This is a genomic window from Bacillus cereus group sp. N21 (assembly GCF_016483395.1).
In the GTDB taxonomy this organism is placed as follows: domain Bacteria; phylum Bacillota; class Bacilli; order Bacillales; family Bacillaceae_G; genus Bacillus_A; species Bacillus_A pseudomycoides.
Genome location: NZ_JAEHBX010000004.1, coordinates 115,343 through 173,013, shown reverse-complemented (window position 1 = coordinate 173,013; position 57,671 = coordinate 115,343). Strand labels below are relative to the sequence as shown.

The window sequence follows — 57,671 nt, the reverse complement described above, 5'->3', positions numbered from 1 at the left end:
TATTTTAATTACATGTGTCATCATCATCTTTGCATTCCCAGTATTAACAGTTGCTCTTGCATTAATGACATTCGACCGTCTATTTGATGCTCACTTCTTTACAATGGCAAGCGGCGGTATGCCAATGCTTTGGGCGAACTTGTTCTGGGTATGGGGTCACCCTGAAGTATATATCGTTATTTTACCGGCATTCGGTATTTTCTCTGAAATCGTAAGTACATTCTCACGTAAACGCTTATTTGGATATACCGCAATGGTTTATTCAATGGTTGCAATCGCAGCTCTAAGTGGTCTTGTATGGCTGCATCACTTCTTTACAATGGGTGCAGGACCAGCAGTTAACTCATTCTTCTCGATTTCAACAATGGCAATTTCGATCCCAACCGGTGTTAAAATCTTTAACTGGTTGTTTACGCTTTATAAAGGTCGTATCCGTTTTACAGTTCCAATGCTTTGGTCATTGGCATTTATTCCAAACTTCGTAATTGGTGGAGTTACGGGGGTTATGCTTGCGATGGCAGCAGCTGACTATCAGTACCATAACAGCTACTTCCTAATCGCTCACTTCCACTACGTATTAATCGCTGGTACAGTATTCGCGATGCTTGCTGGATTTACATTCTGGTATCCGAAGATGACTGGTCATATGCTAAATGAACGCCTTGGTAAATGGACATTCTGGATCTTTATGAGTGGATTTAACATTTGTTTCTTCCCAATGTACTTCTTAGGTTTAGATGGTATGACTCGTCGTATGTACACTTACTCTGCAGACCTTGGATGGGGCGGATTAAACCAAATCGCATCTGTCGGTGCAGTAATGATGGCAATTGGCTTCGCCTTATTATGCTACAACGTAGTTTATAGCATTCGTCATGGTGAGCGCGATGTAACTGGAGATCCTTGGGATGCTCGTACACTTGAATGGGCAACACAATCTCCAGTACAACATTACAACTTCGCAAAATTACCAGAAATTAAGTCTAGCGATGTATTCTGGGAAATGAAGAAGAACGGCGAAACTATTACACCAAAACCTGAAGAATTGAAACCAATTCATATGCCGAGTAATACAGGCGTTCCAATCATTATGTCTTGTCTTATCGGTCTTGCAGGTTTTGCATTAGTATTTAGCTGGTTCTGGTTAGCAATTGTCGGTGGTATTGGTATGTTAGGTTGTATGATCTGGCGCTCGTTTGATTACGACGACGGATATTACGTTAGCGTAGATGAAATTAAAAAGACAGAACATGTTGCATGAGAGGTGAAACGAAATGGCGGCTTTAGATAAAAGCTTACCTCTAGAATATCAATCCGAACAAAGCAGATTGAATATTTTAGGGTTTTGGATTTTTCTTGGGGCTGAAATCGTGCTGTTCGCAACACTTTTCGCCTCTTATCTAGTACTTGCTGGTCGTACGGCTGATGGCCCTACACCAGCTCAGCTGTTTGAACTTAAAACCCTTTTAATTCAAACGCTCCTACTTTTAACAAGTAGTTTTACATGCGGTATCGCAATTCATGAAATGCGTAAGCACAACCAAAAAGCGATGTTAGGATGGTTCATCTTCACATTAATTTTAGGTGCAGGCTTCCTTTTCTTTGAAGTTGAAGAGTTTATGGCTTATGTTGCAGAGGGCGCAACAATCCAAACAAGCGGATTCTTATCTGGATTCTTCGTTCTTCTTGGAACGCATGGTGCCCACGTAACAGCTGGTATCATTTGGGCAACTTGTGTTGTTATCCAAATTTTAAAACGAGGTTTAACACCAGTTACAGCTCGTAAAGTGTTTATTATCAGCTTATACTGGCATTTCCTTGATGTTGTTTGGATCTTCATTTACACACTAGTTTACTTGAATGGGATGGTGGCGTAATAATGGGACAAAACAATACTCAAGCAAACGCACATAGCGGTTTTCCATGGTCACACGTTTTCGGATTTATTTTATCGCTTGCATTAACGTTCCTCGCTGTATATGTAACGTTATATACAAGCTTGCCACTTTCAACAATCTTAACAGCCATTCTTGTAATGGCTGTGGCACAAGCAGCATTGCAATTTGTTATGTTTATGCACATGACAGAAGGCGAAGGAGTAATACAAACAATCACAATCGTATTCCACTTTTTCATCGCTGCAGTAACGGTTGTTGGTACAGTTTGGATTTTCTTCTCTATGTAATGGACATGAAAAAGACTGCTGAGGTAATTTCAGCAGTCTTTTTTTATTTATCGTACTATTTTCTCTTCCCCTCTCTTATCATCCACATTACGGCAATTAAAACATAATCATGAAACCTATACTTATTATGACAAATGTTAAGAAAACTCTTTCTTTATGGAATCGAGTTCACATGCATTGCTTTTCTTCCTATAATATGGCTAAAATGAGTACTATATTATTTGAAGGGAGAGAACGCAGTGGAACACCATTCCTCAGTCCTATCACTTATGATTGTTGTCGCAATCGCGTTTTTCATTCCCCTTTTGTTACAACGCTTTAAACTAAAAGCACTTCCTGTCGTTGTTGCAGAAATTATTGCAGGAATTTTTGTAGGAAAAAGTGGATTTAATATTATCGAGCCAGATATGTGGCTACAAGTTTTATCAACGCTAGGATTTATCTTCTTAATGTTCTTAAGCGGTTTAGAAATTGATTTTTCTATCTTTAAACAAAAAGGGAAAAAGAATAAGACGAATGAATCCAATACGTTCCAAGCAGCAAGCATTATCTTCTTATTTATTTTCATCTTATCCTATGCCCTATCACTTATATTTGTATGGCTTGGATTTGTAGATAACGCGATGTTCATGACATTGATTATCTCAACGATTTCTTTAGGTGTTGTTGTCCCAACACTAAAAGAAAACAACTTAGGAAAAACAGCAATCGGTCAAATTATTTTGTTAGTCGCCGTTATTGCGGACTTAGTTACAATGATTTTACTCGCTGTTTTCGTTGGATTAAACTCCGAAAGCGGTCAGAGCATGTGGCTTCTTCTCGTTCTATTTGGGGCAGGTATTGTAATTTACTTTGTTGCAAGACGCTTTAAAAATATTCCATACCTGGAAAGCCTAAAAGCTGGTAGTGTACAAATTGACACACGTGCTGTTTTTGCGCTTATTTTAATACTAGTCGGATTATCTGAATCTGTTGGTGCAGAAAACATTTTAGGAGCCTTTTTAGCAGGTGTACTCGTATCCTTATTATCACCAAATGAAGATATGGTTGAAAAACTCGATTCCATCGGATATGGTTTCTTCATTCCAATTTTCTTTGTAATGGTTGGTGTTAATCTAGAAGTATGGTCTATTTTTAAAGAGCCTTCTAGTATGTTAATGATTCCAATTTTAATTGTTGGACTCTTTATTTCAAAATTATTACCATCACTCGTACTGCGAAAATGGTACCCACATAATATCGTATTAGGAAGTGCTATTTTATTAACATCTACACTTTCCTTAGTTATTGCCGCAGCACAAATTGGTGAAAAGTTAAATATTATTAGTCCAAGTCTGTCTGCTTCCCTTATCTTGAGTGCAGTTATTACATGTATTTTTGCACCTGTACTATTTAAAAAGATGTTTCCAAAAGTGGAAACACCAAAACCAAGAGTTTCTATTATTGGTGCAAGTCGAATCACTCTTCCATTATCACTTGATTTAAAACGCGAAGATTATGATGTAACACTATACATGATGCGTCAAAATAAAGTAAATACCGAGGAAGCAAAATCTCATGACTTCCCAATCGTAAAACTAGATACAATTACGATAGACTTATTGGAGGAACAAAGAGCATTCGATGCCGATCGAGTTGTCGTTGCAACAAGTGATGATGAGCAAAACTTATTATTAGCAGAACACGCAAAAGAATTAGGCGTTGAGTATGTCATTGCAAGTGTAGAAGATCCTCTTTTACAGGAAAAAGCAACGCAAGAGCATATTGCTGTATTCTCGACGATTAACTCCACACGCATTTTATTACGTGCACTCATTGATAAGCCGAGTCTCGTTCGTTTAATTACGACTGCGAATGAAACGGTTCGCGAAGTGGAATTACGTAGTAATACATATAACGGTTTACCACTTCGTCGCTTGCCATTCCTAGGTGACGTACTCATCATCCAAATTTACCGTGGTAACAAAGCGTTAATACCACATGGTGATACAAAATTACAAAATGGTGATACACTTCTTGTAACAGGCTCAAAAGAGCACATTGATACAATGAAAAGCATATTAGAATAGCAAAAAGTCCCCTTTCAAAATTGAGAGGGGACTTTTTAAATCGAAATGTAAAAAATAACACAAAACAATTACTCCTTGTTTCCCTAAACCATAATACTTTTAATTTTTTTCTTATGATTCTTACTTCCTTATGGTAAAATATTACTATCATAAATTATGAGGATGAATCACACTATGTCTATTTCAACTTTAGCTCTTTTATTATTAGCAGAGGTACTTGCAGCCATTATTCTCATCGGTATTAGCATTGAAATTTGCAGCTATGGGTGGAAGAAGCCAAATGGAACGAAATACTTTTGTCTCTTTCTTTCCCTTATTATTGGTACTTGTAGCATATTAGGCCTTTGTGTTGCGCCGGCCTATTTCTTTTTACAACTCATAGAAAAAGCTTCATAAGAAAGGTGGATTATGTATGGTTACAATTAAATGTATTGACGCCTCCGAAACATACGAACTACGCCAAAAAATTTTACGTCCAACTCAACAGTTGGAAGATTGTAAATACCCATCTGATTACGAAACAAACTCCTTTCATCTCGGTGCCTTCTTAAATGACGAACTCATTAGCATTGCTTCGTTCTCTCATGAAATACCCCCTTCCTTACAGGGTAACCATCACTATCGTTTACGAGGCATGGCTACAGTACCTAACTTTCGGAAACAACATGCCGGTAGCTCATTAATCCAACAAGCTGAAGTAATCTTAAAAAAGCGTCAAGCAGAGATATTATGGTGTAATGCTCGTATTACCGTTACAGATTACTACAAACGATTAGGATTCCTTGAGCATGGTGAAATATTCGATATACATCCGATTGGACTTCATAAATTAATGTATAAAACATTATGAATTGAACTACCCTCACCTACCTCTACACGAGCTTGAGGTGGGGAATTCTTCATATTTTCTCTTTAAAAGACATAGAAAGACCTTCCATATGCGCGGAAGGTTTTTCTATGTCTCATTCATCCTCTTCAGATCGTATTGTTCTTCTATAATTGTAAGCATATAACGATGGTACCAAGAAACAAATAAATACAACAAGACCAATTAGTCCTGTGCCCTTTAAAGAAGCATTTGGTGTTACAATCATATTAATTCCCATAATTACAATTGCAAGTGTAATAGGGAGCAATAACAATTTTAAAAAATAGCTTCGTTTCACCGGTTCTCCGCCTTCATATCCCACTCCTTTTATGACATAACGGTAAAAAACCATACCTAATATCACAAGGTTTTGTAAAACAAATGCCATTCTAGTATGTTTTAGCCCTTGAATCATTAAGCGTTCATCTTTCACGATCCTCATCGATATCCTTCACTCCTTATCCTCCCAAAATAAATCATTTAACGTTTGATTTACGGCATAACAAATTTTTAAACACAAATCTAAAGAAGGATTATATTTTCCTTTTTCAATTAAACTAATCGTTTGCCGTGTAACTCCTACTTTTTCTGCTAATTGTTGTTGTGTTAAATCTAACTGAACACGAGCGACCTTTATTTTACTTACAGCCAATCCATGCCCCTCCTTCACTATTAATTGTAACTTATATATTCCATTATTATTGAAATGCAATTTCTCTCTTCATAACGAATTATCTATTTCTACGAATAAAAGTTTTACCTTATTATACACGAAAAAAGGTACTACCTATGAGGAGTACCTTTTTCTATCTCATTATAAAAATAAATGACATCCAAACAAAATCGCAAAGAAATAAAGAAGCGGATGAACTTCCATCCCTTTCCCTTTCACAATCTTTAAGATAGGATAGATTAAAAATCCAAGTGCAATTCCATTCGCAATACTAGATGTTAATGGAATCCCTACGAAAATTAAAAACGCCGGTAATGCATCTTCAAATTCATTCCAGTTAATATCGCGAATACTTTGTGCCATTAGACTTCCTACAATGATTAATGATGGAGCAGTAATTGCTGCTACACTTGATAAAGAGGCAATAACAGGACTGAAAAATGCAGTAACTATCGTTAAGCAGATTACTACAATACTTGTTAATCCTGTTTTACCACCTGCTGCAATTCCCGCTGATGATTCAATCGTTGCTGCTGTCGGACTTGTCCCGAATACTGCTCCCGTTGTACCACCGATTGCATCAGCAATAAATGCTTTACCGAAACGTTTTTCAGTGTTATCTGTACTTAAACCAGCTTGTTTAATTAAACCAAGCAAGGCACCGGTTGTATCAAATAACAGTACAAGTAAAAATGAAAACACAACTCCGTATAATCCATATTCAATCACATCAGATAACGCAGTCATCGGATTTGAAACAATGATTCCCTTTGGTAGGTGAGGGATAGCTGCAATTTTATCCTCAAACTTAAGTTGCCCTGTAAAAAAGGCAATGATGCCCGTCACAATCATACTAATAAATAGTGCACCACTCACACGTAATGCCATTAACACTGCTGCTAACACTAAACCAATTAGTGTTAAAATAACAGCTGGTGAATGAAAATCTCCAATTGTAACTAAATTAGATGGATGATCAACGATAATCCCGGATAAACGAAGACCAATGAAAGCAATAAATAACCCAATTCCACCCGCAATAGCCTGTTTTAAACTATCTGGAATTGCTACAATAAGCTTTTGACGAAATGATGTGAAGGATAGTAAAAGAAAAATAATACCTGTTACAAATACTGCTGAAAACGCAATGACATATGTAATGCCTTCTGCCTTTTGTACAACAGAATAAGCAAAGTACGCATTCATCCCCATTGCTGGAGCAATGACAATCGGATAATTTGCTAAAAACGCCATACATAGTGTTCCGACAACTGTCGCAATAATGGTTGCCGTAAATGCTTGATCAAAAGGTACACCTGCATCAGATAATATTTTCGGATTGATGACAAGAATGTACGCAAATGTAAAAAACGTTGTGATGCCAGCTAAAATCTCTTGCTTCACAGAAGTGTTATACTTTTGTAATTGAAACATGCTTAAGTACCCTTCCTACACAATGAATTATTATCACACATTCTTTTCTTACTATTATATGAGAAAATGTAATACTTAATCTTACCAACCAATAAAAAGAAGAGTCAATATATTCAATAATAGTTCGAATTTTAAGTTTAGGTCTGACAAATATAGATATAGTACAGCATACATCGACTATTTTTGTAGCATAACAGAAAGAAATGTTTTATAATTTAAAATAGTTAAACATCAAGTGAGCGTATTCAAACTTTTTCATCCAACAAGGAGGCTTCTTATGCAAAACACAAACAAATCAGGAAATTTAAACCGCGGTCTAAAACAACGGCATATCACGTTGATGTCTCTTGGATCAGCTATTGGAGTAGGACTATTTTTAGGATCCGCTTCCGCTATTAAATTAGCCGGGCCTTCTATTCTATTAGCCTATATGATTGCTGGACTCGTTATCTTCTTCATTATGCGCGCTCTTGGGGAAATGGCAATTGAACAGCCTGTTGCTGGTTCTTTTAGCAAATATGCACATGATTATTTAGGGCCGTTAGCAGGTTATATTACTGGATGGAACTACTGGTTTTTATGGGTTGTTACTTGTATGGCAGAAATCACTGCCGCTGGAATTTATATGGAGTTTTGGTTCCCGGATATCCCGCGCTGGATTTGGGCATTAATGGCTCTCGTATTAATGAGTGCATTTAACTTTTTATCTGTAAAAGTATTCGGGGAACTTGAATTTTGGTTTGCTTTAATTAAAATTGTCACAATTATCAGTATGATCGTAATTGGTACAGGAATTATTTTATTTGGATTTGGAAATGATGGTATCGCCACTGGTATTTCAAATCTTTGGTCACACGGCGGATGGTTTCCAAATGGTTTTTCTGGGTTACTTCTTTCCTTACAAATGGTTTTATTCGCTTATCTAGGAGTCGAGCTCATCGGTGTCACAGCTGGTGAAGCACAAAATCCAAAGAAAACACTCGCAAAAGCAATTGATAACGTATTTTGGCGTATTTTACTGTTCTACGTTGGAGCCTTATTTGTTATGATGGCAATTTATCCATGGAATGAACTTGGAGATAAAGGAAGTCCATTTGTATTAACATTCCAACAAATTGGTATAGCAAAAGCAGCAGGGATTATTAACTTTGTCGTCTTAACAGCGGCTCTTTCTTCTTGTAACGGTGGTCTATTTAGTACGGGACGTATGTTATTTACATTGGCGCAACAAAAAAAGGCACCTGAAAAGTTCGGCCGTTTGAATAAAAATGGGATTCCAAGTAAAGGAATTTTAGCAACTTCTTTCGTCCTACTAGCTGGTGTTATTTTAAACTATCTTGTTCCTGCAAAAGTATTTACATGGCTTACTAGTATTTCAACGTTCGGCGCAATTTGGACATGGGGGATCATATTAGTTACCCAAATCCGATTCCGAAAAGGATTACCAGCACAAACTAAGCAAAATTTAACGTATAAAATGCCTTTGTATCCATTAAGTTCTTATTTTTCACTCGGTTTCCTTACATTAGTATTAGGGATTATGGCTTATTCAGAGGATACACGAATTGCATTAATTGTTGGTCCAATTTGGTTAATTGCATTGGTAGTTGTATATTACTTAAAAGGATTTCATAAGATAGATGCTGTAGAAAATTCAAAAATTAGTTAAATATGTTACCCCTTCCTGATAGCGAGGAAGGGGTTTTCTTATTTTTCACACAAATATTTATCAACAAAATTCATGTTATTTTTACAAATTTTTTGTATATTTTACATTTTCCATCTTTATTTTCATAAAAAAATCCATTACATTATTAAGGTACATATATTTATTATTAGGGGGATTCTTCTATGAAGAACAAAAAATGGCTTAAACTTTCTTTAGCAACAGCAATTACACTCAGTGTCGGAAGCACTTATATTCCACCTGCTTTCGCTGAAAGTTCTACAGATCCAGCACCTGAAATTGCTGCAAAAGTTGTAAATCAAAACAATGGGAAGAAAGTATTATTTGATAATACACATGGGCAAACAGCAGGTACAGCTGATTGGGTCATTGATGGTGGTTTTTCCGATTTTGGAAATGGTATTTCTAAAAATGGATATTTTGTAAAAGAGCTTCGCCAATCTACACCTATTACATATGAAAATTTAAAAGATTATAATGTGTTTATTGTTCCTGAAGCAAATATTCCTTATAAAAAATCTGAACAAGATGCTATGTTACAGTATGTTAAAAATGGTGGTAGTATTTTCTTTATCGCAGATCATTATAATGCAGACCGAAATAAGAATCGCTGGGATTCTTCAGAGGTATTTAATGGATACAGACGTGGTGCATGGGACAACCCTGCAAAAGGTATGCCTAATGAAGAAGCAAACTCGCCAGCAATGCAAGGAGTAGAAAGCTCCGATTGGTTATCTCAAAACTTTGGTATTCGCTTTCGCTATAATGCGCTTGGAGATGTTTCTGCCAAAAATATTGTATTACCTGAACAATCCTTTGGTATTACGAAAGGTGTTTCATCAGTAGCTATGCATGCTGGTTCTACACTTGCCATTACAAACCCTAAATTAGCAAAAGGAATCGTGTACCTTCCAGAAAACCCATCAAAATGGAATAACGCTGTTGATAGTGGTGTTTATAATGGTGGCGGTATTGCAGAAGGTCCTTATGCTGCTATTGCTAAAGTTGGTCTTGGAAAAGCAGCATTTATCGGCGATTCTTCTCCTGTTGAGGATGCCTCACCAAAATATGTTCGTGAAGATACAGGACAAGCAAAAAAAACATATGATGGGTATAAAGAAGAAAATGACGCTATCTTATTAGGAAATATTGTTAATTGGTTATCTAAACAAGAAACCTATACAAGTTTAGATCAAGTAAATGGCTTACAACTTGATAACCCAACACCTTTACAAACATTTGAGCAACCTAATTTATCAACGGAGCCACAACCAGAGCCTTGGAGCGCCCCAAATCAAGGATATAAATGGTTCAATACAAATACATTTAAGCCAGGTTCATATGGATATAGCAGTACAGTAACTACACCTGTAAATAATTACGTAGTTACGCATCCTAGTATCCTGCCAAACAATGAAGTATTCCAAGTGAAAATTCAATTAAATAACTTATTACCAAATACAACATATAGTAATTATTCTCTAGGAATTTTCACAACTGGAGGATCACAAGTTGCGAAAATCCAAAATGAAAATGGTACTTGGCCTTCTAACTTTGAATATAGTAATGCATTCTCTTTTATAACAAACAGTCTAGGTTTTGCTGAAAAAGTAGTAAATGTACAACTCGCACCAAATACAACTGGACAAGCCACTTTGCGTCTTCGTCAAAATACAACGACAAAATATAATGAAGCTGTCACTATTAATAATAAATAATAAAAAAAGCAATCCTAAATGGATTGCTTTTTTACTACTCATCTTTTTCTTTTGAGAAAAACATTCTAGAAATAACAATTCCTAGTCCACCAATAAGTAAGAATAATACTGCACGAATCATCATTGATACTTCTGGTAAATCTAAGAAGAATAACTTACTCACTGTCACAACTAACACCACTAGCCCCGCATACAGTATTTCATTCATTCTTCTATTACGCCCAAACCAAACTGAAACTAAAGCATATATCATCCATAAAAGAGAGACAGGTATACTAATGATACTTCCGCTTGTTGAAAGAACCTCTCCTATTCTAGTAATTGTAATAAATACAAGTACCATAAAGCCGTACAGTGTAATCGAATACACATGTTTTCCAAAATTTTGTAACATTGGTTTCACTCTCATCATGCCATAATAAAATGTTCCAAGCAAAATGAAGTGAGCTACAAAAGCAGCTGACATAAATACTTCAAATGGACTAACGAGCGTTTGAAGCATACCAATCGCATAAATGACAGCGCTTATATAAAACTTAATCTCTTGTTTCAATTTAACAGAAGTAACAACACCTAAAAATCCTTGTAACATTAAGACGATCGATCCATTTACTAAGCTGAACTCATATAAAATCGCTAAACTAAACGATCCCATTGCAAATCCAAATAAAAGATCCGTAAATAATGATTTTTTATTTTTCGTATATTCAGCTACAAACATTACAGCGTGCACAATTGTACTAATCAATAATCCCCATGTTGTAAAGTCTGGAATTTTTACAATTTCCATAATAAAGAAGATTGCATTCGCACTAAACAACGCCATTCTAGGTTGATAAATAAAACTTCGGTTCATAAACATATGCCAAAAAAGTGTAATATGAATGAATCCATACACAACTGTTAATTGTACATTTAAATTTCCTAGTAACACTGTCATAATGACAAAGAAGACAAACGTTACAAGTACAGAAACACAATAAGACACCATATATAAATATTGATAACGGTTCTTATACGCATACCATAATAAACTAATCGTTAATATTGCTTCATATCCAAAGAAAATGTAAGAATTAGGTGTTGTACTATTTAATAAGAACGGTACAAAAAAGGCACCTACAGATACAAATATAGCGAGATACTCTGATTGATATCGCTTAGCTAGATAGATGCCAAGTATAATCCAAATAATATTTAATATAAATGCAATGGTTGCCGGAAAGAAATGATACAAATAATGTGCAGCGAATGTCGTTAAAACAATACCTGTAATACTCCCCCCAGCTAATACTAACCCTAATGCTTGACGTTCCTGTTTTATTTGCAGATCACCTACATAGTACAAACCAACTGATAATACTACGCCAAATACAATACGAATTGCTGGAGTAAGTAATCCCGCATCTACTCCCGCTTTAAATAGCCAAATTACCCCAAGTAGCATAATTGCAACGAAAATACGTGGTAGCCATGTTTGACAAAATTTTATAATATCAAATGGTTCAGGCTTAAACGCAGATATATCTACTTGTTTTACTTCTGATTCCTCCACACTTTCTTGACTAACGACTATTTCTTCTTGCCGTACATTTGACGCGGGGATACTGACTTCTGCTTTCTTTTCAATAGACTCCCGTTTGTTCAACTCTCTTTCTAGTTGAACTTTTTCTTCTATTTCCCTTTGCTGTACTTTTAATTCATAGAGCGCCTCTTGTATTGTATCAATTGCTGTTTCTAGAGCTTCTATTTTTTTGTTTAAATCCTCTTTCATTCTCTCCCCCCTCTAATTTTGCTGCTAAAACAGGAATACATCTATAATTGGTGAAATTACCAATTACCTACATCATACTATTAGCTTACTCATTTTTTAAGAGAATTTTTCCTAATATTTTCTAACTTCTGCCATTATAGTAACAAATAGCATTTCCCCTTCTATTTTTCAGCTTAACTAGAAAAATAGAAAATATTGCTTATGAGGTATTGCTTTGAAACAATCGATTGGGAACAATGGCTCAAAAAAGAAAACTCGTGGTCTACGACGTGCATGCCGGAATTTCTTGCAATATACGACTATACATACAAACTCTTTACCAAATGCTAATGAACAGTCTGCTTTAAGTTCCTGGTCTATTCCACTCCCCTTCAATCCTTCTTATATGCATTCAAAACGTAAATCAAACGCGATTAAACGATTTTATTTACAGACAGCAATCAATCGAGTAGAGCATTTAATCCGTATAAAAACTACAACTGAAAAAGAGTATCGTATTTATTTTGTTGTCTCTTTTCCTAATTTACACGCTTCTAATATCTTAATTGTATGTAGTAAACAAGGAATAGAACGATTTTTTGAAGGCTTTCTAGGTAGATACATGGACGGACCACAGTGGATTCCATTACCACAAGAACGCGATATTGAACAAGAATGCGGCTTACATATACCTAACGAATTACAAGTAAAAGGATATACAGAAATTTTTACTGATTCTGATTACAATGACAAAGAAATTTGGTTTATAGGTGAATTAGATTAAACAAAAAAGGCGTTTTCCAGTATAGAAAACACCTTTTTCTTCTAATCCTTTTTATTCATACAAGCACTTACAATCATTCCTAAGCAGCCACCTACAATCGCTGGAATAATCCATCCTACTCCTTCTGTATATAAAGGAATGTGTTCTAATATAGATGTCCATTTTGAAAGTAGCACGTTACGATTTAAAATATCTATTCCACTAAACACCGCTACTAGTCCAATAGTCACTGGATATATATACGTATACTTACCGATATACTTATGAAATAGTCCTAAAATAATAAGTGTTAAAGCAATCGGATAAATAAACCCAAGAATAGGGACTGATACTTTTAAAATTTGTGTTAATCCTAAATTAGCAAGAATCATACTAACAACACTTAAAGCAAAAGCCCACACTTTATAAGAGACTCTTGGAAATACTTCTGTAAAAAACTGACTACAAGATGTAACAAGTCCAATCGATACACACAAACAAGCAACTGTAAAAATAATTCCTAATAATATCATACCGCTCTGTCCAAATAATATAGTCATCACATGAGCTAATACTTGTGCACCATTATCAAATTTTCCAAGTGAGCCACTTATTGATCCGACATATCCGAGAATAACGTAAATAAGAGATAATAATAGCCCAGCACCGATACCTGCCATGCTCATATACTTTGCTATGTCTTTTTCATCTTGTACTCCTTTTACACGTAAAGCATTTGCCACAACAATTCCAAAGATTAACGCTGCTAAAGCATCCATCGTTAAATACCCATCTAAAAACCCTTGAAATACCGGAGTATTTCCATAGTTCCCCACTGGTACTTGAACATCTCCTACTGGTGTAATCATACTCTTTATAAAAATAAGGGCAATCATACATAACAATAAAGGTGTTAATAGTTTCCCAAACAGCCCCATCAATTTTGATGGTGATAAACTTAGCCAATATACAATGCTAAAAAAGATGACTGTATAGATAAGTAGCAACACACTACCGGAATCAGGAAATAATTGACCTGGTCCCATTTCAAAAGCTAAACTTCCTGCACGTGGTATACCAAGCCCAGGACCGATAAACAAATAAATTAAACAAGGAAAAATAATTGCAAAAGAGGAATGTACACGATTTGCTAGTCCTTGGAAACTTCCGGCCTTAGCGATTGCTATTACACCTAATATCGGAAGTCCAGTTGCTGATATGATAAAGCCCAACAATGCAATCCATACATGATTCCCCGCTTCATATCCAAGGAAAGGTGGAAAAATAAGATTTCCAGCTCCAAAAAACATGGAAAATAACATCAGGCTCATAAGCAAAATTTCTTTTTTCTGTAATGATTTCATTTCTTTCTCCTTCTTTACTTTCATATAAAGTGGAATCCTTTTCACCCTATATACATTTTGTTTGTTCCACATATAAATTGCGGCTACGCCTAACAAAAGATGATTCGCACTCATCTTCTCTCTTTGCCTTCACTTAGCATGAGACAGGAAAAGGATCTGACTGCTTCTATCCATGAACAAATGCTCTCTCCCATTTAAAAAAAGAGGTATATAACTCGATTTTGATTTTCCAACATATCAGTTGCGGCTTTGAAAACAAAAGCAGACCTCCACTCGTTTTCTCCTTTTGTTTTCCATGGCATGGGGCTAAAAAAGGCCCTAACCGCTTCTATACATAGTCGGATGCTCTCTTCCATCTAAAAAGAAAGGTTTTACATTGTTTTTCAATTTTCGCTTATACGCTAAAACAAACATAGTCCATAGTCTACCACAAAAGAAATCCCCATTCTATATCCACTCTGTTTTCCAATTCCTTCTGAAAAATCAACCTTTATTGACATGTAATAGTTAATAAAGTAAACTATTACATATACAAAACTATTAACTTTGTTTTTGTTTGTGTCAGGAGGAAACTGAAATGGAATCAACGATACAACTTGAGAAAAAACAACAACGAAACAAGAAACATCCTCCAGGTTTATACCTACTCTTCTTCACAGAAATGTGGGAACGATTTAGTTACTATGGATTACGAGGATTATTAACACTATACTTAACAACAGCTTTAGTAAGCGGTGGTCTTGGATTTAGTCCCGGGTGGGCACTTTCTATCTATGGCTTTTACACTGGAGCGTGTTACTTTACTCCAATGATTGGTGGATACTTAACTGACCGATTTCTTGGAAGACGTTTAGCTATCACGATAGGTGGCGTGACAATGGCAATCGGTAACCTTACGCTATTTGCCCTGCAAAACCAAATCGGCCTATACCTTGGACTCGCGCTTATTATTATTGGTAATGGTTTCTTCAAACCAAATATTTCTACACTTGTTGGACAACTGTATGAAGAAAATGACCCAAAACGTGATAGTGCATTTACCATTTTCTATATGGGTATTAACGTCGGTTCATTTTTAGCTCCACTCGTTTGCGGATTTTTATCAGAAAATTTATTCAAAACAACAGTAGATGGCGTTGTTCATTATGGCTTCCGTTACGGATTCTTAGCTGCCTCAATCGGTATGATTATTGGACAAATTTTATTTACAACATTGTCTAATCGCTACCTTGGTGATATCGGTAAAAAACCAACAATAGATTTACAAGCGGCATCAGGGAAACAAACAGCTGGTAATACACCACTCACAAAAAAAGAAAAACAACATACAGCAGTTATCGTTATTCTAACTTGCTTCGTCGTCTTCTTTTGGGCTGGTTTTGAACAAGCTGGTAGCTCGCTAACGTTATATACAAACAAGTTTGTTGATCGTTCTGTGTTCGGATGGGAAATCCCAACATCTTGGTTCCAATCAGTCAATCCACTATTTATCATTTTGCTTGCTCCCGCTATTTCAGCACTATGGGCTAAGCTGGCTACAACAAAACGTGGAGATTTAAAAATCCCAACAAAAATGGGACTCGGTATGATTTTACTCGGAATCGGTTATATCGTTCTTGTTATCGCTACATTAAAAACAGGTAGTGATGAACACAACATTATAGAGCAAGCAAACCTACTATTTATTGTCTTTACTTACCTTTTCCACACATTAGGTGAATTGTTCTTATCACCTGTTGGATTATCAATGGTCAGTTCCCTTGCACCAGTAAAACTCGCTTCATTACTGATGGGCGTTTGGCTCGCTAGTTCAGGAGTCGCCAACATTTTAGGTGGTCAACTCGCTAGTTTTACAACTTCACTTGGATATTCAGAAGTATTCACAGTTATAGGAGCAGTCGCTATTGTTTTAGGATGTGTTTTATTACTGCTTTCTAAAAAACTGGTAAAATGGATGGACTAAAAAAGCTGAGGGATTAGATTACTCCCTCAGCTTTTTTTCTTCGCTTTTACAAACTCCCCAGTAACAACAAAACGCTTCGAGTTATCAGATACAGACACACATGTAATAAGTGTAACTTCTGTTTTCCCGTGATCTTCTACTACTTCCCATTTATCAGGTGTTACTTCTGACACATTCGTAACAACGTACTCATACTCATTTTTATTATCATATAAATAGATTTTATCGTTCTTTTTTAACGAAGATACATCGCTAAACAAAACACCTTTTTTTGACATGTTATGTCCTGCCAATGCATAATTTTCTTTTCCCATCTCTTGCTTCTCTTTTACAGTTGCTGCTCCTGATAATAAATTCTTCTCGGTAGAAGCATTTAAAATAGGTAATTTCAATGAAATACTTGGAATCTCAATACGACCAATTACTTGTGTTTTATCTAATGATGCATTCGCTACCTCTGATAAATCAGGTTGGTCAATTTTAGATGCGTCTACAAATTTCGTATCCTGTTTTTGATATTCCATCTTCTGAACAGCTTGTACATTTTCTGTTTGCTTCTTCTCTGCCATATATCCGTCATAAAATGGCTTACCAATTAAAATGCCACCTACAACAAATAAAAGAACTGCTAGTATACTATATATTCTCTTCTTATTCATACATAATTCCTTCCCTTTACAAAATCTTACTTCTATATAAGATGATAAAGTAAGATGACTATATGTACAAGTGCGAGACGAAAAGGAAAAGAAATTTATTTACTGATACGGTAAAAACTTAACACTCCATCTGCTTCATCCGCACTTACAAACAAATCTCGACCGTTTACTTTATAAATTCCTTCTGGTGCTGCCCCAGCTGATGGGGCAAGTCCAATATAAACCGGGAACATCGGAATTGTTATATCAAAAAACAATACAGCATTCGCCCTTTCAGCAGCCACTGCTAAAATAGGATTTCCTTTTATCATACCAGTCGCTACATTTTCCACTTCACTTCCGCGATTCTCACTTCTGCTATCAGGATATAAACCAACAGCCGCTACTTTTTCATCAATAAGATTCATACTATCGTATACAAGAGACCCAGCCTGACTCCATACAGAAATGTTTCTCCCTCCTGATTTCACGCCATCTTTAAATTCATTTTTACCAAGATCCCCTTCATTAGCAGTAATGAGAAATCGCCCAGACGGGTCCCATGTCACACCATCTGGTTCTAGGCGTGCAGTCATCTCATCTTGAAAAGATACGGTACCATCCTTTTTTAAATCTGCTTTATGTGTTGTGATGCCAAGACCAAATATATTTTCAATTCGTTTTTCTACAATATTTACAATTGCTACCGTATTATTTTCTTGTAATGTAACAGCTGCTTTATCTCCTTTTGGGCTAATCGCTACATACTCCGGCTGCGGATCATGCTTATAGATTGCTCCATTACTAATGTTACTCATATGGATTGGAAGCTCAATATGTTCCCCGCGCATGACATCACCGTCAGGAAATGTAATCATAGAAATACTTCCTGGTCGTTTTGTTTTTTTCATATTCACTTCATTTTCATCATTTGGATCGTTTTCTTCATCTTCATTACAAATAATAAGTGTTCTTCCATCTGCTGTTAACGCTACTGAATCTGGTCCTACACCTACTTCATACGTTTTTACAACTCTCTGCGCTGCTAAATCCACTACCGCCACTTGTCCCTTATTTGCATAATATAAGTTATCTCCAGTTCGAAAAGCAGCCAATGCGTACTTTCCGTCTGGTGTAACCGTTACACTCGTTACTTCTGCTTCTGAATGAATTTCTTTAAAACTCACATTTCCCAATACTTTTATATTCTCTAAATCTGCAATTGATAGAATCTGAATTTGTCCTAAATCAGCTTCCGTAACAACAAGTGTATTCCCATCAGGTGTTGATGCTGTAATTTCAGCCTTCCCATTTGGCATTTGAAATGAGGCGATTCGATTAACCTTTGTATCCTTATGTTTTTTACCAATAAAGTCCGTCACCATCTGTTCCACTTTCCCGCGATACGCTGGGTTAGATATACTCCCCTTTGGTAACGTATCTATTTTATTCACAACCTTTTGTGCTTCCTTGTCTATTCTTTCTGCACTCACATCATTTCCTGTCCATAATACACTTGCAATCATCCCACCGTATAAGAACGCCTTTTTCATTTCCCCACTCCCTTTATTCGATACGTCCAATTTCTATCATAAAAAATATTTGTAAATCTTCACTTCGACACACATTAATTTTTTGTAAAAAATAGAATGTTTATTACAAAAAAAGACGTGCACGCGGCACGTCTTCAAGCAAATTTATTTCGATAAAGTGAAATATGGAATACAGTCATTTGTATAAAGAAGATTAAAAACACAACATATAATGGGTACGCAGGAATATACGGGGTTACAATCGGATATATAACAAGCAATGCAGCTGCAGTCGGCATAACATACCAAAGCGCCATAAAAGTCGTACGACATGCTTTTGCTGTAATGATTTCTTCCCGCTCATCATCTTGTGGAAATAACAAGGGAAACATCCAAAAAGATAATTTCTTATATTTCTTCTTTTGAACTTTATAAAAAATAGTTGATACAACAGCTACAATTAATAACAATAAAAACGGTGTGATGCTCATCGATATTTCAAATGGCACTTTCTCTGTTTGAATAATATTTGCAAATTCCACCTCAAAATAATAGAGTTCAATAAATGCCCAGCTAGCTAATCCGATAAATAACACATTCACCACATAAGACAAAATGATTCTATTCACCTTTTTCTCCCTCCTTATTTAAAACAAACACATCCTCCATCTTCAAACCAAACACATCACAAATCGTTAGCGCTAATAACAACGATGGAACGTAATCTCCTTTTTCAATTGCTGCAATCGTTTGCCTTGTTACGCCAACTTTTTGAGCTAATACGCTCTGCGTAAAGTTAAAACGGGCTCTTAGCTCCTTCACTCTATTGCAAATGGTCAATTTTACCACCTCTCACCATCATTGTATGCTAAGCTTTACAAAATGTAAACTTAACTTAACATTTATTTCGTAAAAAAATCCAACTTTACCAGATGTAAAGTTGGATTTGATTTTAATTTAAAATTGTAACTTTAACCGTTCTGCGTCCCCAAGCACTAGAAGAAGCTTTATCTGGCATTAATACATCAATTCTATGACCTTTAATATCTCCGCCAGTATCCCCGGCAATTGCTTCACCGTATCCTTCAACAAATACACGAGATCCCAATGGAATAACCGCATCATCTACAGCAATTAATTTCATTCCTGGGTTTGCAGTTAAGTTATGACCCAATTTAGATTTTACAGTTTCACCTGGCTTATTTCCATTTTCAGAAGGATCAGCTGTATAAGCAGTTGCCAATACATAAATTTCACGCCCACCTTTAGCCGGTTTTGGCTCTGGCTGAGGAGTAGATGGTGTTTTTCCACTTTCAGCTTGCTTAGGCGCTGGTGCTGTTTGCTTAGCCGCGTCTGCTATTGCTTTTGCTTCTGCTTCTTTCGCAGCTTTTGCTTCTGCTTCTGCTTTTGCTTGAGCTTCCGCTGCTAATCTTGCAGCTTCTTGCTCACGAGCAATTGTTTCTTGTACTTCTTTCATACTTGATTCAATTTTTGTTTTTTCTTGTTCAGCTAAATTAATTTGACTTGCAATTTGATTATATTTTGCTTGCACAGCTTGTAAGTTTTCTTGACGCTTTTTCAAGTTTTCTTGTAAATCCGCTTGTGCTTTTGCTAATTTTTGTTTGTCTACTACTAAAGACGCTTCTTTTTCGTCAATTGCTTTTTTGTCTTCTTCAATTTGACGAAGATCTTGTTCTTGCAGACGTAAAATCTCTTTATCTGCATCTAGGATTGTAGATACTGCATTCATACGTTGTAAGAAATCAGCAAAATTCTTTGATTCTACTACAACTTCTACTACTAAACTCGTATTTGAGCTATTTTGAACAGAAACCATACGTTTTTTCATAATATCTTTACGAGCAAGTACTTTATCCTCTAAAACGATAATCTCTTGCTTTTTCTGTTCAATTTGCTTATGCGTTTCATCGATTTTACTTTGAATAGCAGCTTGGTCCTCTTTGTTTTTTGTAATTGTATTATTTAAATTATGTAGTTCACTTTCAATACCTTGTATTTCTTTATTAACAGCTTGCTTCTCTTGTTCTTTTTGCTGAATATCATTGTTATTCTGCTGCAATTGCTGTTGCATGTTGTCCAGTTTCTCGTCGTTTGACTCAGCTTTTACAGCGACTGTACTAGAAAGACCAATAATTCCTGCTAATACTAGACTACTGATTCGCTTAAAATAGTTCATAATCCGACTCCCTTCTCATACAGTTATACATGATTTGTTTTACAGTTTGTTTACAAACTCATTAAATACACTTTATTTTTCATGACAAAAAAATGAAAACAACCCATAAAATGTAATGAACTCTTAACTTTTAACAACTGATTTTCATACAAATCTTACAAAATGTAAATTCGTATATTAGAAACAAAAGATTACACGACATTAAAAATATTGTCAAATCCTGTAGAAACCTTACTGATACAAAATTAGTCTGTTGACAACATATGACAACCTTCTACAAATTATATAAATCCAAATTGAAAAACCATCATAAAACCTTTCTTTTTGGGCGGAAGAGAGCATCAAGCCATGCATAGAAGCAGTCAAATTCTTCCCTTGCCCCATACCAATCTAAAAAAGAAAAAAAATAAGTGCAGATCACTTTTTTATTCTTCGTAACAGTGACTTATATATTGAAAAATCGAAATAGATTTATATGGTTTAACTCTCATTTTCCCTTACATTTGATGGCGAAAGGGAATTTAAAATATTTCTCTTTTTATTGTGTCATCGTGGGGGTACTCACTATTATTTTCCTATAAAGCTGAAAGAGTTGTCCTACTAAATAGGGCGCTCTTTTTTATAAAAAATTTGTTGTCTTCCTTTTATTTACTTTAAATTTTCAGAATAGTATAATATTAAATGTATCCTACATTATAAAAATGAATTACGAGCATGATAAATCTACGTTAAAGATACCTCCATAACCTCGTAAGCATAATAGGAGGATTGCACATGTTGTGACTGAAACAGGATATTCAATTTAATTTACTACTACAAATACAAAAGGGGTGCAATCATGTTTATTGTTACAAAACTTATTCATATTAAATTCGGCTATGAAGAACAAATTATTCGTTCTCTACAAGAATACTATCCAAACTCCGGTACATATGGGTTTATTAATCTAGAATTTTCTCGCATGAAACGTACTGAGCATGGGAATGAATATATGATTCGTATATTATGGAAAACACAGCAAGATTATCATGAGTGGATTTCTCAAAAACAGGAAACTACAACGATGCCATGGAAACAAAAATTCAAAAGCTATATTCTCTCATCAAAATCCCATGCTACGCACGTTAAATATTTACACTAAAAGAGCCTTCTGCAAATTTGCAGTAAGGCTCTTCTTCATCCCTCTTTCCTATCGAAACAACTCGGTCTCTAAAAAATAAAATTTGATTTTACATTTTATTAAAGCTATAATAGATTCCGAATTTTTTCGAAAGGAGCCACATTTTGACAGCTTATTTATTTCCAATTAAAACAGCATTTATTCTATTCCCCTTTTTAGCAATGATTCTATTGATTCCATTTTTAATATTTAATTACAGAAAATATGGCTATTTAAATAAATGGCGTTCATTTATTTTATATTCTTTACTGCTTTACTTGTTAAACGCTTATTTTCTTGTCATCTTACCGCTGCCACAAACCTATGATACATGTAGCTTGCAGCCAGCTAATACACAGCACGTTCAGCTTGTACCGTTTTATTTCATTCAAGAAATCAGCAACCATACAGCAGCAGTATTAGCCAAACCAGCTACCTATTTCTATTTATTAAAAGAATCTGCTTTTTTACAAGTCGCATTCAATGCACTATTAACGATTCCAATCGGCATATATTTACGTTACTATTTCCGCCTTGGTTTTTTACAAACAATCTTCTTTTCACTTTGTCTCTCACTATTTTTTGAGATAACACAAGTGACTGGATTATACGGTATATACAATTGCGCATATCGTTTATTTGATGTCGATGATTTATTTTTAAATACACTTGGGGGAGCAATTGGTTATTTCATCGCACCGATATTCACGTACTTCCTTCCTAAATCAAATGAATTAGATGCACATGTCGATTTAGCTACGAAACCAGTTGGATTTATTCGTCGTCTTATCGCACTGCAAATTGATTGGATTTTCTTATCTATTGTTGTGCCAGTTATAAAAAATAAAGGGAATTCTATTTTCATTTCTAGTATCCAGTCTTATACCAATCTATATGAACTTATTTTCACCCTATGTGCGGTCTTCATTTATTTCATCGTCATTCCGTATTTGACGAACGGAAAAACAATTGGTAAAGCGTTGCTTCGTATTCATATAAAAGGTAAAAATGAGCGAATTACCATTAAAGAATTATTTATTCGTTACGGCCTGTTCTATTTTGTTTTAGGTGGAATGAACTATATTCTCTCTAGTAGTTCCATATTGAATCAGACTAATCCATTAACTATGCTCATTATATTACTGTTTATGTTCTCAATTAATGGTCTCTTCATTATACATGTCCTATTACATGTATTTAGTCGAGATAAATTATTATTTTATGAGCATATAAGCCATACAAGAAATGCAATTACACTCCAAAAAGCTGACAAATAATTGTCAGCTTTTTTCTGAAATAGAAAACATTCTTGACAAATACGGATTTAAAAACACTCCCATTGGATCTACCTTTTCTCTAACTTCCAAGAAAGAGTTTAGCTTTGGATAAACACATTGTAATGGTTCATATCGCATTGTATGCATTTTCCCCCAATGTGGACGCCCTTCGTACTTTTGAAAAATATGTTCTATTGCTGTAAAGTACGCAGCATATTTCATTCCTTTATACATATGCACAGCGATATACGCTGAATCTCTTCTATAAGCAGGACTTATCCATATATCATCTCCCTTTACATAACGACATTCAATTGGAAAATGAACTTGGAATTTCTTCTTTTCAATGAGGTTGTAAATTTCCCCTACTACCTCTTTCATATACTGCGCTGGGACACTATACTCCATTTCATAAAAACGAACATTACGAGATGTAGCAAATATTTGATAACTTGGACCAATTGTTTTCGCACTCGGCACTGCCTTTGCTGACAGTCTACTAACTCCTTTACTTATAGAAGGAATCCACTTGCATCCTTTAGACAATAATGAAAAAGCTATATTTTCAAGTAGTTCTGTCTTGATCTTATGCCACTTTAAATCTATCCCTTTCTCTGCTGTTTCATTTGTAATTTTCACTTGGACATCATCTGAATACGGAAACACAAAAAATTCAAAATGACGATGTTGCTTATATTTCTCTAGTTTGTTTATTACAGTAGAAAACGATTCCTTTCTGCTTTCATAGATAAGTGAATAAGCTGGAATGACTTTTAATTTAACTTTTACAATGATTCCCAGCATACCAAGAGATAACTGAAATGCCTTCCAAAATTCAGGATTCTCTTTCTCAGAACAAACAATAATTTCTCCAGATGCCAGCACAGCTGTAACTTCTACTACTTGTGTTGCCAAACTACCAAATTGAATACCTGTTCCATGCGTTCCTGTACTAATTGCTCCTGCAATAGATTGCGAATCAATATCTCCTAAATTTTCCTGCGCGTATCCTTTGTCTTCCAGCAGTTTTCCTAAGTTATATAACTTTGTTCCGCCCCATACTTCTACTATGAATGATTGTGAATCCACGTCTACTATCCCTTGTAGCTCATCTAAAGAAATTAGAATTTCCTCTGTTTGAACAAGAGGTGTAAAGGAGTGTCCTGATCCAACAACACGAATTCTCTTTCCCTGTTCCTTTGCAAACTTTACTACTTCTATCACATCTTGTATATTTTTTGGATACATCGTATATTGTGGATTCCCTTCTACATTCCCTGCCCAATTTCTCCATTTCTGCCCTTTTACAGAAAGCATTGGCCATCCCCCCGGTATGTTGAATACTCCCCTATCACTTTGTTACCTACAATACGATGTAACGATGAGAAACGCTCACATAGTTCTCCGGCTTTACTATGCCGAAATAACATGCCATCCCCAACCGTTAGATGTTCTGAACCATCATAATAAACGGGCGTTTGTACTTCTCCAGCTCCCTCTAAAGCTAACAACTTTGCCCCACTTGGCTCCCAAATCTCAGGCTGTTTGTCTTTCCCAACTGCTCCTGAAGCCATATATCCGCCACCGAGGCAAGTATATATATGTTGGCTTGGTTGTCTAACAATCGGCAACGCAAAGCCAACAGCTGGTTCAAATCTAATATCTTTATAGTAATCAAAGAGCTTGGGGGAGTAAAAAGCAGAACCTATTGTAATCTCTGTAACGGATTCATCTTGCATTGTCGTTTTTATACTTCCTGTGCCTCCTCCATTTACAAAACGAAGTGTAATTCCTTGTTCTTGCAATGCTCGTACAACGCTCTGTCTACGTTCCATCACTTCAAATACAGATTTTCTCTTTAAATAAGAAACTATTTTATTTTTAAAACCTTGCTTTGGTACATCGTCCCCAACTCCTGCAATCTGTGCCTCATAGCCCATTACACCGTCTATTTGTAAAACGGAAGATTGAATTGCTTTTTCAATAACGTTTAAAGCCTCAGAGGTAGTACGTATAGGAGAACGTCTAACACCAAAATGAAACTGAAAAAAATGACTACTCATATCGATATCAATACAAATTCGAAAGCGTCCACCTGTTTCTATTGCAATTTTCTCTAAATAAGCAATATGTTCTATGCAATCTACCATACAAGTGATTATAAATCCTTGTTTTGTAAGCAAACTAATTTCTTGAAGTGCTTGTTCATCATGTACAGGATATCCAAGCAACAAATCATTAAATCCTTGTTTTATTAAGAATATTACTTCTCGTGGTGAAAAACACATAATGCCTTGAAAACAACTATTAGAGGCTAAAATTTTCTTCATCACTGGAACAGATCGTAACGATTTACTAGCAATACGAACTTTCTTTCCTCCGCACAATTGAACAATTGACTCAATATTTCTTTCTAACGCTTCTTCATCAAGAAATGCGCATGGTAAGGGAACCTTTTGAAATATGTTACGCTCCACATTGTTCTCTCCCCTTCTATATATATGTCTTATACATATTGGAAAGAAACTATCATTTTCCTGTGTCTAAACAAAAAAAGTTTCTTCTTTACGAAGAAACTTTTTAACTATTTCAATAGAAGTGATTGCCTGTACTGGATCATGAATCATTATACGTATATGTTTTTTAACTAAGAAGTAACCAAGCGTTCTAGCGATTTACATACGTATCAAACCAAAGCTGAATATATCCCGCTGTGACACGCTGCGCTTCTACTAAACGTTTTCCTGTTGTTAGTGTAACTTCTGCACGCCATTTATCTGCATATTCTTGTGAAACTGCCGCTCTTACGAACCAATCTTTTGTAGTGCCATTTACAATACCAGCATAATCTTGCTTAGCAGCTACAGCCGCTCCATGAATCCAGTCTTCAGGATTTACTCCTTTCCAATTCCAATATCCATTTCCATCAGCCACTTTATAATTATTTTTTATTGTATCTACAAAATTTTCATATTTGGAGTGGAAACCTTGTGGATAAGAAAGATTTGTAAAGTTTGCTGCATGCATTGGTTGATTGACATCTCCTAAGTAATGAAGCGATAAGCCTAAATAGAAGAATGCTTGTTTTATTTCTTGCTTTTGATAGGCTTCACCAGCAAGTTTAAAATATTTAGCCCTAGTTTCTTTTGCCTGCTTAGCAAAAGGTATATATGTCTTCCCTGTATCAGGATCGTAGAAATGAGAAGCAAATGTACTGTTATCATAGTAAGGGTTTTCATAATCAGCAGCATAAATACCATTCTCTAACTCTGTACGCCATTCATTTAATAATGCAACTTGATCTTGTTTTACAATCGTTGTATTACGAGACATAATATCAATTGCACGATTGACAATCCATAAATGGGAGTTTACACCTTCTGCATGTTTATCTTCAGCAGACCAATATTGAATTACTCTTACCTTATTTCCGCCCTCATTTTCATGGGCAAATGCTACACTTTGCAATGGTGCTACTAATGTAATAGCTGCTGCTAAGGCTAATACTTTCTTTTTCATATGAAAACCTCCGTTTATATTTAATTTACTTGGAATATGTAATTCAAATCATATGGTTAACCTACGATTAGAATATCCCACCTTTCTACTCATTTCTATTGAAAAAATAAATCATACGAATATTCACATTATTATAATTCTATGGATAATATGTTTCATTTGCATTATAGTAAACGAATATTAAATTCCTGCAAAGAAACAGCTAAAATATTGTAAAAAATAGAAGCAATCAGGTGCATATCCTGATTGCTTCTATTTTTTCTTTCGCCCTGATAATATACTTGATAATTGAACATTTACTGCTAGCTTATGAATAAATCCAAACACTAAACCAATTCCAATGAAAATATAGAAAATCGTAAAGATTTTTCCAAAGTCTGTTTGCGGGCTAAAATCTCCATAGCCAACTGTCGTTAATGTAACAACGCTAAAATATAATGCATCAATCGTGCGTAATCCTTCTACCGTACTGTAAAAAATAGTCCCTGATAGTAACGTTATAATCGTTAATACAAATAACACTTGAAATTCTTTATCTTTCCACACTCTTGAACAAGCTTTTAGCATTCGTTTCAAAGTTAGTAAAAATGAAACCATGTAACTCTCCCTTCCTACTTAAACAATTTAGTCAAAGGAAAGTCTATCACCTTTCTATCCACAAAAAAAGTAGCCTTCTTCTATTTCTAGAAAAAGACTACTTTCTTCTATATTATATATTATTTAGGTGAAACAAGAATTTTCACTTGTTTTTTATCTTTTACAAGCGCTTCAAATCCTTCTTCTACAACTTGATCCACTGTAATTTTTTTCGTAATTAATTTCTCTGCTTGAATTTGACCAGAGCTAATTAATTTAATAACAGATGGGAAGATGTGACGGTATCCAAGAATACCTACAACTTCTTTTTCTTTTAATACTAAGTTGTTTGGAGTAATTGTCGCATCTTTTTCCCAGACACTGACGATTACAGTTTGTCCTTCAAAGCTTGTGCTTTCAATTGCTTGACGAAGTACAACTTCAACTCCTGTTACTTCGAAGCTAATATTTACGCCTAAACCGTTTGTTAAGTTACGGATTTCTGCTACCACATCTTGCTCTGCTGGATTTAATACGTAATCAGCACCTGCTAATTTTGCTAACTCTTGACGTTCTTTAGAAAGTTCAACTGCGATAACAGGTGTTGCACCTGCAGCTTTAGCAGCTTGGATAACAAGAAGTCCGATTGGTCCACAGCCAAATACAGCTACAGCTTCGCCTTCTTTTAACTTACTTTGACGCACTGCATGAACTGCAACTGCTGCTGGTTCTACAAGTGCACCTTGTTCATAAGTCATTTCATCTGGGATATGGTGAACCATATCTGCTGGTACTACAGTATATTCAGAGAAGCCACCGCCATCTCCACCAAGACCGTGGAAAACAAGTTGTTCACAAACGTTATAATGACCATGTTTACAAGCTTCACATTTACCACAAGAATAAATAGGTTCTACAACAACGCGGTCCCCTACTTTATGATTCGTAACACCTTCACCGATTTCAACAACTTCACCACTAAACTCGTGACCTAAAATAACAGGTGCTTTCACGTGTGTTAGTGGATGTTCTTCTGTTGGAATAAAAATAGGTCCTGCTAAATATTCATGTAAATCTGTTCCACAAATACCACACCATTTAACTTTGATCTTCACTGCTCCTGATCGTACAGCTGGTTCTGGAACTTCTTCTACTCTTACATCACGTTGATTATGCCAAAGTAATGCTTTCATTTTATGCATCCCTCTCTATGTATATATACTTAACCTGGTGAAGTTTACCAATCTATTATAGTACTCTTATCCATATATTTCAAAAAACCAATCTGGATTTCACTAAATTTTAACAAAAAAAAGTTCACTTTTTTGTTACTTTGTACTTTTTTCCACATCTGTTAATTCAATTTCATTGCAGGCGAAATTCGCATTATGCCATAATAGCAGAGGAGAGGTGAACATCGCTTGAAATATTTCATTTATTTTATTGTTATCGTAGCGTTTTTAGATACATTTTCACAATTACCAATTATGAGTACTTACGCGCAAAGCCTCGGGGGAACTCCTCTTATTATCGGTCTCGTTGTAGGGATGTACTCGTTTGCCAATATGATTGGCAATATTATCGCAGGTGCATCTGTTGATAAATTTGGCGCAAAGAAAGTACTCTATATGAGTATGGGAATTACGAGTCTCATAGTGTTATTGTATACTGTTGTTCAAAGCGGCGAGCAATTACTCATCGTTCGCTTTTTACACGGATTTAGTGATGGCTTCTTAATCCCTGCAGCCTTTACTTTCCTATCTAAACAAACGAAATCTACAAAACAAGGAAAAGCAATGGCACTATCTGGTGCCGCTGTCGGAACAGCAGCTATCGTTGGCCCTGCTTTCAGTGGAATTATGAAAGCAACCGCAGGTGTAGAGTGGGTCTTTGTTACGATTTCTATCTTAATGGTATTCGGAACAATCGTATCCCTGTTCTTATTACCAACCAATGTGACTAGAAAAGACACATCACGGACGCAAATGATGAACAAAGAAGATATGATAGGATTACTAAAATCCGAACCATTATTACAAGCATATATTGGCGCTTTTACATTAATGTTTTCACAAGGAATCGTCACATATATGTTACCGGTAAAAGTAGAAGCACTAGCACTCAAAGCATCTACAACAGGCATGATGCTAAGTGTATTTGGGATTACTGCCATCCTCTTCTTCTTACTGCCAACAAATCGTATTTATGATCGCTTTGACCGTTCAAAAATGATGCTAATTGGTATTGCAGTCATGGCACTTGCCTTATCATTACTTGGTATATTTACAACAAAAGGTATGCTCTTTGTTGTTATGATGATTTACGGAATTGGATTCGCCATCCTCTTCCCATCTATTAATGCTTTACTCGTTGAAAATACAACTGAGGATAAACGCGGGAAAGCATTCGGATTATTTTACGCATTCTTTTCATTAGGCGTTGTCGCTGGATCCTTCACAGTTGGAGCAATCGGGGCATCACCGAGCGTAAGCTTTGTAATTGGAACAGCATTTTTACTAACATTTGCTTCTATGATTTATGTGAGAGGAAAAACAAAAGAGACAATGATGAATTAGCTCATCATTGTCTCTTTTCAATCAAATCTTTACTATAAAACCTCAACATATGAAGGATTAGCAGTTATATAGTTTCCTGATTTTAGCTTATACATTTTTGAACCATTTACAGTTAACGTTGCCACAACAGTGAATACATCACCTTTTTTCACAGTACCAGCCTTTGCATTCCAATCAGGTTGATTATAATAATATAATTCTTCTGTTTTCACACGAATTAAGAATGTTTTCTTCTGTAATCCAAATGCCTTTACTAAACCATTTACATGCCCTCTTGCAAGTTGTTCTCTAAATGTTGCATTACCTAATTTTTGAGCATCTTCTGCTCGATCAATAAACCCATTTTCAGTTAATACTGCTGGCATATTCGTTTCTCTTAACACATGAAAATTATTTGTTTTGATCCCTCTATCATCAAGGTCAGTTGTTTTCATAATTTCCTGATGAATTATATTCTGGTAAGTCGTAGTTGGTGCTCCTGCATTTGGATAACTATAATCTTCATAACCAGAGCCACCACCACTGTTAATATGTACAGATAAGAAGAAATTTGCTCCCCAATTATTTGCATCAGTTGTTCGCTGTGTTAGGGTAGGATATACATCACTTGTACGACTCATTTTAATTTCATGACCTGTATACTCTGCATTTAAAATGTTACGAATACGTAATGCGATATCTAATGTTAAATCCTTTTCTCGTAAACTATTTCCAACCGCTCCTGTATCTGTTCCCCCATGACCTGGATCAAGATAAATCTTAACTGTCTCCGCACTTGCATGTGCAGTTGGTATAGCAAAATACATACATGCTACACATAATAAAACAATACTACTTTTCACAAAAGCTGATAATTTTTTCAATGCTGTCAATTACTTTACTCTCCCTATATATAACTTTACAAATATTCTCTACATTTCCTTCCTAAAAAAGGATTTCAATTAAACTATTAAACTATCACTATCTTAATTAATTCCTTTGAATTTTACTCAAAATAAAAAACAAAATCAATATATAATTTTGTTTTTTATAAATAATTATTTTTTTAGATTCAAAATCAGTAAAAACTTGAAATATATGTATTTATAAACGACAAAAAAAGGAGTAAACTCTATTTATCTCTATATCAAAAAAATGTATTTTCATTTCATATATTTAAAAATTCCGCTTGTTCTTTTTTACTTTTCAGTAATAATCGTATCCGAATACTACTCATTGTAAATTGCTGAAACACGTCTTTCTTCTATACCAATCATCTTGATACACTCTTCACTCATTTTTCAAAAAAATGTATAAATACCAACTATGTCTCGACAATTTCCTCGGAAATATTCCTTTTCCCTACACCATTTGATAGACTGTATATAGGTAAACAATGTGTATTACACAAAATAAAAAAGTACGTTCTTTCTACGAAGAACGTACTTTTCTATTTTATTACTAATCTATTAACGACGAATCCAAATAGCTCCTGCCGACTTATCATCTGCTTGCCCAACAACTTGGAATTTCAGCCCTAATTGCGGCACTTTTCGTCCCGCATCAGGAATTTGAGTGTTACTGTATACTTTAGAATCATCAAATGTTGCAACACCTGGTAAGCCTGGGTAATTAAATTGTCCACGTGTAAATGAATTTACATTCCACGCCGGTGTTTGATCAAGTGAAAATGCAGCATCTGCAATTTGCAACCCTGTATTACCGTATACTGGTTTTCCATTTAAATTTCCAACAACAGCTTCTGGGTGAGAATCAACAACACCAAGGAAGCCTTCACCAGGATGCCTGCCAACCCAGTTATCTTTAAAACTATCATCTGCATACCAAACAACAAGACCAGTATTATATACTGGACCTCTCCCTACTTTTAACCCTTCATCTGAGCCAGCATAGTTTCTCCACTCTAAATAATAATAATGTGGTTTCTTTTCTGTTCCATCAGAAACGACAAAACCATTTAACTTCATTTTCGCTTGTCCTTCTGCATCATCTGAAAATACCACTTTTCCATCGACTGTTACATTCACATTATCCATTGCAAATCCTTTATATGTTAAAGCAGGATCTGTAATATAATCAAATTTCAATTTCACTTTCTTCCCTTTAAATTGACTTAAATCATATGATTTATCAATCCATTTTCCTTCTGTCGTATCTTGGTCACCTTTTACTACTTTATCGCCTAGTTTATCGATTAATGTTTTTGTTCCATCTTCTGTCACCGCATGCACTTCAATAAAATCACATTCTGCTTCAAGTTCATAGTTTGCTTTATAATCAAATTTCGCATTAGCTGCCTTCGTTAAATCAAACAATGGTGTTTCTAATGTTGTATGCATATCATCGCCTCTTGTACTGTAGTATGCATGCTTGCCAAATCCAGTTTTAATTGTTTCAACACTTTTCTCAGGTAAATTTACACGTACAAGACCTGGACGATTGGATTTTGTAACACTTTGATCAATATATGTAGGGAAACCTACTCCACGTTTTATTTTATCGTAATCTACTTCTACAATTTTCGCCCAGTTTCCATCCATATTTTTTTGTAAGAAATCTTTATTTTGCGGTGAAAAACTTGTTGGTTCTGTCCCTGCGATTCTTCCTGTCCAGCTACCACCACTCATTAATGACCATGCTTCCACAGGTGATCCAGCTCCAGTATAGTTCGTATCATATTCATCTGGTAAACCAAGATCATGACCAAATTCATGAGCGAATACGCCAACTGCACCATCCTCAGGCTCAATTGTGTAATCATGTGCAGCAACTTTTCCATCCCAATATGAAACTTTTGACTTTGTCCCTTCAATTGCAACTGGATCTTGTGCTAATTTAGAACGATGTGACCAGATTGCATCATCACCTAATTTACCGCCACCAGCTTCTTGACCAACCCCAGCATGAATGACCATTAAATGATCAATTACACCGTCTGGTTCATTTTGATTTCCATCACCATTTGTATCATAACGATCAAACTGGTCAAATTGAGATAAATCTAATCCTTTCTCTGCTGCTGCTTTTAAGGCTTCTTTCACAAGGTCACGTGCCCCTTTAGGCCCTTTATTATCATGACCAGTCTTACCATCTGCTCCGTAATCTGCTGCTTTCCCAGGAACAGTTAACCATTCTGTTACATAACCATCTGTCGTATAACTACCACCAGACTGCTCTTCATAATATTGTTTAAATGTTTTTACTTTTGAACCATCGAATAACGTGAATGGTTCATTACCGAATAACATTTTTTGATAATGCTCTCTACTAAAGTCGTTCGCATACATATAACCAGGGCTTTGTTCAATATTATTATGTTTATAATCACTAAACTCTACAAGTAGTACAAGTACTTTATCTGTACGAACAGCTCCATTATATGGAGCCTGCTTTGCTGGAGAAGTTGGTACTTTTCCATTTAACTGTTTTTTATTTTGTGAAGGCGTTTGCTCTGAGCTAGCATTTTCTACAGACTTCTTCACTTTTTCCTTTTCTTCCATCTTTTTTTCTTTTACTTTTTTCACGAAATCAGATGCCTCTTTAGCAGGGTCATCCGGAAGAATTTCTTTATTTGGCTGATCACCTTTCTTTTTTTCAATATATTGTTCTACAGCCTTTTGTGTCTCTTCTTTTGATGCTGATCGATCAATCGTTCCACGTTCTTTTAAAGCTTCAGCCAAGCGCTCTTCTTGAATTAAATTGTTATCAATTGGAGTTGTTGAAATACTTCCTTTTGACTGAGATGTTGTTTCCGCATAAGCTACTGATGTACCAAGTGCAAATGTGCAACCAAGCATTGTCGTGATTGCCAAAGATGAAAAAACTTTAAACGGTGTTTTTCTTTTCATTACTATTTCCTCCCTTATTAATTGTAACAAGACTTAAAATTTAGACAATTGATAATATGGAATGCACAATATATATAAGTTCTATAATATAGACCTATCCCCCCTTCTATATACAATAAAAAAGACATAGTTCTATAATCATGGAATAGTAATTATTCCCTTATAGAATCATGCCCTCCAGTCCTCTGGTCAGACCCTGTACTGATTATTTACCTCGTATCAAAAAAACTCACAAAAAAGAGTTATTTATTATATATTAAATAACTTAGATAGAAAATTTAAAAGACAATATGCACAATTGCATGAAAATTCTTTTATTCATTATTTTACAAACAAAAAAACCACCAAGGTTAACGTGATGCTAACCTTGGTAGTTTTTGTTTCCCCCTCATAAACGGGGACCAATCCTTCACAGATGGAAGTTTCACTTTATTTCCCTTGTGTTTTCTCCCAATCAGCTAAGAACTTCTCAATTCCTTGATCTGTTAACGGATGTTTCACTAATGCGCCAATTACGTTTGCCGGAATTGTTGCAATGTGCGCACCGTTTAATGCTGCGTCTGTTACGTGAACGCTATGGCGTACAGATGCTGCGATAATTTCTGTTTTAATGTCATGAATTACAAAGATATCAGCGATTTGGCGAATTAAGTCCATACCATTATGACCGATATCATCTAAACGACCTAAGAATGGAGATACGTACGTTGCACCAGCACGCGCTGCAAGCAATGCTTGTACTGCAGAGAATACTAACGTAACGTTTGTACGAATTCCTAAATCAGAGAATGCTTTTACTGCTTTTAAGCCTTCTTTTGTCATTGGTACTTTTACAACAACGTTTGGAGCAATTTTTGCTAATTCTTTTCCTTCTTCAATCATTTTATCTGATTCTAGGCTAATAACTTCTGCACTTACAGGTCCTGTTACAACGCTGCAAATTTCACGAATACGTTCATGGAAATCTACGCCTTCTTTTGCTACAAGTGATGGATTTGTTGTTACACCTGCTAATACGCCTAAATCATTTGCCTCTTTAATTTCATCAATGTTTGCTGTATCAATAAAAAATTTCATTTGTTTTTCTTCCTTCCTAAATGTAAGTTTATATTTTATTTTTTCTTAATAAGCTCTAATTCAATCGGAATGAATTTTTCCACTTTTTTACCTTGGTTCACTTGTCTTGCTGTTTCCATCGCTTTCTCTCCGATTAATTCTGGTTTTTGCGCAACAGTTGCTGTCATACGTCCGTCATTAACCGCTTTCACAGCATCATCTGTGGCATCAAATCCAACAACAACCACATCTGTTTTTCCAGCAGATTTTAATGCTTCCAGCGCACCTAATGCCATTTCATCATTATGAGCAAACACTGCTTTTATATCATTATTTGCCTGCAATATGTTTTCCATAACTGATAATCCTTTGGCACGGTCAAAGTCTGCGGCTTGCTTTGCAACAACTTTTAGCCCCTTATCGGCAACTTTATGGAATCCTTTCCCACGCTCACGAGCAGCGGATGATCCAGGAATCCCTTCTAACTCAGCAACATTTGCACCTTCACCAACAAGCTCACGAATGTAGTCACCAGCCATGCTTCCACCTTCTACATTATTTGATGCGATGTGTGAAACAACTTTTCCTGAGTTTGCAACGCGGTCTACTGTAATAACAGGGATGTTTGCTGCATTAGCTGCACTTACTGCTGAAGCAACTGCATCTGAATCTGTTGGGTTAATGACAACTACATCAACGCCTTTTTGAATTAAATCCTCAACATCATTCGTTTGCTTCGCCGCATCATTTTGTGCATCAACAGCAATTAACTCAATGCCACTATCTTTCGCCTTCTTTTCTGCCCCTTTTTTCAACGTAACGAAAAATGGATTGTTTAAAGTTGAAATAGAAAATCCAACTTTAATAGTTTTATTTCGACTTTTATCGCTAGAATCCTTCGCCCATTCCGGTGGTTCCATTGAACAACCAGCAGTGATTACCACTATGAGTGCAACGAGTACAAGTAACCATTTTTTCATGAATTGTCCCTCCATTATGCTTCTTTTCGACGATCAATTAATACAGCAAGTAAGATCACAAGCCCTTTTACAACTTGTTGGAAGAAAGAAGATACACCTAATAAATTTAGACCGTTATTTAGTACACCGATAATCAGTACACCAATGAACGTGCCGACAATCCAACCTCTTCCACCAGAAAGACTTGTTCCTCCTAATACAACTGCAGCAATTGCATCTAATTCGTAAGAAGAACCAGCAGTTGGCTGTGCAGAATCTAAGCGTGATGTTAACACGATACCCGCAAGCGCTGCCAGAATTCCAGAAAGACCATAAATCATTACTTTTATTCTTGTTACATTAATACCTGATAATGCCGCTGCTTCTTCATTTCCACCAATTGCAAAAGTACGGCGACCAAACGTTGTCTTGTTTAAAATAAAGTACAATGCAGCAAAAGCAATCATCATCGTTACAGCTGGTACGGGAATACCAAGAAAGTAACCACGGCCAAACATTTGAAACATTAAGTGATCACCAAGGCCAGTGATCGGACGTCCGTCCATATAAACAAGCGTGAGCCCTCGGAAAATGGTCATTGTTGCTAATGTCGCAATAAATGGTGCCACTTTTCCTTTCGCAATGATGATACCGTTTACAATTCCCATTACAAGCCCAGCCAATAATCCAACTGCCATTGCAAGGAACGGATCCATGCCACTTGCCATCATTCCAGCAACAAGTGCACTTGATAATGCTAAAATAGAACCTACCGATAAGTCAATACCCCCAGTTAAAATAACGAAGGTCATTCCAAATGCAATGAGTGCATTAATCGATACTTGGCGTAAAATATTAAATAAATTTGGTATTTCAATAAATGCTGGATTTAATGCTGTAATAACTACAATAATCAGTGCCAATCCAATTAAAGAACCTAGCTGCTGCAATATATTCCCCTTTTTAGCCATAACTTACTCTCCCCCTGTAGCTAATGCCATAATGGACTCTTGTGTTGCTTTATCTTTCTCTAAAATACCGCCTACTTTTCCTTCATGAATAACAAGGACACGATCGCTCATTCCTAAAACTTCTGGAAGTTCGGATGAAACCATAATAACCGCATCCCCCTGCTTTGTAAGCTTGTTCATAATAGAGTAAATTTCTTTTTTTGCTCCAACATCAACGCCCCGTGTTGGTTCATCTAAAATTAACAGCTGCGGATGGATTCCTAGCCATTTTGCAATAACAATCTTTTGTTGATTTCCACCAGAAAGTGATTTGACGGCTTGTTCACCATTTGCCGCTTTTACATTGAGAAGCTTCATCATATTCTCTGTGAACTGTGCTTCTACTCCTTTATCCATCACACTACCTTTTGAGAGATTCCCTAGATTTGGCAATGCTAAATTTTCACGAATAGAAAAATCTAAGACAAGCCCTTCTGATTTTCGATCTTCTGTAATAAAGGCAATTCGCTGCCGTATTGCATCAATTGGACTATCAATTTTCACTTCTTGCCCATTCATAAATATTTGGCCCGAATCTAACGGTTCATGTCCAAATATCGCCTTCATAATATCAGTGCGGCCAGCTCCCATTAATCCAGCGACACCGAGAATTTCACCTTTTCTCACTTGAAACGAAATATTTTCAAACTTCCCTTTTTTCGTTGCGTTACGCATTTCAAAAATAACTTCACCGATCTTCGCATCGCGCTCCGGATAGCGCTCACCGATGCTGCGACCAACCATCATACTCACTACTTCATCAAATGATGTTTCTGGAATTAACCTCGTTCCAACATATTCCCCATCACGTAAAATCGTAATAGCATCACAAATAGAAAAGATTTCTTCCATGCGATGTGAAATGTAGACGAACGATACGCCTTCTTTACGTAATTTATTAATAACCGTAAAGAGTGTTTCAATTTCGCGGTCCGTTAAGGCTGCTGTCGGCTCGTCCATAATAATAACGCTCGCATTTGTCATTAAGGCCTTACCAATTTCAATAATTTGCTGCTGTCCAACTGATAATTCCCCAGCAAGCATAGCCCCTTTTACGTGAAGCCCAAGACTTGCTAATTGTTGCTGCGCTAACCCATTCATTTGCCGTGTACGTAAAATGCCTGTTTTGCCGTACATCAACTCTTTCCCAAGAAACATATTTTCAGCAACTGTTAAGTTCGGTAATATGTTCAGCTCTTGATGAATAAAAGCAATTCCGTATTCCTCAGCTTCTTTTGCGTTTTTAAATGTCCGTTCTTGCTCATCAATCGTGACTTGACCACTATCTTTCGTATATACACCTGTTAAAATTTTCATGAGCGTTGATTTTCCCGCTCCATTTTCCCCCATCAGTGCATGGACTTCTCCTGTTTCAATACTAAACTGTGCGTTTTTTAAAACAGGATTACCATTGAACGCTTTTGAAATATTTTTCATTTCAATACGCATTCTCATCACATCCCTTTATTAAAAAATCACGCCGGCATGTAAAATAACATTCGCATATGGCGTTGCTTCTCCCGTACGAATAACTGCCTTTGTCTGTTTTGTACGTTCTTTAAACTGCTCATGCGATACGTATTCAAAAGCAGCTTCTTTTAAACGTGCTTCAACTTCTCTGTTTACTTCTGCATTATTGATCGTAATCTCTTCTGCTAATGTTAGTTTTTCAACTGCCATGTCGTCTATCACAACTTGTAACACCTCTAGAAACGATGGTTTTCCAAGTTCTACCGCTAAATCAATTCGCTTTACACCATCTGGAATAGGTAAACCACAATCAGCAATCACAATTGTATCCGTATGTCCAAGGGAAGCAAGTACCGCAGCAATTTCACTATTTAATACACCGTGCTTCTTCATCCAACAATCACCTGCACTTCTCTTACCTTTTCTCTTGTTGGCATACCACCTTGTGCCCCTAACTTTGTTACAGAAAGACCACCGGCAATGTTTGCAAAGCGGATTGCTTTTTGTAATGTCTCACCTTCGGAAAGTGCAACCGCTAATGCACCGTTAAAAGTATCACCTGCTCCTGTTGTATCCACTACTTCAACATCAATACTTGGTACATGAACAATCTCTGTACCATTATAGAAACGAACACCTTTCCCACCTTCTGTCATCAGTAACTTATTTGGATATTTCGCAAGTAACTCTTCAATTGGTGACGTAAAATCATCTAATACAATGCGGCATTCATGCTCATTCGGTGTAATATACGTCGCCTTTTCTAAAATATCTACTGGCAATACTTGTGCCGGAGCTGGATTTAACATAACCGGAATTTTGTGTTCTTCACAAATATCAAGAACGTATTCCACTGTTTCTAGCGGAATTTCCAGCTGAAGGACAACCATATCAGCTTTTACAAGAAGATCTTTCGCACGATCAACAATTTGTTCATTCACAAGACGATTTGCTCCTTGTACAACGACAATACTGTTGTCTTCTTCCGCTAAAACAATATGAGCAATTCCTGTCGTTTCATCTGTAACCGGTACCACATAGTCGATAAAAACACGGTCATTCTCTAAATTTTTTCTAACTAGCTTACCATAATCATCATTTCCTACAGCACCTACCATTGCCACATTTGCACCTAATCTAGCTGCGGCAACAGCTTGGTTTGCTCCTTTTCCTCCAGGCACTGTATGAAATGTTTCTCCAATCACTGTTTCTCCTGCTTTTGGTCGCTTTTTTGAAACAGCGACTAAATCCATTGAAATACTGCCGACTACTGCAATGTTTGGCATATATCTCATCTCCTTACTTCGTTGTATTTCGTTCTATAATTTCAATCGGTAAACGATAATGTTCGGTTTCTAATTGATTTCCTTCCATTTGCTCTAGCAATAATTCTGTTGCAATTCGTCCCATTTCATAAATAGGTTGTGCAACTGTTGTAAGAGATGGATACATCATTTCTGTTAAAGAAATACCATCAAATCCAATAATTTGTAAATCATCTGGAATAGAAATTCCTTTTTGTAATGCCGCTTTCACTACCCCAATGGCAATCAAATCATTTCCAGCTACAATGCCATCGATATGCGGATACTCTTCTAACAATTCCATTGCCACACGTTCGCTATCTGCCGGATCAAACGTACTTTCTGCAATCATATAAGAAAGCCCATATTGTGTAATAACATCTACAAAACCTTCAAAACGCTCATTTGCTGTACTCACATCGCGCGGTCCACGAATATGCGCAATATGTTGACACCCTTTTTCTAACAGTAACTTTGTTGCTTCTTGACTTCCCGCATAGTTATCTGCATATACCGTCGGAATACGCTCATTAAACATGCGGTCAATTGCCACAACTGGCACAGACAAGTTCATGTAATTCATACTATTTTGTGGGTTCGTTGCCACAATAAACCCATCAACATTATTTTGTCTGAGCACATCAATATATTGTTTCTCTTTCTCTAAACTTTCATCAGAATTACAAAGTACAACTGTGTATCCTTGCTTATGTGCTACATCCTCTACGGCACGTGCAACTTCTGGAAAGAATGGATTCACGATATTTGGAACAACCAAACCAATTAAGCGAGATTTTTTATTATATAAAGAACGTGCTACTGTACTAGGCTTATAATCCAACAGTTCAATTGCTCGTTCCACTTTTTTTAATGTATCTTCGTGAACATATCCGTTCTTATTTAACACCCTGGAAACGGTCGCAACAGATACTCCTGCTAATTTCGCAACATCTTTAATCGTACTCATTCTCTTCCCTCTCCATTTCATGTAACCGTTTACAGAAGATAATATAACTCATTTACAAAAATACGTCAATCATTTATAACTAAAAAAGATTATATGTTATACACTAAAAAAGCACCACCATAAGGCGATGCTTTTTTCTTATTATGAGAAAGATACGTTTGTATCTTTCTCTTCTACTTCAGTAGCAGGTTCTTCTGCACCTTTTTTACGATTAGAAAGCTTAATTTTTTGTAAGAAGATTGTAAATACGGCACCAACTACGATAAAGACTAATCCTGTTAGGAATACACTATGAAGTGAATCCACTAAAGATGTTTTCAAAATTGGTACAATGCTATTTGAGAATGCTTCTGGCATTTGTTTTAATGCTTCTGGGCTAAATAGCATAGAATATAAACTTTGTGGATCTGTATGAATCATATCTTTAAACTTCGTTACCATTTGTCCCGCTTCTACTGGGAATGTATCTAGTACAGGAACTAATTTATTTGTCAATGTTGTACCTGACGTATTATTCATAATAGAACCTAAAATCGTAATTCCGAACGTCCCACCGATTTGACGGAAGAACTGACTTGAAGATGTTACAACTCCAAGATCCTTTTTCGGGAAACTTTCTTGTAATGCTAATGTTAATGTCGGCATTACAAGACCCATTCCTAAACCGATAATCATCATATATGATGTTGCAATAAGTTTAGTTGTATGCATATCCATTGTTGTTAATAACCAAAAACCGCCAGCCATAATGAGCATACCTGTAATAATTTGTGGTTTTACGCCTACCTTTAATACAAGCTGACCACCAATAATACTCATCACAATCATCGTAATCATCATTGGTGTCATTATCGTTCCAGATTCAGCCGCACTTACGCCAACAATTCCTTGCATAAAGAATGGAACGAACATAATTGCACCAAACATTCCAATACTCATAAAGAAACCAATTGCATTTAATAGTGTAAATGTACGGTTTTTAAAGAAATGCATTGGTAAAATTGGTTCTTCCGCCTTCGTTTCAACAATGATGAAGCTTACTATACCAATGATAGCAAGTGCAAATAATCCAATGATTTGCCAAGAATCCCAAGCATAGTCTTTCCCGCCAAACGTTAGTGCAAGTAATAAAGTCACAACACCAAGAATCATCGTGAAAATACCAGCGATATCAATTTTAATTGGACCTGTTTGTTTATGTCCTTTTAATCCCATTGCAATAAAGATTGTCGCCAAAATACCGACTGGCAAGTTGATATAGAATACCCATCTCCAGTTGACAGCATCAACAATCCAACCGCCCACTTGCGGTCCAATTACGGAAGCAAGACCATATAACGCTCCAAAGATTCCTTGCCATTTCGCACGTTCTTTCCCTGTAAACATATCCCCGATAATAATCATCGCCATTGGCATCATAATACCGCCACCAAGCCCTTGAATACCACGGAAAATAATTAACTCAGTCATACCATTCGCCATACCGCAAAGTGCTGAACCAACCATAAAAATGATTAATCCTGTAATATATACGTTACGACGTCCTAATAAATCCGCTAACTTACCTGCAATTGGTACAACTGTTGTTGATGTTAACATATATGCCGTTGTTAACCATGTCATTAAACTTAATCCGCCTAGATCGCCAACAATTCGCGGCATTGCTGTACCAACGATTGTTCCATCTAATGCAGCAAATAACATGGCAATAACTAGACCGATTAACAACAGCTTTCTATTCTGATTTTCTTGTTGCTCCATGTAATCTCCTCAATTCCTTTTAGTTTGTCTCTTTCTTCTCAGATTCCCCGCAAATAATTACCTCTAACTTTTCAAATAAGCGTAGTAAATCTTCTCTCTCTTGTAATTCTAACTGTGAGAAGTATTTTGCAATATGCTTATTACGAGCAGTCATTGCCTCTTCTACTACATCTTTCCCCTTCTTCGTCAGCTCAATTACAACAACACGGCGATCTTCTTTGTCATGGTAGCGCAGTACCAATTCTTGATCGATTAACCGATCGATCATCACTGTAATTGCGCTTGGTTTCACATACATTTTCTTCGCCAATTTCGTTGCTCTTGATGCACCGTAATGGTCTAAAATTTTCAAAATATAAAATTGCGGTGGTGTAAGTCCTGATGCTTGCATTTGTTCTAGTAACTCCGTTTGCATTTTCTTTCCTATAGAGAATGCTAAAGCCTGAATTCTATCAATATGAGTCATATCATTTGGCATGTTATCCACCTCTTATTTAAACAATAAAATATTTAACGTATTTAAATATTAAACCCTATAATTAATTTCGTCAATAATTTTATTTTGTAAAAACGTTTACATTTTTGTCGCAAAGTTGTATAATTTTTGACCAAGTTAATATTGACAGTCATGGGGAATGAGAGTATAAAGACTATGTCATAAAACGTTTTCAATAATAGAGGAGGATTTTTAGGTTATGTTTTTAACTCAGTTGTTTAAACCTGCGCCGCATACAGAGCGCTTACCTGCTGATCGCATTGATAGCGAATACCGCAAACTGCGCTTACAAGTATTTTTAGGCATTTTCATTGGCTATGCAGGTTACTACCTTGTTCGCAAAAACTTTTCACTGGCTATGCCTTATCTTGTTGAACAAGGATTTAGCAAAGGTGAACTTGGAGTTATCCTTTCTGCTGTATCCATTGCATATGGCTTAAGTAAATTTATTATGGGGATTGTCTCTGACCGTTGTAATCCCCGCTACTTCTTAGCGGCAGGACTATTTTTATCCGGTATCATTAATATTATCTTTGGTTCATTCTCTTTTATTACAACAAGTATTTTGCTTATGTTTGTTCTTCAATTTTTAAATGGTTGGGTACAAGGTATGGGCTGGCCTCCATGTGGCCGCACAATGGTTCATTGGTTCTCTATTAGTGAACGCGGTACAAAAATGTCCATTTGGAACGTTGCCCACAATGTTGGTGGCGGACTTATGGGACCACTCGTAACATTAGGACTATTCTTATTTGCTGGTAGCTGGCAAAGCATTTTCTACTTCCCAGGTATTTTTGCAATTTTAGTTGGGATCTATGTATTAATTGTAATGCGCGATACACCGCAATCTTGTGGATTACCACCTATTGAAGAATATACGGGTGAATATCCTTCAGATGAAAGAGTAAAAGATCGTGAACGCGAACTTTCGGTAAAGGAAATTTTATTTACTTATGTACTAAACAACAAATTTTTATGGTACATCGCTATAGCTAACGTATTCGTATACTTCGTACGCTACGGTGTTGTAGACTGGGCACCTACTTATTTAGTAGAAGAAAAAAACTTTACTCATAATAGTTCTCGTACAGCATACGCATTATACGAATTTGCTGGTATTCCGGGCACACTCCTTTGCGGATGGATGAGCGATAAATTATTTAAAGGGCGCCGTGCCCCTGCTGGTATTTTATTCATGGTTGGTGTATTCATTGCTGTTCTTGTTTATTGGTTAAATCCGGCTGGTCATCCAATCATCGATAGCATCGCACTAGTGGCAATTGGCTTCTTAATTTATGGACCAGTTATGCTCATTGGATTACATGCCCTTGACTTAGCACCAAAGAAAGCTGCTGGAACAGCTGCTGGTTTAACAGGTTTCTTCGGTTACCTGGGCGGTGCTGCATTTGCTAGTGCTGCAATGGGCTTTATTGTAGATGCTTTCGGATGGAACGGCGGTTTCATTCTATTACTTACATCTTGTGTACTTGCGATTGTATTCCTTGCTCTAACTTTAAACACAGGATCTTCAAAATCACAACAAGCTTAAACGGAGGTTTTTCTTAAAAACTTCTATAAGATAAAGTGAAAAGCTTTAATCAGTGGGGAACAAAAGCTGAAGTAAAGAAATAAAATAGCTCTTAGCATTCAGATATATGCTAAGAGCTATTTTTTATTTATGTCTAGTGATATTGTCTTGCAGCCTATAACAATCATTTCCCTTCTATTTACAACATTACTTTTATAAAAACATCTGCTGAAACATTTTCATAGCAATAGCCAATGTCACCGAAGTAGTAAATCCCCCTAAACAAATAAGACTCACTCCTTGACTATATGTTAAACTTTGAAATGCTTTCATTTCTTACATCCCCCATTCTCTCCCTTTGATGATTACATCATATCAATGGAGGAAATTTCAAAACATCGATTTCCCTAACAACAGTCTTACAATTTTGTAAGATTTATCTCAAAAAAACAGACAACATTTCTGCTGCCTGTTACTTCACGATCATCACCGGACATTTCACTCGTTTTGCTATTTTATGACTTACACTACCAAGTACCATTTCTTGCAATGTATTCAATCCCCTACTCCCCACTATTACAAGATCAATGTCTCCTGTATTTACATATTGCACAAGTGTATTTCCTGGATCACCATGTAAAATCGTAATTTTATAAGAAACTCCTTCTTGCTGTAATAAAATCTCAATTTCTTTTAATCTATCTTTTCGACTAGCTGAAATTGTTTCTATATTTGTTTGTCCCTGTATAATATCTGATTTTGCTGTTCTACTATCTACTACGTATACAACTTCAACGGTTACTTCCTTACTCAATGTAGAAATATGTACGGCATGTTTTGCTGCGCGTATTGCGTGTTCTGAACCATCACATGCTAATATAATTTGCTTGTACATCTTCTGAAACCCCTTTCATCATCATACTCGTATTATAATACAAAAAGAACCTTTTCGGTCCTTCGAAAAGGTTCTTCCTATTTAACGAACAGCTTGTTTCGCCAATTTTGTAACAAGCTCTGAACTACGCTCATTTAATCCCGTTATGTTTACTTTCACACCATTTTTCTCATACTTCACTACAACTTTATCAACCGCAGCCTCAGCTGAATCATCCCATACATGGGCGTGTGTAAAATCAATTTCTACTTCTGTCACATCTTCTTTAAACTGAAATACATTTATAAATTCTGTAGTCGATGCAAAGAAGAGTTGTCCGTGAACAGCGTATACCTTTTTCTCACCAATATAAGAATGTTTCACGTGAATCTTTGCCATATTTGCTGCGAATAAAACTGCACTTATTACTGTACCAATCATAACACCAAGAGCTAGATTATGTGTAACAAGATAACACTCCTCTACTTTTCTTATTTTTTGATTTTCTCCGTAAGAAAATCGGGCCGATTGCACGAGTGCTATTATATAACGAATGTCAGATTTTTTGCTATAAAAAACTTTCCCAAATGAAAAGACGCTGCATCATGCAACGTCTTTTCTCTTAATGTCCACCGTGTCCCCCACCATTTTCTTGAACAATCTCTAACTTCTCGTCAAGTATTCCTTGCGTTTCAAACGAAATATTCTCTGTATTTCCTAATAGAAGACCATGGTTATATGGCCCGAGCGTTGGATCATCTTTAAACTTTGGTTGAATCGTAGCTAATAAATCATATACTGGCTGGGAAACCTTCCCTTTATCTAATAATAGAACAGGTGCATGTTTCCCCATATGTGAAAACGGCGCTCCAGTAATTGCTAAATCGGGAGTTTCTGTTGAAACAAATGATACGCCGTGCCCTGGTTTTGTGAATCCCCATCCAAATTGTGTTTTCTTATCTTTAAACTTTGCAAAAGCGATTGAGTTTTCTGTTGGATTTTCTCCGCTAATGCGCGTTACTTTTCCATGCTTACTTAACTGTTTTTCTACCTCTTTTGAAATAATTTTTTCAGGTCCTAAAAGATATATATTTGCTTTTCCTTTTCTTGCTTTCAACGCTTCTATTGTAGCCTCAGGTACTTTATCTTTTGCTACATATAAAAGAGGTTCAGGCATATGAGCAATCCAGTTCACAGCTGGTGTTGTATACAAACGCCCCTCTTCTTCGGAAGAAGCGATAATGACACTTTCTGGGTACTTCCCTGTTATGTCTGCATATTCTTTATCAACATCTTTCGCAAACGTCGCTGGATCAGTTTCTTTTATTTGCTTTATTTTATATTCTTTCAGTTGATTTAATATGGAAGATTCTACATCTCCCATCACCATAATTTGTGTTCCATCTTTTGTTCCAAGTGGGTTTAACCGCTTGATTTCTTTTAACGTCGCCTCTGGAATACTTTCTTTATTCATAAATAAAATAGGTCCATTGTTTGGATGATGAATGAAATCCGCACTAGCAATTCCAAGTTGCCACTGATTAGCTGGTACTAAAATCACCGCTCCTGGTTGGTTCTCTTTGTGAGTCGCTGGCCATATTGTTTGTGATGTTAATACTGCCATTTGCACAGGATCATTTGTGTTTAATCGTGTTACATTTTTTAAACTTGTTGTTAATACATCTCTAGATGCTCCAGCATTCATTTCTTTCGGTGGCATCGCTGCATGATGCACCTTCATATCTTTTTGCTGCTCATTTTTCTTCTCTTTTTTAGATTCGTGATTTTTATGCTCCGTATTCGCTTGCCCACACGCTGCAAGTCCAAGTACAGCAGCTATTGTCATACTCAAAACTCGAGTTTCTTTTTTCACTATACCGCCTCCATATTCGTCACGTTTGAGCCTATATACTTTACCTAAAATGTAAATTTTAACTATACAATAACAAGCAATTCTGAAGAAATTATGCAGATGCATGATAATCTGCACCATTTCTTCAGGATTTTGCATTACACTTTTAGTAGTGAATACAAATACGGAGGATATTATATGATGGATATACTACTTGTAGATGATGAACCACGTATGCTCGAATTATTAACGCTTTATCTTACTCCTAGAGGATATAACTGCGTTTGTGCGACTTCTGGACAAGAAGCTATTTCTTATATAGAAAACCAAAGTTTTAAGTTTGTTCTTCTCGATATTATGATGCCGAAAATGGATGGTTGGGAAACATGTAACAGAATTCGTTCGTTTAGTAACGTTCCTATTATTATGGTAACCGCACGCGATCAGACGATTGATGTTATTCAAGGATTAAAAATCGGGTCTGATGATTATATAACAAAACCTTTTCATGAAGGTGAACTGTTAGCACGCATTGAAGCTGTATTGCGGCGTAGTAATCAGCATGAACACCTAAAATATAAAGGGATTTTGTGGGATGAAGCAAAGCACTTTATTTCCGTTCATGGACAAGAGGTTTTGCTTACACCAATTGAATTCTCTTTACTTGGATTATTTTTACGTCACGTAAACTATATACTCAGCCGCAATCAACTGATCGAACGGATTTGGGGACTAGATACAAATACAGAGGATCGCACAGTGGATTCTCATATTCGTAACTTACGTGATAAATTGCGAAAGAACAATTTTCCAATTGACGAACATTTAAAAACTGTGTATGGAGTTGGCTACCGGTGGATTGACGCTGAAAATCAAGGAGTTACGCGATGAAACGAATTTCTGTTCAACTCGGATTTTACTTTTTAATTTTTACGCTTTTAATCGAAACCGTCCTATTTGTTTTACTCTATTATAGCCTTGTCAATACGAGGGTAAATGAGGAAATGACAGCATTATTAAAACGTGGAAATAGCCACCGAGATGTACTTGAGAAATATTTTGATTTCCAAACAATCTCTCATGTCGCTTTAATGGAGTCAGAAGCTGAAACAAAAGTTATTATTACAAACGCTCAGAAAAAAATATTAGCAAAATCTAATGATATAGATTCCACTATAAAGAGGTACATTATTGGAATGATAGCAGATACGAACCATAACGGAACGATCGTGGAGAACCACTGGAAAACTTCTAATTATATATGCACAGTTAGTCCAATAATAATAGAAGGAAAAACGCAAGGTTATGTTTATATGTTTCTTAGCACAAGTTCCATTAAAGAAATGATTGCAGGTCTTACAAAACAATTTCTTGTTGCTGGTGTTGTTACATTTATTTTAACAGTCATTACGATATTTCTTCTATCGCGTCTGTTAACAAAACCACTTCTCCGTATGAAGCATGCTACTGAAAAAATGAGTCGCGGTGACTTATCAGTCTCTTTAACTAGTACTCGAAATGATGAAATTGGCGAACTAACCCAATCTATCCAAACGCTCGCGAATGATTTACATTATATGAAAAAAGAACGCAGTGAATTTCTAGCGAGTGTCGCCCATGAACTAAGAACACCCCTAACCTATGTGAGGGGATATGCAGATATCGCCATGAAAAACAGTACACCTCCTGAACAGCGCCAAAAATATTTATCAATTATAAAAGATGAAGCTGATTATATTACAAATTTAGTACAAGACTTATTCTTGCTTGCTCAAATGGAAAAACATAATTTTTCTATTCAGGCAAAGGAAGTACACTTGCAAACCTTTCTTTCTCGCATTGTTACAAAAGTGAATATAATGTATGAAGCAAAACATATCAGTGTTTCTTCAACATGTCCTTCTTCACTTTCTATAGCTCTTGATGAACAAAGGTTTGAACAAGTTATCATCAATATTTTAAATAATGCGTATGCACACTCATCTGAACATTCTCGAATTACCATTTCCGTTACAGAACATAAAACACAACTTGAAATTGCCATCCAAGATACAGGAGAAGGAATTCCAGAAGAAGATATCCCACACATTTTTGAACGATTTTATCGCGTCGATAAAGCAAGATCTCGTTCAACTGGTGGAACTGGATTAGGACTTGCCATTGTAAAAGAAATAGTCGAACTACATGGCGGAGAAATTACTGTTACAAGTGAAGTAAATCAAGGTTCTTGCTTTACTATGTCATTGCCAATCAGTATGTGAAAAAGCTTAAGAGAAATTCTCTTAAGCTTTTTCGCACATTATTTGCTCTACAAAAGTTTATTCACCAATTAACTCAATTGTTTCCGTAATTTTTATACTATCCTTCACAGATTGAGCAATCGTACAATTCTTCACCGCAAGCTCTAACGCTTTTTCTAACTGTACCTGTGTAATTCCTTCTGCTTTTATTTTATAGTGCAAATGAAGACTTTCTACCTGCCTTGGTAAAACTTCGCTTCTTCCAATTTCAGTTTCAATTGTAAACGTATCGTATGTAATACGCTTCTTTTCTAAAATTGTCCGAAATACAATTGCACTGCACCCTGCAATAGAGGAAACGAATAACTCTAACGGTGTATATCCACTTTCTTTTCCAATAGACAATTGACCATGTGAAAGTTCTGTCTCAATATTATCATGCTTGATTGTTAGTTTCATACGTTGTTCCCATCTCCACTTTCGTAATTTGCTTCCGTTTCTTATTTATATAATAATACACGTAACAGAAAATGATAAATGGAATGCCGCAATATAGCGCCATACGCTGTTCTGGAATGAATGCTAAACTAATAACAACAATGCTATTTGTAATTAACGCTAAAATAGGAACAATTGGATATAACGGTGTTCTATATTTTAAATCTTCTACTTTTCCGCCTTGCTTTACATACTGACTTCTAAATCGAAGTTGTGATAAAGCAATGATAATCCAACTTGCAACTGCAGATAAACCAGCAACAGATAATAAGTAAATATATACTGTATCCTCTGCCAAAAAGCTTGTTAGTAAAGATAATGCCGCTACTGCGATTGTAACTACTAATGCCGTAATCGGAATACCGCGTTTATTTACCTTTTTGAAGGAAGTTGGTGCCATTCCTTCATTTGCAAGTGACCATAGTATACGCGTCGCCGCATATAATCCTGAATTTGCTACAGATAATAAAGCAGTGATAATAACGAAGTTCATAATATCTGCTGCATATGGAATACCGATCTTATCAAATACAACAACGAATGGGCTTTCAATAACCCCTGCATCTTTCCATGAAATTAAACCTACTAAAATCGTCATTGTTAAAATAAAGAACAACATAATGCGCCATACTGTATTACGAATTGCACGTGGGATTGTTTTTTCCGGTTCTTGACTCTCTCCTGCTGCAATCCCAATTAACTCTGTTCCTTGGAAGGAAAAATTAACTGTAATCATTGTAAGAAGCACCGCAGCCAGTCCATTCGGGAACAATCCACCATCGCTCACAAAGTTAGAAAAAAGAGGCGCTGCTTCTTTTCCGTCATACGGTAAAAAACCAAATAACGCACTACCACCAAGAACAACAAATGCAATAATTGTAATTACTTTAATACTTGAGAACCAAAATTCTAATTCAGCATAACTCTTTGCTGAGATAGCATTTGACATATATAAAATAACTCCAAATACAAGACACCATACCCAAACATCTACAGTTGGAAACCATCTTTTCATCATTAAGCCGATAGACGTTAACTCTAAACCAACTGTAACTGCCCATCCAAGCCAATAAAGCCATCCAATCATAAATCCTGTTCCTGGACCGATAAACTTCGTCGCATATTTTTGGAAAGAACCAGAAACCGGCATCGCTACCGTTAGCTCACCAAGGCAAAGCATTGTTAAATACATAATAAATCCACCGACTAAATAAGAAAGGATCGCTCCTCCTGGTCCTGCTTGGTTAATGGTATATCCTGATCCAAGAAAAAAACCTGTTCCAATTACACCTCCAAGTGCAATCATAAATAAATGTCTACTCTTCATCGTACGATGTAATTTCTCATTCGTTGTTTGCTGCATCGTAATCCTCCCCTACAAGTACCCTCTATCTCTTTTTAAAATTTTCTGATAATAAAAATATACACGAAAGCGGTTACAATTTCTATATAAAATTAAAACTTTTCTGATAAAATATAATGTTTTTTCATCTATCTTACAATTACACTACTAAAAAACTAAATATCTTCCAAATCCCAACTTTTAAACTATGTAAAAAACATAAAAAAACTCTCACATCTCATTTCATGTAAGAGTTAACGGCTTTCTAATTTCCTAGACACAAGTGATAAACTGTAGTTGACAACAAAATACATACAAGCAACAAGTAGTAATGTAGGAATCATATAGTTTACGTTTTGTCCATTAATAATTTGGGCATTATGCATGAGTTCTGGCAAGGAGATAACAACCGCTAGTGACGTATCTTTTAATAACGAGATAAATTGACTGACGAGCGGTGGTACCATTCGTCTCAATGCTTGCGGTAAAATAATATGCCAAAGTGTTTGGATATATGATAATCCAGACGCGCGCGCTGCTTCAATTTGTCCTTTTTCAATCGATAATAAACCACTGCGAACAATTTCTGATATCATCGCTGCTTCAAATATCGTTAAAGCAACAATTGCTGCCGTTGTAATCTCTAATTTCAGCCCAGCTTCTGGGAGTGCAAAATATGTAAAGAAGATGATTAAAAGCAGTGGTAAATTTCGAATAATTTCAACGATAAAAGCTAGTAACTGTGATACGACTGGTATTTTTGCATATCGTAAAGTCCCCACTATACTACCAATAATAAAACTAAGTAAAATCGCTACAACAGCTATTTCTAATGTAACAAGTAGCCCTTTTAATAAAAATAAAACATGATCGCCTGTATAAGCACCTCGAAAATCCATTTACACCGCTCCTTTCGCTAAGCGTTTCTCAAAATAACGCACAAGCATACTAAGCGGTACAGTCAATAATAAATAAAACATACCAACAAATATATACACATCAAATGTAACAAATGTTCTTGTTGAAATTAAATCTCCTTGATACATCAAATCTGCTCCAGCAATAATGCCAAGGATAGATGAGTTCTTTACTAAATTGAGAAATTGATTACCTAATGGCGGAATTACTATTTTAATAGCTTGTGGTAAAACGATATAATACATCGCTTGCACGTACGTTAAGCCAGAAGAACGTGCTGCTTCCATCTGTCCTTTCGGAACTGACAAGATTCCAGCTCGAATTGCTTCTGCAATAAATGCGGCTGTATAGATTGTAAGTGCAGCCGTACCAGCAATAAAACCATTTAATGTAACACCCATTACCGGAAAAGCAAAATAAAATACAAACGCAATTAAAACAAGTGGGATATTTCGAATGAATTCTACATAAGCTGCGCCAAACCAATTCAAAACTCGAATGGGTGCAATTCGCATCACTGCCATAATCGTACCAAGAATGAAACTCCCAATCAGTGCAACAATGCTGGACATCACTGTATATTTAAATCCTTCTAAATACAAATCAAGATTGTTTGTAAGAATAGAAAAATCAGGCAAATGCTCCCCCTCTTTCTTTACAAGAAGAGGATGAGTATCTCTCATCCTCTTACTCTTTCTATACTTTACTTCTCTGGCTTTTCACCAATCCATTTTTCATATAATTTATCGTATTCTCCATTTGCTTTCATCTCTTTTAACAAATCATTAATTACCTTTGTTAAATCTGTTGCTCCTTTTTGAACAGCAATTCCATACGGTTCATCCGTGAAAATTTTTCCAACAACTTGATAATTTGCATCTTGTTTTGCCATACCGTATAAAATCGCATTATCTGTTGTAAGGACATCACCTTTCCCTGCTTTTAATGCTGTAAATGCTTCACTATAATTTTCAAATTCTAGCACCTTTGCTTCTGGTGATTTTTTACGAATATTTTGGGTAGAAGTTGATCCTTTTACCGCCAATACTGTCACACCGCTTTTCACATCATCAATACTCTTGATTTTGCTCCCTTTTTTCACAAGTAATGACTGTCCTGCTTTAAAATATACATCTGAAAAATCAACTTCTTTTTTACGCTCTTCTGTAATTGTCATCGTTGCGATAATCGTATCAATATCGCCGTTTTTCAACATTGGAATACGTGTTTTAGACGTCACTTCTTTGAATTCTACTTTACTCTCGTCTCCTAGAATTTTTTTCGCAAGCGCTTTGGCTATATCAACATCAAACCCTTCTACCTTCCCTGTTGCAGGGTCTTTCAATCCAAATAAGTTTGTATCATTCTTAACTCCGACTACTAATTTCCCACGCTTTTTAATTTGATCTACCACTTTTCCGCCCGAAGTTTCTTTAGAAACTTCTTTGGACGTTTCCTTCCCGCAACCTGCTACGATCAGAGTAAATAAACATGAAAATACAATTAAAACGAACAGTTTCTTCACCTTAAACATAAAACCCCTCCTCTAATGGTTTAACACTCGACTTAAAAATAATCGTGCTCTTTCTTGCTCTGGGTTTGCAAAGAAGTTCACTGGCTTTGTATCTTCAATGATTTGTCCTTCATCCATGAATATAATACGATCTGCTACTTCACGTGCAAATCCCATTTCATGGGTCACGACAACCATCGTCATCCCTTCCTTTGCTAAGGTTTTCATAACATCGAGCACTTCACCAATCATTTCTGGATCAAGTGCAGAAGTTGGCTCATCGAATAACATAATTTCTGGTTTCATTGCTAATCCCCTTGCGATTGCTACCCGTTGCTGTTGTCCCCCTGATAATTGCTGCGGATACACATTCGCTTTCTCTGGAATCCCTACTTTTTGCAAATAATACATTGCTGTTTTTTCCGCTTCTTCTTTTGAGATATTATTTACTTTTATCGGTGCAAGTGTAATATTTTGGAGCACTGTTTTGTGTGGATATAAATAAAAATGCTGAAATACCATTCCAATATTTCGGCGTAATTGATTCATATCTGTTTTCGGATTATGTACTTCCACATCTTGTACGACTAATTCTCCTTCTGTAATTGTTTCCAATTGGTTAATGCAGCGGAGCAATGTACTTTTTCCAGACCCTGATGGTCCAACAATTACAACTACTTCACCTTTTTGAACTTGTAAATTAATATTTTTTAAGACTTGAAAGCTACCATAAAACTTATTTACATTACGAAAGGCAATCAATTCGCTTCCCCCTTTCTTCTCTATTTCTATCGTATTTTAAATTGGGGCGATTATTTATAAAGTGAAATTTCTCTGCTTCAAATTTTATTCGGCCATGCAGACATAAATTCCCATTATTTGAACAATAACGAGCAGATATACTGCCCGTTATTGTTCTACAAGTACCTTATTATGACACTTCTTCTTTCTTATCTTTTCCGTATTCATGCTCCCAAAAATCAGCATTTTTGATTCCTAGCTCCTTTGGATCAAATACAGGATCTTTCCCTTCTTTTTTCTGCTTTTCATAGTCTTTCAGTGCTAGCAGTGCCGGTTTTTGTAAAAGTAAGATTGCAATGATATTGACCCATGCCATAATCCCTACACCGATATCACCAAGAGCCCAAGCAGTTGCTGCTGTTTTGACACAGCCGTAAAATACAACGCCTAAGAAAACAATTTTTAAAACAAGTGACATCCATGGACGATCTTTATCACGATTTAAATAAGTAATATTCGTTTCTGCAATGTAGTAATACGCCATAATTGTTGTAAAAGCAAAGAATAATAGGGAAATTGCAACGAAACCGTTTCCAAATCCAGGAAACACAGATTCAACTGCTGCCTGTGTGTACCCTGGTCCTGGTTCTGCACCATTCAATTTATTTACAATGAAATTTTTTCCGCTTGCATCAAATACGTTATACATGCCTGTAATAATCATCATAAATGCTGTTGCTGAACAAACAAATAATGTATCAATGTAAACGGAAAATGCTTGCACAAGGCCTTGCTTTGCTGGATGAGATACTTCAGCAGCAGCAGCAGCATGTGGCCCAGTTCCTTGACCTGCTTCATTCGAATAAATACCACGTTTTACTCCCCAAGAAATTGCTAAACCGATAATCCCTCCAAAAGCAGCTTCTAATGCAAATGCACTTTTTATAATTAACATAAATGCTTCAGGTAACTTTTCAATATTCATAAACACAATTACGCAAGCAACAAGTATATATCCAACCGCCATAAATGGCACAACAACCTGTGCTACGTTAACAATACGCTTAACCCCACCAAAAATAATAAGTGCTAATACAACAACTAATACTGCTCCTGATACAGATGTATTAATACCAAAAGCTGTTTCCAAACTCAAGGCAATACTATTCGCTTGCACACCTGGGAGTAACATTCCTGTTGCAAGAATGGTCGCAGCGACAAACACGAGTGCATACCACTTAACCCCTAATCCCTTTTCAATATAGTAAGCCGGGCCACCGCGGAATTGACCTTGATGCTTCGTCTTGTATATTTGAGCAAGTGTCGATTCCACATAAGCAGATCCTGCCCCTAAAAATGCTACAGCCCACATCCAAAAGACAGCTCCCGGACCACCAAATGCAACCGCTGTTGCTACACCAGCAATATTCCCTGTTCCAACGCGCCCAGATAAAGAAAGTGCTAACGCTTGGAAAGAAGACACACCTGCTTCTGATTTTTCTCCTTGAAATGTAAGTCTCACCATTTCACCTGCATGCCTAACTTGTAAAAATCTCGTTCGAATTGAAAAATATAAACCTACTCCTAAACATAAATAAACAAGTGCGGGACTCCATACAATATTATTTAGCCAAGTAACGAAAGCTTCCAATCTATTCCCCCTCCTTTTCACTCTATAAAGAATATTCAGAATATATAAAAATTATAAAGGTATCTAAAGTCTATGACAATATTATTTTGATAAAACAAACATATTTTTGTATAAAAAAACAAAGTATATATTCGATCTATATACTTTGTTACGTTGCATGTGTATTATATATTCACAATTGCTTCCTGCTTTATAATTCTTACATAAATGGCATCTGCTAGTTTTTGAAAATGTACTGGCATTTCTTTTCCTTTGAATTTTTTCTGAATCGTACCATACAAACCAATATCACGAAGTCGCAAAAATAGTGGTAGCGATTCATACCAACTTTCCTCTAATTGATGTTCTAACTCGTATCCTTTTCGTAATACTTGCAGTTGTTTACGTGCAAACAATGTTTTCTCTTGTTCAGTCCATGCGGTTGAAAGAACGGAATAATAGATAACCATCGCCAAATCGTGAATAAAGTAATTATAAGTCGCGTCATCAAAATCAAAAATCGTTAGCTCTTTCCCATCATAATGAAAATTCCCTTGATGAATATCACGATGCATAAGACCAAACGTTCTTTTTTCCATTGGAAGGGCCTTTATCTCTTCCATTAATATATAAGCTATATTTTGCACCTTTTCGTCATCTAACTCATCAATAATTGCTTTTTCTTCTACTTCCCGCGTATCTCGATATTTCGTTTTTGGATAATCAATTGTAAGACGATGAAGTTGACCAATTGCTTTTCCCCATGCTTCAAAAAGGGGATCGCCCCAATAAATAGATGTTTCGCCCTTTACTCTTTCACCCGTTGCATAGGTAAAAAGAGAAACATAAAAAAATGTTCCATCTACTGCTTGTATTACTTCTACAAGTTTTTTAGATTTTGAATAATATGGCGCTGCAACCTTAGCTCCGTTCTCTGCAAGATACCGTAAAAAATCTAATTCTGCTTCTACTTGCTTTTCAGATCGATGTGAAGAGTGCGTTAATCTTAATACGTAAGATACTCCGCTTTCATCCTTTGCATGAAAAATATAATTTTCAAAATCACCTAGCGGATTTTCTTCAACTGTAACATTAAATCTTCTTGCAGCTTCTTCTAAAATTTTATTGGTAAAAACTCGTTCTACAGCTATTTCCATATGTAGCCCTCCTTTATGTATCTCTATATTTAATTTACCATGAATATGGAAAATACTTCTATGAATATAATTAAAAAACTCTGCCTCTACCTAGAAATAGAATCTACATCTTTCAAAACGGTCCCTTCTTTCTTGTAGAAAATATATTTCCTCTATTATCCAACAAAAAAACGGAACTGGTAAAATGGAAGAACTTCCACTAGCCAATCACCGGCTGTGTACTAGGCCTAAAAAGGCAAGACACAATACTAGTATAAAACAACTTCCATAAATTACCTATTCATCAAATGATGTAATTGTACATACCATTGGACGTAACCTTTATAGTACAAAAGATATATAGTGGTGTTTTAAATTTAAAAGAGGTTGTATGTTATAAACATACAACCTCTTTTTTCAATCATTTAGTAAGTCGATACACAATGGATTCATACGGTCTAAGGATAAGCTTTCTAATATCTTCACCTGAATCCTCATAATTTGATAATAATACTTCTTGCTTCATTCCAGTTAACTGAACCTCATCTGGTACGGAATATGTGATTGTTTCCCCATA

54 protein-coding genes and 1 pseudogene (2 of these 55 running past the window's edge) are annotated in these 57,671 nt (G+C 35.9%); 16 read left to right on the top strand and 39 right to left on the bottom strand.

From position 1 onward, the window contains the following. The 6 genes from qoxB to JDS96_RS03885 all read left to right on the top strand — a co-directional run. A protein-coding gene (gene qoxB / locus JDS96_RS03910; RefSeq protein ID WP_003195272.1) for a cytochrome aa3 quinol oxidase subunit I crosses the window boundary here: on the top strand, window positions 1-1,261 show its 3' portion. The gene continues 674 nt to the left of window position 1, outside the view; only the last 1,261 of its 1,935 coding nucleotides appear in the window; the start codon falls outside the window, past its left edge; its stop codon occupies window positions 1,259-1,261. A gap of 13 nt (window positions 1,262-1,274) precedes the next feature. Then, entirely contained in the window at window positions 1,275-1,877 is a 603-nt protein-coding gene (qoxC, locus tag JDS96_RS03905; RefSeq protein WP_003195274.1) for a cytochrome aa3 quinol oxidase subunit III, read from the top strand. Window positions 1,878-1,879: 2 nt separating this feature from the next. Next, window positions 1,880-2,185: a cytochrome aa3 quinol oxidase subunit IV gene (gene qoxD / locus JDS96_RS03900; RefSeq protein WP_003195276.1), complete on the top strand. Its 306-nt coding sequence runs from the start codon at window positions 1,880-1,882 to the stop codon at window positions 2,183-2,185. Between the two features lie 239 nt (window positions 2,186-2,424). Beyond that, entirely contained in the window at window positions 2,425-4,254 is a 1,830-nt protein-coding gene (locus JDS96_RS03895; protein ID WP_199666117.1) for a monovalent cation:proton antiporter family protein, read from the top strand. A 162-nt stretch (window positions 4,255-4,416) separates the two neighbouring features. Continuing rightward, window positions 4,417-4,650 carry a DUF4022 family protein gene (locus JDS96_RS03890; RefSeq protein WP_113708546.1) on the top strand — a complete coding sequence of 78 codons (234 nt, stop codon included), beginning with the start codon at window positions 4,417-4,419 and terminating at the stop codon, window positions 4,648-4,650. 16 nt (window positions 4,651-4,666) lie between these two features. Then, the gene (locus JDS96_RS03885; RefSeq protein ID WP_003195282.1) at window positions 4,667-5,104 is read left to right on the top strand and encodes a GNAT family N-acetyltransferase; all 438 of its coding nucleotides are present in this window, start codon (window positions 4,667-4,669) and stop codon (window positions 5,102-5,104) included. A 112-nt stretch (window positions 5,105-5,216) separates the two neighbouring features. Here the strand turns inward: JDS96_RS03885 and JDS96_RS03880 are convergent, their stop codons facing one another. The 3 genes from JDS96_RS03880 to JDS96_RS03870 form a co-directional block, all read right to left on the bottom strand. Next, window positions 5,217-5,564: a hypothetical protein gene (locus JDS96_RS03880; protein WP_199666115.1), complete on the bottom strand. Its 348-nt coding sequence runs from the start codon at window positions 5,562-5,564 to the stop codon at window positions 5,217-5,219. A gap of 9 nt (window positions 5,565-5,573) precedes the next feature. Continuing rightward, window positions 5,574-5,774, bottom strand: a complete 201-nt coding sequence (locus JDS96_RS03875) for a helix-turn-helix transcriptional regulator (protein ID WP_016113146.1) — start codon at window positions 5,772-5,774, stop codon at window positions 5,574-5,576. Window positions 5,775-5,936: 162 nt separating this feature from the next. Next, the gene (locus JDS96_RS03870; protein ID WP_003195288.1) at window positions 5,937-7,229 is read right to left on the bottom strand and encodes an NCS2 family permease; all 1,293 of its coding nucleotides are present in this window, start codon (window positions 7,227-7,229) and stop codon (window positions 5,937-5,939) included. Window positions 7,230-7,506: 277 nt separating this feature from the next. On the opposite strand from JDS96_RS03870, the gene JDS96_RS03865 reads away from it, so the two are divergent. Both JDS96_RS03865 and JDS96_RS03860 read left to right on the top strand, forming a co-directional pair. Continuing rightward, window positions 7,507-8,898, top strand: a complete 1,392-nt coding sequence (locus JDS96_RS03865) for an amino acid permease (protein ID WP_033795885.1) — start codon at window positions 7,507-7,509, stop codon at window positions 8,896-8,898. Between the two features lie 182 nt (window positions 8,899-9,080). Beyond that, window positions 9,081-10,634, top strand: coding sequence for a DNA-binding protein (locus JDS96_RS03860; RefSeq protein WP_199666113.1), 1,554 nt, complete (start codon window positions 9,081-9,083; stop codon window positions 10,632-10,634). Between the two features lie 34 nt (window positions 10,635-10,668). Here JDS96_RS03860 and JDS96_RS03855 read toward each other — a convergent pair whose 3' ends face one another. After that, on the bottom strand, window positions 10,669-12,408 hold the full coding sequence (locus tag JDS96_RS03855) for a DUF2339 domain-containing protein (RefSeq protein WP_199666111.1): 1,740 nt from the start codon (window positions 12,406-12,408) through the stop codon (window positions 10,669-10,671). A 214-nt stretch (window positions 12,409-12,622) separates the two neighbouring features. On the opposite strand from JDS96_RS03855, the gene JDS96_RS03850 reads away from it, so the two are divergent. After that, window positions 12,623-13,171 (top strand): DUF3916 domain-containing protein, encoded by a 549-nt coding sequence (locus JDS96_RS03850; protein ID WP_033797549.1) that lies wholly within the window; start codon window positions 12,623-12,625, stop codon window positions 13,169-13,171. 41 nt (window positions 13,172-13,212) lie between these two features. On the opposite strand, the gene brnQ1 is transcribed toward JDS96_RS03850, so the two are convergent. Beyond that, on the bottom strand, window positions 13,213-14,514 hold the full coding sequence (gene brnQ1, locus JDS96_RS03845; RefSeq protein ID WP_472926293.1) for a branched-chain amino acid transport system II carrier protein BrnQ1: 1,302 nt from the start codon (window positions 14,512-14,514) through the stop codon (window positions 13,213-13,215). Window positions 14,515-15,091: 577 nt separating this feature from the next. Here brnQ1 and JDS96_RS03840 point away from each other — a divergent pair. After that, window positions 15,092-16,477: a peptide MFS transporter gene (locus tag JDS96_RS03840; RefSeq protein WP_199666107.1), complete on the top strand. Its 1,386-nt coding sequence runs from the start codon at window positions 15,092-15,094 to the stop codon at window positions 16,475-16,477. 26 nt (window positions 16,478-16,503) lie between these two features. On the opposite strand, the gene JDS96_RS03835 is transcribed toward JDS96_RS03840, so the two are convergent. From JDS96_RS03835 to JDS96_RS03815, 5 genes are all read right to left on the bottom strand, one after another. Next, window positions 16,504-17,136, bottom strand: coding sequence for a class A sortase (locus tag JDS96_RS03835; RefSeq protein ID WP_003195147.1), 633 nt, complete (start codon window positions 17,134-17,136; stop codon window positions 16,504-16,506). Window positions 17,137-17,231: 95 nt separating this feature from the next. Next, window positions 17,232-18,668 (bottom strand): WD40 repeat domain-containing protein, encoded by a 1,437-nt coding sequence (locus JDS96_RS03830; protein WP_199666105.1) that lies wholly within the window; start codon window positions 18,666-18,668, stop codon window positions 17,232-17,234. A gap of 134 nt (window positions 18,669-18,802) precedes the next feature. Next, on the bottom strand, window positions 18,803-19,276 hold the full coding sequence (locus JDS96_RS03825) for a hypothetical protein (protein ID WP_018765544.1): 474 nt from the start codon (window positions 19,274-19,276) through the stop codon (window positions 18,803-18,805). Continuing rightward, entirely contained in the window at window positions 19,269-19,496 is a 228-nt protein-coding gene (locus JDS96_RS03820; protein WP_199666103.1) for a helix-turn-helix transcriptional regulator, read from the bottom strand. The genes JDS96_RS03825 and JDS96_RS03820 overlap by 8 nt, the downstream gene beginning before the upstream one ends. A gap of 103 nt (window positions 19,497-19,599) precedes the next feature. Continuing rightward, window positions 19,600-20,844 (bottom strand): PcsB-like coiled-coil domain-containing protein, encoded by a 1,245-nt coding sequence (locus JDS96_RS03815; protein ID WP_018765546.1) that lies wholly within the window; start codon window positions 20,842-20,844, stop codon window positions 19,600-19,602. 838 nt (window positions 20,845-21,682) lie between these two features. Between JDS96_RS03815 and JDS96_RS03805 the strand changes: the two genes are divergently transcribed. Then, the gene (locus JDS96_RS03805) at window positions 21,683-21,985 is read left to right on the top strand and encodes an antibiotic biosynthesis monooxygenase family protein (protein ID WP_199666101.1); all 303 of its coding nucleotides are present in this window, start codon (window positions 21,683-21,685) and stop codon (window positions 21,983-21,985) included. Window positions 21,986-22,128: 143 nt separating this feature from the next. After that, on the top strand, window positions 22,129-23,280 hold the full coding sequence (locus tag JDS96_RS03800; protein WP_199666099.1) for a VanZ family protein: 1,152 nt from the start codon (window positions 22,129-22,131) through the stop codon (window positions 23,278-23,280). Between the two features lie 3 nt (window positions 23,281-23,283). Here the strand turns inward: JDS96_RS03800 and JDS96_RS03795 are convergent, their stop codons facing one another. The 5 genes from JDS96_RS03795 to bdhA all read right to left on the bottom strand — a co-directional run bounded on the left by JDS96_RS03795 (window position 23,284) and on the right by bdhA (window position 28,568). Further along, entirely contained in the window at window positions 23,284-24,597 is a 1,314-nt protein-coding gene (locus tag JDS96_RS03795) for a D-arabinono-1,4-lactone oxidase (protein WP_199666097.1), read from the bottom strand. Further along, on the bottom strand, window positions 24,585-25,757 hold the full coding sequence (locus tag JDS96_RS03790; protein WP_003195167.1) for an amino acid deaminase/aldolase: 1,173 nt from the start codon (window positions 25,755-25,757) through the stop codon (window positions 24,585-24,587). The genes JDS96_RS03795 and JDS96_RS03790 overlap by 13 nt, the downstream gene beginning before the upstream one ends. A gap of 190 nt (window positions 25,758-25,947) precedes the next feature. Continuing rightward, window positions 25,948-26,799 carry a phospholipase C gene (gene cerA, locus JDS96_RS03785; protein WP_199666096.1) on the bottom strand — a complete coding sequence of 284 codons (852 nt, stop codon included), beginning with the start codon at window positions 26,797-26,799 and terminating at the stop codon, window positions 25,948-25,950. Window positions 26,800-27,051: 252 nt separating this feature from the next. Next, window positions 27,052-27,396 carry a potassium channel family protein gene (locus tag JDS96_RS03780; protein WP_199666094.1) on the bottom strand — a complete coding sequence of 115 codons (345 nt, stop codon included), beginning with the start codon at window positions 27,394-27,396 and terminating at the stop codon, window positions 27,052-27,054. 119 nt (window positions 27,397-27,515) lie between these two features. Further along, window positions 27,516-28,568, bottom strand: coding sequence for a (R,R)-butanediol dehydrogenase (gene bdhA / locus JDS96_RS03775; RefSeq protein ID WP_003195173.1), 1,053 nt, complete (start codon window positions 28,566-28,568; stop codon window positions 27,516-27,518). Between the two features lie 228 nt (window positions 28,569-28,796). Here bdhA and JDS96_RS03770 point away from each other — a divergent pair, with 228 nt between their 5' ends. Then, entirely contained in the window at window positions 28,797-29,951 is a 1,155-nt protein-coding gene (locus JDS96_RS03770) for an MFS transporter (protein WP_199666092.1), read from the top strand. A 32-nt stretch (window positions 29,952-29,983) separates the two neighbouring features. Here the strand turns inward: JDS96_RS03770 and JDS96_RS03765 are convergent, their stop codons facing one another. From JDS96_RS03765 to JDS96_RS03715, 11 genes are all read right to left on the bottom strand, one after another. Next, window positions 29,984-30,823, bottom strand: coding sequence for an N-acetylmuramoyl-L-alanine amidase (locus JDS96_RS03765; RefSeq protein WP_199666090.1), 840 nt, complete (start codon window positions 30,821-30,823; stop codon window positions 29,984-29,986). Between the two features lie 576 nt (window positions 30,824-31,399). Beyond that, complete coding sequence (locus tag JDS96_RS03760; protein ID WP_199666089.1) at window positions 31,400-33,799, bottom strand: immune inhibitor A; 2,400 nt, start codon at window positions 33,797-33,799, stop codon at window positions 31,400-31,402. A 429-nt stretch (window positions 33,800-34,228) separates the two neighbouring features. Further along, window positions 34,229-34,876: a fructose-6-phosphate aldolase gene (fsa, locus tag JDS96_RS03755; RefSeq protein WP_003195186.1), complete on the bottom strand. Its 648-nt coding sequence runs from the start codon at window positions 34,874-34,876 to the stop codon at window positions 34,229-34,231. Window positions 34,877-34,911: 35 nt separating this feature from the next. Continuing rightward, entirely contained in the window at window positions 34,912-35,835 is a 924-nt protein-coding gene (gene rbsB, locus JDS96_RS03750) for a ribose ABC transporter substrate-binding protein RbsB (RefSeq protein WP_199666086.1), read from the bottom strand. A gap of 14 nt (window positions 35,836-35,849) precedes the next feature. Then, window positions 35,850-36,785 carry an ABC transporter permease subunit gene (locus tag JDS96_RS03745; protein WP_199666084.1) on the bottom strand — a complete coding sequence of 312 codons (936 nt, stop codon included), beginning with the start codon at window positions 36,783-36,785 and terminating at the stop codon, window positions 35,850-35,852. Between the two features lie 3 nt (window positions 36,786-36,788). Beyond that, window positions 36,789-38,273 carry a sugar ABC transporter ATP-binding protein gene (locus JDS96_RS03740; RefSeq protein WP_199666082.1) on the bottom strand — a complete coding sequence of 495 codons (1,485 nt, stop codon included), beginning with the start codon at window positions 38,271-38,273 and terminating at the stop codon, window positions 36,789-36,791. Between the two features lie 18 nt (window positions 38,274-38,291). After that, window positions 38,292-38,687 (bottom strand): D-ribose pyranase, encoded by a 396-nt coding sequence (gene rbsD, locus JDS96_RS03735; protein WP_199666080.1) that lies wholly within the window; start codon window positions 38,685-38,687, stop codon window positions 38,292-38,294. Next, a complete protein-coding gene (rbsK, locus tag JDS96_RS03730) occupies window positions 38,684-39,580 on the bottom strand; it encodes a ribokinase (RefSeq protein WP_199666072.1) in 897 nt (298 codons plus the stop codon). The genes rbsD and rbsK overlap by 4 nt, the downstream gene beginning before the upstream one ends. A gap of 13 nt (window positions 39,581-39,593) precedes the next feature. Next, entirely contained in the window at window positions 39,594-40,565 is a 972-nt protein-coding gene (locus JDS96_RS03725) for a LacI family DNA-binding transcriptional regulator (RefSeq protein WP_033795879.1), read from the bottom strand. Between the two features lie 141 nt (window positions 40,566-40,706). Further along, window positions 40,707-42,326 carry an MDR family MFS transporter gene (locus tag JDS96_RS03720; protein WP_199666070.1) on the bottom strand — a complete coding sequence of 540 codons (1,620 nt, stop codon included), beginning with the start codon at window positions 42,324-42,326 and terminating at the stop codon, window positions 40,707-40,709. Window positions 42,327-42,345: 19 nt separating this feature from the next. Further along, a complete protein-coding gene (locus tag JDS96_RS03715; RefSeq protein ID WP_003195202.1) occupies window positions 42,346-42,804 on the bottom strand; it encodes a MarR family winged helix-turn-helix transcriptional regulator in 459 nt (152 codons plus the stop codon). Window positions 42,805-43,021: 217 nt separating this feature from the next. Between JDS96_RS03715 and glpT the strand changes: the two genes are divergently transcribed. After that, on the top strand, window positions 43,022-44,371 hold the full coding sequence (glpT, locus tag JDS96_RS03710) for a glycerol-3-phosphate transporter (protein ID WP_006093537.1): 1,350 nt from the start codon (window positions 43,022-43,024) through the stop codon (window positions 44,369-44,371). A gap of 192 nt (window positions 44,372-44,563) precedes the next feature. Here glpT and JDS96_RS03705 read toward each other — a convergent pair whose 3' ends face one another. From JDS96_RS03705 to JDS96_RS03690, 4 genes and pseudogenes are all read right to left on the bottom strand, one after another. Beyond that, a complete protein-coding gene (locus JDS96_RS03705; RefSeq protein WP_003195205.1) occupies window positions 44,564-44,683 on the bottom strand; it encodes a DUF4027 family protein in 120 nt (39 codons plus the stop codon). Window positions 44,684-44,822: 139 nt separating this feature from the next. Further along, entirely contained in the window at window positions 44,823-45,245 is a 423-nt protein-coding gene (locus JDS96_RS03700) for a universal stress protein (RefSeq protein ID WP_003195208.1), read from the bottom strand. A gap of 81 nt (window positions 45,246-45,326) precedes the next feature. Beyond that, a pseudogene (locus JDS96_RS03695) lies at window positions 45,327-45,695 on the bottom strand (STAS domain-containing protein); the annotation flags it as partial. A 151-nt stretch (window positions 45,696-45,846) separates the two neighbouring features. Then, window positions 45,847-47,097, bottom strand: coding sequence for a cell wall-binding repeat-containing protein (locus tag JDS96_RS03690; RefSeq protein ID WP_199666069.1), 1,251 nt, complete (start codon window positions 47,095-47,097; stop codon window positions 45,847-45,849). Between the two features lie 177 nt (window positions 47,098-47,274). On the opposite strand from JDS96_RS03690, the gene JDS96_RS03685 reads away from it, so the two are divergent. Beyond that, window positions 47,275-47,967, top strand: coding sequence for a response regulator transcription factor (locus JDS96_RS03685; protein ID WP_199666067.1), 693 nt, complete (start codon window positions 47,275-47,277; stop codon window positions 47,965-47,967). Then, entirely contained in the window at window positions 47,964-49,337 is a 1,374-nt protein-coding gene (locus JDS96_RS03680; RefSeq protein ID WP_199666065.1) for a sensor histidine kinase, read from the top strand. Before JDS96_RS03685 ends, JDS96_RS03680 begins: the two co-directional genes overlap by 4 nt. A gap of 57 nt (window positions 49,338-49,394) precedes the next feature. Here the strand turns inward: JDS96_RS03680 and JDS96_RS03675 are convergent, their stop codons facing one another. The 9 genes from JDS96_RS03675 to treC form a co-directional block, all read right to left on the bottom strand. Beyond that, the gene (locus JDS96_RS03675; RefSeq protein ID WP_199666063.1) at window positions 49,395-49,775 is read right to left on the bottom strand and encodes an OsmC family protein; all 381 of its coding nucleotides are present in this window, start codon (window positions 49,773-49,775) and stop codon (window positions 49,395-49,397) included. Next, entirely contained in the window at window positions 49,753-51,177 is a 1,425-nt protein-coding gene (locus tag JDS96_RS03670) for an amino acid permease (RefSeq protein WP_003195221.1), read from the bottom strand. The genes JDS96_RS03675 and JDS96_RS03670 overlap by 23 nt, the downstream gene beginning before the upstream one ends. Before the next feature lie 233 nt (window positions 51,178-51,410). Then, window positions 51,411-52,055, bottom strand: coding sequence for an amino acid ABC transporter permease (locus JDS96_RS03665; RefSeq protein ID WP_003195223.1), 645 nt, complete (start codon window positions 52,053-52,055; stop codon window positions 51,411-51,413). Next, a complete protein-coding gene (locus JDS96_RS03660; RefSeq protein ID WP_026008548.1) occupies window positions 52,056-52,712 on the bottom strand; it encodes an amino acid ABC transporter permease in 657 nt (218 codons plus the stop codon). It lies immediately after the preceding gene. 65 nt (window positions 52,713-52,777) lie between these two features. Next, window positions 52,778-53,608 (bottom strand): glutamate ABC transporter substrate-binding protein, encoded by an 831-nt coding sequence (locus JDS96_RS03655; RefSeq protein WP_199666061.1) that lies wholly within the window; start codon window positions 53,606-53,608, stop codon window positions 52,778-52,780. Between the two features lie 12 nt (window positions 53,609-53,620). Then, complete coding sequence (locus JDS96_RS03650) at window positions 53,621-54,349, bottom strand: amino acid ABC transporter ATP-binding protein (protein WP_003195229.1); 729 nt, start codon at window positions 54,347-54,349, stop codon at window positions 53,621-53,623. Between the two features lie 169 nt (window positions 54,350-54,518). Further along, a complete protein-coding gene (locus JDS96_RS03645; RefSeq protein ID WP_018765564.1) occupies window positions 54,519-55,979 on the bottom strand; it encodes an alanine/glycine:cation symporter family protein in 1,461 nt (486 codons plus the stop codon). A gap of 164 nt (window positions 55,980-56,143) precedes the next feature. Then, window positions 56,144-57,115 (bottom strand): phosphotransferase enzyme family protein, encoded by a 972-nt coding sequence (locus tag JDS96_RS03640; protein ID WP_199666059.1) that lies wholly within the window; start codon window positions 57,113-57,115, stop codon window positions 56,144-56,146. 400 nt (window positions 57,116-57,515) lie between these two features. Beyond that, window positions 57,516-57,671 carry the 3' portion of an alpha,alpha-phosphotrehalase gene (gene treC, locus JDS96_RS03635; RefSeq protein ID WP_199666055.1) on the bottom strand. Its footprint extends 1,506 nt past the window's final position, so only the last 156 of its 1,662 coding nucleotides appear in the window; the start codon falls outside the window, past its right edge; the stop codon is at window positions 57,516-57,518.

Bases quoted from the DNA above. Each gene is read 5' to 3' on its own strand.
- JDS96_RS03780 (WP_199666094.1), bottom strand. From the start codon at position 27,396: ATGGTTTCATTTTTACTAACTTTGAAACGAATGCTAAAAGCTTGTTCA.
- brnQ1 (WP_472926293.1), bottom strand. From the start codon at position 14,514: ATGAAATCATTACAGAAAAAAGAAATTTTGCTTATGAGCCTGATGTTA.
- JDS96_RS03685 (WP_199666067.1), top strand. From the start codon at position 47,275: ATGATGGATATACTACTTGTAGATGATGAACCACGTATGCTCGAATTA.
- JDS96_RS03705 (WP_003195205.1), bottom strand. From the start codon at position 44,683: ATGAAAGCATTTCAAAGTTTAACATATAGTCAAGGAGTGAGTCTTATT.
- rbsD (WP_199666080.1), bottom strand. From the start codon at position 38,687: ATGAAGAAGCACGGTGTATTAAATAGTGAAATTGCTGCGGTACTTGCT.
- cerA (WP_199666096.1), bottom strand. From the start codon at position 26,799: ATGAAAAAGAAAGTATTAGCCTTAGCAGCAGCTATTACATTAGTAGCA.
- JDS96_RS03835 (WP_003195147.1), bottom strand. From the start codon at position 17,136: ATGAATAAGAAGAGAATATATAGTATACTAGCAGTTCTTTTATTTGTT.
- JDS96_RS03680 (WP_199666065.1), top strand. From the start codon at position 47,964: ATGAAACGAATTTCTGTTCAACTCGGATTTTACTTTTTAATTTTTACG.
- JDS96_RS03655 (WP_199666061.1), bottom strand. From the start codon at position 53,608: ATGTTTAAGGTGAAGAAACTGTTCGTTTTAATTGTATTTTCATGTTTA.
- rbsB (WP_199666086.1), bottom strand. From the start codon at position 35,835: ATGAAAAAATGGTTACTTGTACTCGTTGCACTCATAGTGGTAATCACT.
- JDS96_RS03675 (WP_199666063.1), bottom strand. From the start codon at position 49,775: ATGAAACTAACAATCAAGCATGATAATATTGAGACAGAACTTTCACAT.
- JDS96_RS03830 (WP_199666105.1), bottom strand. From the start codon at position 18,668: ATGAAAAAGGCGTTCTTATACGGTGGGATGATTGCAAGTGTATTATGG.
- JDS96_RS03745 (WP_199666084.1), bottom strand. From the start codon at position 36,785: ATGGCTAAAAAGGGGAATATATTGCAGCAGCTAGGTTCTTTAATTGGA.
- qoxC (WP_003195274.1), top strand. From the start codon at position 1,275: ATGGCGGCTTTAGATAAAAGCTTACCTCTAGAATATCAATCCGAACAA.
- JDS96_RS03855 (WP_199666111.1), bottom strand. From the start codon at position 12,408: ATGAAAGAGGATTTAAACAAAAAAATAGAAGCTCTAGAAACAGCAATT.
- JDS96_RS03860 (WP_199666113.1), top strand. From the start codon at position 9,081: ATGAAGAACAAAAAATGGCTTAAACTTTCTTTAGCAACAGCAATTACA.
- fsa (WP_003195186.1), bottom strand. From the start codon at position 34,876: ATGAAATTTTTTATTGATACAGCAAACATTGATGAAATTAAAGAGGCA.
- JDS96_RS03840 (WP_199666107.1), top strand. From the start codon at position 15,092: ATGGAATCAACGATACAACTTGAGAAAAAACAACAACGAAACAAGAAA.
- JDS96_RS03865 (WP_033795885.1), top strand. From the start codon at position 7,507: ATGCAAAACACAAACAAATCAGGAAATTTAAACCGCGGTCTAAAACAA.
- JDS96_RS03880 (WP_199666115.1), bottom strand. From the start codon at position 5,564: ATGAGGATCGTGAAAGATGAACGCTTAATGATTCAAGGGCTAAAACAT.
- JDS96_RS03885 (WP_003195282.1), top strand. From the start codon at position 4,667: ATGGTTACAATTAAATGTATTGACGCCTCCGAAACATACGAACTACGC.
- JDS96_RS03640 (WP_199666059.1), bottom strand. From the start codon at position 57,115: ATGGAAATAGCTGTAGAACGAGTTTTTACCAATAAAATTTTAGAAGAA.
- JDS96_RS03720 (WP_199666070.1), bottom strand. From the start codon at position 42,326: ATGGAGCAACAAGAAAATCAGAATAGAAAGCTGTTGTTAATCGGTCTA.
- JDS96_RS03890 (WP_113708546.1), top strand. From the start codon at position 4,417: ATGAATCACACTATGTCTATTTCAACTTTAGCTCTTTTATTATTAGCA.
- JDS96_RS03725 (WP_033795879.1), bottom strand. From the start codon at position 40,565: ATGAGTACGATTAAAGATGTTGCGAAATTAGCAGGAGTATCTGTTGCG.
- JDS96_RS03700 (WP_003195208.1), bottom strand. From the start codon at position 45,245: ATGTACAAGCAAATTATATTAGCATGTGATGGTTCAGAACACGCAATA.
- JDS96_RS03815 (WP_018765546.1), bottom strand. From the start codon at position 20,844: ATGAACTATTTTAAGCGAATCAGTAGTCTAGTATTAGCAGGAATTATT.
- glpT (WP_006093537.1), top strand. From the start codon at position 43,022: ATGTTTTTAACTCAGTTGTTTAAACCTGCGCCGCATACAGAGCGCTTA.
- JDS96_RS03715 (WP_003195202.1), bottom strand. From the start codon at position 42,804: ATGCCAAATGATATGACTCATATTGATAGAATTCAGGCTTTAGCATTC.
- rbsK (WP_199666072.1), bottom strand. From the start codon at position 39,580: ATGCCAAACATTGCAGTAGTCGGCAGTATTTCAATGGATTTAGTCGCT.
- JDS96_RS03740 (WP_199666082.1), bottom strand. From the start codon at position 38,273: ATGCGTATTGAAATGAAAAATATTTCAAAAGCGTTCAATGGTAATCCT.
- JDS96_RS03670 (WP_003195221.1), bottom strand. From the start codon at position 51,177: ATGCAGCAAACAACGAATGAGAAATTACATCGTACGATGAAGAGTAGA.
- bdhA (WP_003195173.1), bottom strand. From the start codon at position 28,568: ATGAAAGCATTACTTTGGCATAATCAACGTGATGTAAGAGTAGAAGAA.
- JDS96_RS03665 (WP_003195223.1), bottom strand. From the start codon at position 52,055: ATGGATTTTCGAGGTGCTTATACAGGCGATCATGTTTTATTTTTATTA.
- JDS96_RS03805 (WP_199666101.1), top strand. From the start codon at position 21,683: ATGTTTATTGTTACAAAACTTATTCATATTAAATTCGGCTATGAAGAA.
- JDS96_RS03760 (WP_199666089.1), bottom strand. From the start codon at position 33,799: ATGAAAAGAAAAACACCGTTTAAAGTTTTTTCATCTTTGGCAATCACG.
- JDS96_RS03795 (WP_199666097.1), bottom strand. From the start codon at position 24,597: ATGCTTTCTGTAAAAGGGCAGAAATGGAGAAATTGGGCAGGGAATGTA.
- JDS96_RS03870 (WP_003195288.1), bottom strand. From the start codon at position 7,229: ATGTTTCAATTACAAAAGTATAACACTTCTGTGAAGCAAGAGATTTTA.
- qoxD (WP_003195276.1), top strand. From the start codon at position 1,880: ATGGGACAAAACAATACTCAAGCAAACGCACATAGCGGTTTTCCATGG.